Annotated in this window: 54 protein-coding genes (1 of these 54 only partly in view); 26 read left to right on the forward strand and 28 right to left on the reverse strand. The window is 71.8% G+C overall.

Annotated elements, in window-relative coordinates; genetic code table 11:
- Window positions 1–104 precede the first annotated feature (104 nt).
- The 3 genes from ACN6LM_RS12055 to ACN6LM_RS12065 form a co-directional block, all read right to left on the reverse strand.
- Window positions 105–1,172, reverse strand: a complete 1,068-nt coding sequence (locus tag ACN6LM_RS12055; protein ID WP_445065323.1) for an AI-2E family transporter — start codon at window positions 1,170–1,172, stop codon at window positions 105–107.
- Between the two features lie 96 nt (window positions 1,173–1,268).
- Window positions 1,269–2,225 (reverse strand): pirin family protein, encoded by a 957-nt coding sequence (locus tag ACN6LM_RS12060; RefSeq protein ID WP_164402146.1) that lies wholly within the window; start codon window positions 2,223–2,225, stop codon window positions 1,269–1,271.
- Window positions 2,226–2,408: 183 nt separating this feature from the next.
- Window positions 2,409–2,849 carry an SseB family protein gene (locus ACN6LM_RS12065; protein WP_164402147.1) on the reverse strand — a complete coding sequence of 147 codons (441 nt, stop codon included), beginning with the start codon at window positions 2,847–2,849 and terminating at the stop codon, window positions 2,409–2,411.
- Window positions 2,850–2,997: 148 nt separating this feature from the next.
- Between ACN6LM_RS12065 and ACN6LM_RS12070 the strand changes: the two genes are divergently transcribed.
- The 4 genes from ACN6LM_RS12070 to ACN6LM_RS12085 all read left to right on the forward strand — a co-directional run bounded on the left by ACN6LM_RS12070 (window position 2,998) and on the right by ACN6LM_RS12085 (window position 9,619).
- Complete coding sequence (locus ACN6LM_RS12070; RefSeq protein ID WP_445065324.1) at window positions 2,998–4,824, forward strand: acyl-CoA dehydrogenase; 1,827 nt, start codon at window positions 2,998–3,000, stop codon at window positions 4,822–4,824.
- A 129-nt stretch (window positions 4,825–4,953) separates the two neighbouring features.
- The gene (locus tag ACN6LM_RS12075; protein WP_445065325.1) at window positions 4,954–6,252 is read left to right on the forward strand and encodes a M18 family aminopeptidase; all 1,299 of its coding nucleotides are present in this window, start codon (window positions 4,954–4,956) and stop codon (window positions 6,250–6,252) included.
- Between the two features lie 124 nt (window positions 6,253–6,376).
- Window positions 6,377–6,595, forward strand: a complete 219-nt coding sequence (locus tag ACN6LM_RS12080) for a DUF6458 family protein (protein WP_164402150.1) — start codon at window positions 6,377–6,379, stop codon at window positions 6,593–6,595.
- 111 nt (window positions 6,596–6,706) lie between these two features.
- Window positions 6,707–9,619: a BTAD domain-containing putative transcriptional regulator gene (locus tag ACN6LM_RS12085; protein WP_445065326.1), complete on the forward strand. Its 2,913-nt coding sequence runs from the start codon at window positions 6,707–6,709 to the stop codon at window positions 9,617–9,619.
- 4 nt (window positions 9,620–9,623) lie between these two features.
- On the opposite strand, the gene ACN6LM_RS12090 is transcribed toward ACN6LM_RS12085, so the two are convergent.
- The gene (locus tag ACN6LM_RS12090; RefSeq protein WP_445065327.1) at window positions 9,624–11,429 is read right to left on the reverse strand and encodes an NHL domain-containing thioredoxin family protein; all 1,806 of its coding nucleotides are present in this window, start codon (window positions 11,427–11,429) and stop codon (window positions 9,624–9,626) included.
- A gap of 64 nt (window positions 11,430–11,493) precedes the next feature.
- On the opposite strand from ACN6LM_RS12090, the gene ACN6LM_RS12095 reads away from it, so the two are divergent.
- A complete protein-coding gene (locus ACN6LM_RS12095; protein WP_445065328.1) occupies window positions 11,494–11,985 on the forward strand; it encodes an LURP-one-related/scramblase family protein in 492 nt (163 codons plus the stop codon).
- A gap of 63 nt (window positions 11,986–12,048) precedes the next feature.
- Here ACN6LM_RS12095 and ACN6LM_RS12100 read toward each other — a convergent pair whose 3' ends face one another.
- Window positions 12,049–12,843, reverse strand: a complete 795-nt coding sequence (locus tag ACN6LM_RS12100; protein ID WP_445065329.1) for a carbon-nitrogen family hydrolase — start codon at window positions 12,841–12,843, stop codon at window positions 12,049–12,051.
- 179 nt (window positions 12,844–13,022) lie between these two features.
- On the opposite strand from ACN6LM_RS12100, the gene ACN6LM_RS12105 reads away from it, so the two are divergent.
- Window positions 13,023–13,847: a maleylpyruvate isomerase family mycothiol-dependent enzyme gene (locus ACN6LM_RS12105; protein WP_445065330.1), complete on the forward strand. Its 825-nt coding sequence runs from the start codon at window positions 13,023–13,025 to the stop codon at window positions 13,845–13,847.
- 75 nt (window positions 13,848–13,922) lie between these two features.
- Here the strand turns inward: ACN6LM_RS12105 and ACN6LM_RS12110 are convergent, their stop codons facing one another.
- The 4 genes from ACN6LM_RS12110 to ACN6LM_RS12125 all read right to left on the reverse strand — a co-directional run bounded on the left by ACN6LM_RS12110 (window position 13,923) and on the right by ACN6LM_RS12125 (window position 16,836).
- Window positions 13,923–15,233: an MFS transporter gene (locus tag ACN6LM_RS12110; protein WP_445065331.1), complete on the reverse strand. Its 1,311-nt coding sequence runs from the start codon at window positions 15,231–15,233 to the stop codon at window positions 13,923–13,925.
- Window positions 15,230–15,922 (reverse strand): GntR family transcriptional regulator, encoded by a 693-nt coding sequence (locus ACN6LM_RS12115; RefSeq protein WP_445065332.1) that lies wholly within the window; start codon window positions 15,920–15,922, stop codon window positions 15,230–15,232. Before ACN6LM_RS12115 ends, ACN6LM_RS12110 begins: the two co-directional genes overlap by 4 nt.
- Window positions 15,923–15,991: 69 nt before the next feature.
- Entirely contained in the window at window positions 15,992–16,492 is a 501-nt protein-coding gene (locus ACN6LM_RS12120; RefSeq protein WP_445065333.1) for a GNAT family N-acetyltransferase, read from the reverse strand.
- Between the two features lie 23 nt (window positions 16,493–16,515).
- The gene (locus ACN6LM_RS12125) at window positions 16,516–16,836 is read right to left on the reverse strand and encodes a hypothetical protein (RefSeq protein WP_445065334.1); all 321 of its coding nucleotides are present in this window, start codon (window positions 16,834–16,836) and stop codon (window positions 16,516–16,518) included.
- A 209-nt stretch (window positions 16,837–17,045) separates the two neighbouring features.
- Here ACN6LM_RS12125 and ACN6LM_RS12130 point away from each other — a divergent pair, with 209 nt between their 5' ends.
- Window positions 17,046–17,945: a D-alanyl-D-alanine carboxypeptidase family protein gene (locus tag ACN6LM_RS12130; RefSeq protein ID WP_445065335.1), complete on the forward strand. Its 900-nt coding sequence runs from the start codon at window positions 17,046–17,048 to the stop codon at window positions 17,943–17,945.
- 55 nt (window positions 17,946–18,000) lie between these two features.
- Here ACN6LM_RS12130 and ACN6LM_RS12135 read toward each other — a convergent pair whose 3' ends face one another.
- Entirely contained in the window at window positions 18,001–19,260 is a 1,260-nt protein-coding gene (locus tag ACN6LM_RS12135) for an outer membrane protein assembly factor BamB family protein (RefSeq protein ID WP_445065336.1), read from the reverse strand.
- A gap of 293 nt (window positions 19,261–19,553) precedes the next feature.
- Between ACN6LM_RS12135 and ACN6LM_RS12140 the strand changes: the two genes are divergently transcribed.
- A complete protein-coding gene (locus ACN6LM_RS12140) occupies window positions 19,554–20,102 on the forward strand; it encodes a DUF1062 domain-containing protein (protein ID WP_445065337.1) in 549 nt (182 codons plus the stop codon).
- A 72-nt stretch (window positions 20,103–20,174) separates the two neighbouring features.
- On the opposite strand, the gene ACN6LM_RS12145 is transcribed toward ACN6LM_RS12140, so the two are convergent.
- Window positions 20,175–20,597, reverse strand: a complete 423-nt coding sequence (locus ACN6LM_RS12145; RefSeq protein ID WP_445065338.1) for a MarR family winged helix-turn-helix transcriptional regulator — start codon at window positions 20,595–20,597, stop codon at window positions 20,175–20,177.
- Between the two features lie 182 nt (window positions 20,598–20,779).
- Here ACN6LM_RS12145 and eno point away from each other — a divergent pair, with 182 nt between their 5' ends.
- Window positions 20,780–22,060 (forward strand): phosphopyruvate hydratase, encoded by a 1,281-nt coding sequence (eno, locus tag ACN6LM_RS12150; protein WP_445065339.1) that lies wholly within the window; start codon window positions 20,780–20,782, stop codon window positions 22,058–22,060.
- Window positions 22,061–22,075: 15 nt separating this feature from the next.
- On the opposite strand, the gene ACN6LM_RS12155 is transcribed toward eno, so the two are convergent.
- Together ACN6LM_RS12155 and ACN6LM_RS12160 are read right to left on the reverse strand one after the other, a co-directional pair.
- Window positions 22,076–22,528, reverse strand: coding sequence for a DUF2690 domain-containing protein (locus tag ACN6LM_RS12155; protein ID WP_445065340.1), 453 nt, complete (start codon window positions 22,526–22,528; stop codon window positions 22,076–22,078).
- A gap of 27 nt (window positions 22,529–22,555) precedes the next feature.
- Window positions 22,556–23,005: a DUF2690 domain-containing protein gene (locus tag ACN6LM_RS12160; protein WP_445065341.1), complete on the reverse strand. Its 450-nt coding sequence runs from the start codon at window positions 23,003–23,005 to the stop codon at window positions 22,556–22,558.
- Window positions 23,006–23,323: 318 nt separating this feature from the next.
- Here ACN6LM_RS12160 and ACN6LM_RS12165 point away from each other — a divergent pair, with 318 nt between their 5' ends.
- From ACN6LM_RS12165 to ACN6LM_RS12180, 4 genes are all read left to right on the forward strand, one after another.
- Window positions 23,324–23,779, forward strand: a complete 456-nt coding sequence (locus ACN6LM_RS12165; protein ID WP_445065342.1) for a DUF2690 domain-containing protein — start codon at window positions 23,324–23,326, stop codon at window positions 23,777–23,779.
- 277 nt (window positions 23,780–24,056) lie between these two features.
- Entirely contained in the window at window positions 24,057–24,821 is a 765-nt protein-coding gene (locus tag ACN6LM_RS12170) for a DUF4097 family beta strand repeat-containing protein (protein WP_445065343.1), read from the forward strand.
- 105 nt (window positions 24,822–24,926) lie between these two features.
- Entirely contained in the window at window positions 24,927–26,642 is a 1,716-nt protein-coding gene (locus ACN6LM_RS12175; RefSeq protein ID WP_445065344.1) for a GAF domain-containing SpoIIE family protein phosphatase, read from the forward strand.
- Window positions 26,643–26,825: 183 nt separating this feature from the next.
- The gene (locus ACN6LM_RS12180) at window positions 26,826–28,226 is read left to right on the forward strand and encodes a NucA/NucB deoxyribonuclease domain-containing protein (protein WP_445065345.1); all 1,401 of its coding nucleotides are present in this window, start codon (window positions 26,826–26,828) and stop codon (window positions 28,224–28,226) included.
- A gap of 92 nt (window positions 28,227–28,318) precedes the next feature.
- On the opposite strand, the gene ACN6LM_RS12185 is transcribed toward ACN6LM_RS12180, so the two are convergent.
- Together ACN6LM_RS12185 and ACN6LM_RS12190 are read right to left on the reverse strand one after the other, a co-directional pair.
- A complete protein-coding gene (locus ACN6LM_RS12185; protein WP_445065346.1) occupies window positions 28,319–28,927 on the reverse strand; it encodes an SMI1/KNR4 family protein in 609 nt (202 codons plus the stop codon).
- 75 nt (window positions 28,928–29,002) lie between these two features.
- Entirely contained in the window at window positions 29,003–29,539 is a 537-nt protein-coding gene (locus tag ACN6LM_RS12190; protein ID WP_445065347.1) for a hypothetical protein, read from the reverse strand.
- A 91-nt stretch (window positions 29,540–29,630) separates the two neighbouring features.
- On the opposite strand from ACN6LM_RS12190, the gene ACN6LM_RS12195 reads away from it, so the two are divergent.
- Together ACN6LM_RS12195 and ACN6LM_RS12200 are read left to right on the forward strand one after the other, a co-directional pair.
- Entirely contained in the window at window positions 29,631–30,092 is a 462-nt protein-coding gene (locus tag ACN6LM_RS12195; protein ID WP_445065348.1) for a hypothetical protein, read from the forward strand.
- Between the two features lie 181 nt (window positions 30,093–30,273).
- The gene (locus ACN6LM_RS12200) at window positions 30,274–30,585 is read left to right on the forward strand and encodes a hypothetical protein (RefSeq protein ID WP_445065349.1); all 312 of its coding nucleotides are present in this window, start codon (window positions 30,274–30,276) and stop codon (window positions 30,583–30,585) included.
- Between the two features lie 52 nt (window positions 30,586–30,637).
- Here the strand turns inward: ACN6LM_RS12200 and ACN6LM_RS12205 are convergent, their stop codons facing one another.
- Together ACN6LM_RS12205 and ACN6LM_RS12210 are read right to left on the reverse strand one after the other, a co-directional pair.
- Entirely contained in the window at window positions 30,638–30,826 is a 189-nt protein-coding gene (locus tag ACN6LM_RS12205; protein WP_445065350.1) for a DUF397 domain-containing protein, read from the reverse strand.
- A gap of 5 nt (window positions 30,827–30,831) precedes the next feature.
- On the reverse strand, window positions 30,832–31,713 hold the full coding sequence (locus ACN6LM_RS12210; protein WP_445065351.1) for a helix-turn-helix domain-containing protein: 882 nt from the start codon (window positions 31,711–31,713) through the stop codon (window positions 30,832–30,834).
- A gap of 218 nt (window positions 31,714–31,931) precedes the next feature.
- On the opposite strand from ACN6LM_RS12210, the gene ACN6LM_RS12215 reads away from it, so the two are divergent.
- A complete protein-coding gene (locus tag ACN6LM_RS12215; RefSeq protein ID WP_445065352.1) occupies window positions 31,932–32,456 on the forward strand; it encodes an ATP-binding protein in 525 nt (174 codons plus the stop codon).
- Here ACN6LM_RS12215 and ACN6LM_RS12220 read toward each other — a convergent pair.
- Complete coding sequence (locus tag ACN6LM_RS12220) at window positions 32,411–33,316, reverse strand: NADP-dependent oxidoreductase (RefSeq protein ID WP_445065353.1); 906 nt, start codon at window positions 33,314–33,316, stop codon at window positions 32,411–32,413. The two genes, ACN6LM_RS12215 and ACN6LM_RS12220, sit on opposite strands and share 46 nt — an antisense overlap.
- Before the next feature lie 70 nt (window positions 33,317–33,386).
- Between ACN6LM_RS12220 and ACN6LM_RS12225 the strand changes: the two genes are divergently transcribed.
- A complete protein-coding gene (locus tag ACN6LM_RS12225; protein WP_445065354.1) occupies window positions 33,387–33,962 on the forward strand; it encodes a TetR/AcrR family transcriptional regulator in 576 nt (191 codons plus the stop codon).
- A gap of 71 nt (window positions 33,963–34,033) precedes the next feature.
- Here the strand turns inward: ACN6LM_RS12225 and ACN6LM_RS12230 are convergent, their stop codons facing one another.
- From ACN6LM_RS12230 to pdhA, 4 genes are all read right to left on the reverse strand, one after another.
- Complete coding sequence (locus tag ACN6LM_RS12230) at window positions 34,034–34,705, reverse strand: DUF4232 domain-containing protein (RefSeq protein WP_445065355.1); 672 nt, start codon at window positions 34,703–34,705, stop codon at window positions 34,034–34,036.
- A 234-nt stretch (window positions 34,706–34,939) separates the two neighbouring features.
- Window positions 34,940–36,346 carry a dihydrolipoamide acetyltransferase family protein gene (locus tag ACN6LM_RS12235; RefSeq protein ID WP_445065356.1) on the reverse strand — a complete coding sequence of 469 codons (1,407 nt, stop codon included), beginning with the start codon at window positions 36,344–36,346 and terminating at the stop codon, window positions 34,940–34,942.
- 10 nt (window positions 36,347–36,356) lie between these two features.
- Window positions 36,357–37,337, reverse strand: a complete 981-nt coding sequence (locus ACN6LM_RS12240) for an alpha-ketoacid dehydrogenase subunit beta (protein ID WP_445065357.1) — start codon at window positions 37,335–37,337, stop codon at window positions 36,357–36,359.
- A gap of 2 nt (window positions 37,338–37,339) precedes the next feature.
- Window positions 37,340–38,503 (reverse strand): pyruvate dehydrogenase (acetyl-transferring) E1 component subunit alpha, encoded by a 1,164-nt coding sequence (gene pdhA, locus ACN6LM_RS12245; protein WP_445065358.1) that lies wholly within the window; start codon window positions 38,501–38,503, stop codon window positions 37,340–37,342.
- 340 nt (window positions 38,504–38,843) lie between these two features.
- Here pdhA and ACN6LM_RS12250 point away from each other — a divergent pair, with 340 nt between their 5' ends.
- The 3 genes from ACN6LM_RS12250 to ACN6LM_RS12260 all read left to right on the forward strand — a co-directional run bounded on the left by ACN6LM_RS12250 (window position 38,844) and on the right by ACN6LM_RS12260 (window position 41,069).
- The gene (locus ACN6LM_RS12250; RefSeq protein ID WP_445065359.1) at window positions 38,844–39,503 is read left to right on the forward strand and encodes a response regulator; all 660 of its coding nucleotides are present in this window, start codon (window positions 38,844–38,846) and stop codon (window positions 39,501–39,503) included.
- A 75-nt stretch (window positions 39,504–39,578) separates the two neighbouring features.
- Window positions 39,579–40,004, forward strand: coding sequence for a pyridoxamine 5'-phosphate oxidase family protein (locus ACN6LM_RS12255; RefSeq protein WP_391264968.1), 426 nt, complete (start codon window positions 39,579–39,581; stop codon window positions 40,002–40,004).
- 63 nt (window positions 40,005–40,067) lie between these two features.
- A complete protein-coding gene (locus ACN6LM_RS12260) occupies window positions 40,068–41,069 on the forward strand; it encodes a phosphotransferase (RefSeq protein WP_445065390.1) in 1,002 nt (333 codons plus the stop codon).
- Between the two features lie 6 nt (window positions 41,070–41,075).
- Here the strand turns inward: ACN6LM_RS12260 and ACN6LM_RS12265 are convergent, their stop codons facing one another.
- A complete protein-coding gene (locus tag ACN6LM_RS12265; RefSeq protein ID WP_445065360.1) occupies window positions 41,076–42,773 on the reverse strand; it encodes a protein kinase domain-containing protein in 1,698 nt (565 codons plus the stop codon).
- A 351-nt stretch (window positions 42,774–43,124) separates the two neighbouring features.
- Between ACN6LM_RS12265 and ACN6LM_RS12270 the strand changes: the two genes are divergently transcribed.
- The 6 genes from ACN6LM_RS12270 to ACN6LM_RS12295 all read left to right on the forward strand — a co-directional run bounded on the left by ACN6LM_RS12270 (window position 43,125) and on the right by ACN6LM_RS12295 (window position 50,289).
- Window positions 43,125–44,765: a protein kinase domain-containing protein gene (locus ACN6LM_RS12270; RefSeq protein WP_445065361.1), complete on the forward strand. Its 1,641-nt coding sequence runs from the start codon at window positions 43,125–43,127 to the stop codon at window positions 44,763–44,765.
- A gap of 75 nt (window positions 44,766–44,840) precedes the next feature.
- On the forward strand, window positions 44,841–45,296 hold the full coding sequence (locus ACN6LM_RS12275) for a hypothetical protein (RefSeq protein ID WP_445065362.1): 456 nt from the start codon (window positions 44,841–44,843) through the stop codon (window positions 45,294–45,296).
- Window positions 45,297–45,369: 73 nt separating this feature from the next.
- Window positions 45,370–45,993: a PadR family transcriptional regulator gene (locus ACN6LM_RS12280; RefSeq protein WP_445065363.1), complete on the forward strand. Its 624-nt coding sequence runs from the start codon at window positions 45,370–45,372 to the stop codon at window positions 45,991–45,993.
- Between the two features lie 41 nt (window positions 45,994–46,034).
- The gene (locus ACN6LM_RS12285) at window positions 46,035–46,802 is read left to right on the forward strand and encodes an ABC transporter ATP-binding protein (protein ID WP_445065364.1); all 768 of its coding nucleotides are present in this window, start codon (window positions 46,035–46,037) and stop codon (window positions 46,800–46,802) included.
- Window positions 46,799–49,648 (forward strand): FtsX-like permease family protein, encoded by a 2,850-nt coding sequence (locus tag ACN6LM_RS12290; protein WP_445065365.1) that lies wholly within the window; start codon window positions 46,799–46,801, stop codon window positions 49,646–49,648. The genes ACN6LM_RS12285 and ACN6LM_RS12290 overlap by 4 nt, the downstream gene beginning before the upstream one ends.
- A 95-nt stretch (window positions 49,649–49,743) precedes the next feature.
- Complete coding sequence (locus tag ACN6LM_RS12295; protein WP_026243011.1) at window positions 49,744–50,289, forward strand: bacterial proteasome activator family protein; 546 nt, start codon at window positions 49,744–49,746, stop codon at window positions 50,287–50,289.
- A gap of 65 nt (window positions 50,290–50,354) precedes the next feature.
- Here ACN6LM_RS12295 and ACN6LM_RS12300 read toward each other — a convergent pair whose 3' ends face one another.
- The 5 genes from ACN6LM_RS12300 to ACN6LM_RS12320 form a co-directional block, all read right to left on the reverse strand.
- Window positions 50,355–51,344: an NAD(P)H-quinone oxidoreductase gene (locus tag ACN6LM_RS12300; RefSeq protein ID WP_445065366.1), complete on the reverse strand. Its 990-nt coding sequence runs from the start codon at window positions 51,342–51,344 to the stop codon at window positions 50,355–50,357.
- 32 nt (window positions 51,345–51,376) lie between these two features.
- Window positions 51,377–52,450: a potassium channel family protein gene (locus ACN6LM_RS12305; RefSeq protein WP_445065391.1), complete on the reverse strand. Its 1,074-nt coding sequence runs from the start codon at window positions 52,448–52,450 to the stop codon at window positions 51,377–51,379.
- 20 nt (window positions 52,451–52,470) lie between these two features.
- Window positions 52,471–54,285, reverse strand: a complete 1,815-nt coding sequence (locus tag ACN6LM_RS12310; RefSeq protein ID WP_445065367.1) for a molybdopterin-binding protein — start codon at window positions 54,283–54,285, stop codon at window positions 52,471–52,473.
- On the reverse strand, window positions 54,282–55,130 hold the full coding sequence (locus tag ACN6LM_RS12315) for an NTP transferase domain-containing protein (RefSeq protein ID WP_445065368.1): 849 nt from the start codon (window positions 55,128–55,130) through the stop codon (window positions 54,282–54,284). The genes ACN6LM_RS12310 and ACN6LM_RS12315 overlap by 4 nt, the downstream gene beginning before the upstream one ends.
- Window positions 55,131–55,201: 71 nt before the next feature.
- Window positions 55,202–56,157, reverse strand: the 3' portion of a protein-coding gene (locus ACN6LM_RS12320) for a dihydrolipoamide acetyltransferase family protein (protein WP_445065369.1). It continues 376 nt past the right edge of the window; 956 of the gene's 1,332 nt are visible here — the last part of the coding sequence; its start codon lies beyond the right edge, outside the window; it ends in the stop codon at window positions 55,202–55,204.

Below are 56,157 nucleotides of genomic sequence, written 5' to 3' on the forward strand. Positions count from 1 at the left end.
AGACCTCCGTGTGGTGTGTTCCTAGACAGCTCCACCACATCGGAGGTCTTCGCCATGTTCAAGACCTGCCGAGTGTCAACAACGCTCGTGATCAATACACCTAGTCAGCCGTCCTGAGGGCCGTCCGGCGCGACGCGACCACCGGTGCGGAGCTCGCCGATGATCCCGAAGGCCGCCGCGCAGATCGGGACGGCGAGCAGCATCCCGAGGATGCCCGCGACGCTCGCGCCCGCCGTCAGCGCGATGAGGATCATCGCGGGGTGCATCTGGACCGTACGGCTCTGGATCATCGGCTGAAGGATGTGGCCCTCCAGCACCTGGACGGCGAGGACCACGCCGAGCGCCCACAGCGCGATCGCGAACCCCCGGTCCGCGAGGGCCACCAGGACGGCGACCGCGCCGGAGATGAACGCGCCGAGGTACGGGATGTAGGCGCCGACCAGCACCAGTGCGCCGAGCCCCACCGCGCCCGGCACCCGCAGGATCAGCAGCCCGACCGTGATGCAGACGGCGTCGATCAGGGCGATGAGCGTCGTCCCGCGCATGAAGCCCTCGACGGCCTCGAAGGCCCGCCGGCCCATCGCCTCGACCATGTCGCCGGTGCCGCGCGGGGCGATGGTGTGGGCGAGGTTCGCCGCCCGGTCCGCGTCGCGCAGGAAGAAGAAGGTGAGCAGCAGGGCCAGCACGCTGGTCGCGACGAGGGAGCCGATGACGCTGATGCCGGTGAGGAGCCCGCCCGCCGCGCTCGCGCCGAACTTCTCGACCAGCTTGCGGCCACTGGCCTCGAGGTCGTTCACGTCGATGTCGTCCGCGACCTGGAAGTGATCGACCACCCACTGCCCGGCGTCCTTCAGCGACTGCACGATCTGGTCACCGGTCTCCACGAGCGCGGCGACGACGATGTAGCCCGCACCTCCGACCACGGCGAGCAGCACGGCACAGGTGACCGCGGCGGCCAGCGAACGGTTCACCCCGTGGGCGGTCATCCGCCGGTGGACGGGCCCGAGCAGCGCCGTACCGAGCAGGGCGAGCAGCACGGGGGTGACGGCGGTCTTGAGGATGATGCACAGCCAGACGGCGACGGCGGCGACACCGGTGACCAGCAGGACGACACCGCACCAGGCTGCGGTCCGCCGGGCGCCGTCGGGCAGGAGTGGCTTCGGGGTCTGCACCCTTCCAGCCGATCACGGCCCGGCAGCGGTGTCCCGCCCGCGCCGCCGTACGAGTGACGGAGCGTCACACGCCGGCGGCGGGGGCGGGAGCGCGGGTCACATGCCGTGGACGGCGGGCACGGTGCCGAGGCGGCCGGCCTGGAAGTCCTCGAAGGCCTGCTTCAGTTCGGCCTGGCTGTTCATCACGAACGGCCCGTAGTGCGCCATCGGCTCACGGATGGGACGGCCGCCGAGCAGGACGACCTCCAGGTCCGGGGTGTGCCCGTCCTGCTTCTCGTCGGCGCGCACCGTCAGCGAGGAGCCGGCGCCGAAGACGGCGGTCTGGCCCATGTGGACCGGCCGGCGCTCCGCACCGGCGGAGCCGCGCCCGGCGAGCACGTACGCGAGGCCGTTGAAATCCTCGCGCCAGGGCAGCGTCACCTCGGCGCCGGGGCGCACGGTGGCGTGGATCATCGTGATCGGGGTGTGGGTGATGCCGGGACCCTCGTGGCCGTCCAGCTCACCGGCGATCACGCGGAGCAGCGCGCCGCCGTCCGGCGAGGCGAGCAGCTGGACCTGGCCGCCGCGGATGTCCTGGTAGCGGGGGGCCATCATCTTGTCGGCCTTCGGCAGGTTCACCCAGAGCTGGAGGCCGTGGAAGAGGCCGCCGGACATGACCAGGGACTCCGGCGGCGCCTCGATGTGCAAGAGGCCGCTCCCTGCTGTCATCCACTGGGTGTCGCCGTTGCCGATGGTGCCGCCGCCGCCGTGGGAGTCCTGGTGGATGAAGCTGCCGTCGATCAGGTAGGTCACGGTCTCGAAGCCGCGGTGCGGGTGCCAGGGCGTGCCCTTCGGCTCGCCCGCCGCGTACTCCACCTCACCCATCTGGTCCATCATGATGAACGGGTCGAGGTACTTGTAGTTGATCCCCGCGAAGGCGCGGCGGACCGGGAAACCCTCGCCCTCGAAGCCGCTCGGCGCCGTGGTCACGGCGAGGACGGGGCGGGCCGCGGCGTCGCCGGAAGCGGCCACCTTGGGCAGGGTCAGCGGGTTCTCGACGGTCACTGCGGGCATGGGAGCCACCTCCGGGGGACTGTTCTGCCATCAATTTAGTTGAACAGTGAACATCCTGCAAGGCGCCCCTCATTCCCGAGCGCCCCCGGACAGCCGGAAGGGGCCCGTACCGGGAGCGGTACGGCCCCCTTCCGGAAGCCCTCGGCCGGTGGATCGGCCGCCTGCGCAGCAGTGGCGTCCGCCCTAGCCGTACATGCGGCGCATCGCGAAGTCGACCATCTGCTCGACGGCCTTCGCATCGAAGACCATCCGGTGCTCGCCCTCCATGTCCAGGACGAAGCCGTAGCCGGTGGGCAGCAGGTCGATCACCTCGGCGCCGGTGATCACGAAGTACTTGGAGTCCTTGCCCGCGTACAGCCGCAGCTCCTTGAGCGTGGTGAACATCGGGATCACGGGCTGCTGGGTGTTGTGCAGCGCGAGGAAGCCCGGGTTGTCGCCCCGCGGGCAGTAGACCTTCGAGGTCGCGAAGATCTGCTGGAAGTCCTCGGCGGCCAGCGAGCCGGTCGTGAAGGCCCGTACCGCGTCCCCCAGCGACGGCGGCGAGGGTTCGGGGTACAGCGGCTGCTCGCCGTAGCCGCCCCCCATCGGCTGCTGCGCGCCCTGGTTCTGGTCGTAGCCGTACATGGATCAAAGAGTAATCGGCCACATCCGGGGCTCGGGGGGTTGCGTCTTATTACTGACGGGTAGCATCATCGTAGAGGTCACCTGATATGTCCGGGCCACCCCTCCACGGGGCGCTGCGCGCCACTGCTATTGATTACGGAGCCTTCCCATGGGGCACTACAAGTCGAATCTCCGCGACATCGAGTTCAACCTCTTCGAGGTCCTCGGACGCGACAAGCTGTACGGCACCGGACCGTTCACGGAGATGGACGTCGACACGGCAAAGAGCATTCTCGAGGAGGTCGCCCGCCTCGCCGAGAACGAGCTCGCCGACTCCTACGCGGACGCCGACCGCAACCCGCCGGTCTTCGACCCGGAGACCAGCACGGCGCCGGTCCCCGACACGTTCAAGAAGTCGTACCAGGCGTTCATGGACTCCGAGTACTGGCGCCTGGGCCTGCCGGAGGAGATCGGCGGCACCACTTCGCCCCGCTCCCTGATCTGGGGTTACGCGGAGCTGCTGCTCGGCTCCAACCCGGCCGTCTGGATGTACTCCTCGGGCCCGGCGTTCGCCGGCATCCTCTTCGAGGAGGGCAACGAGGCGCAGAAGAAGATCGCCGAGATCGCCGTCGAGAAGCAGTGGGGCTCGACGATGGTGCTGACCGAGCCGGACGCCGGCTCCGACGTCGGCGCCGGCCGCACGAAGGCCGTCGAGCAGGAGGACGGCTCCTGGCACATCGAGGGCGTGAAGCGCTTCATCACCTCGGGCGAGCACGACATGTCGGAGAACATCCTCCACTACGTGCTGGCGCGTCCCGAGGGCGCGGGACCGGGCACGAAGGGCCTCTCCCTCTTCCTGGTCCCGAAGTACCACTTCGACTGGACCACCGGCGAGCTGGGCGAGCGCAACGGCGTGTACGCGACGAACGTCGAGCACAAGATGGGCCTCAAGGCGTCCAACACCTGCGAGATGACGTTCGGCGACCGCCACCCCGCCAAGGGCTGGCTCATCGGCGACAAGCACGACGGCATCCGCCAGATGTTCCGCATCATCGAGTTCGCCCGCATGATGGTCGGCACGAAGGCCATCGCCACCCTCTCCACGGGCTACCTGAACGCGCTGGAGTACGCCAAGGAGCGCGTCCAGGGCACCGACCTGTCGCAGTTCATGGACAAGGCCGCGCCGAAGGTCACCATCACGCACCACCCCGACGTGCGCCGCTCGCTGATGACGCAGAAGGCGTACGCGGAGGGCATGCGCGCCCTCGTCCTCTACACCGCCTCCGTCCAGGACGCGATCCAGGAGAAGGAGGCCGCGGGCGAGGACGCCAAGGCGCTGCACGGCCTCAACGACCTGCTCCTCCCGATCGTCAAGGGCTACGGCTCCGAGAAGTCGTACGAGCAGCTGGCGCAGTCGCTCCAGACGTTCGGCGGCTCCGGGTACCTCCAGGAGTACCCGATCGAGCAGTACATCCGCGACGCCAAGATCGACACCCTGTACGAGGGCACGACGGCCATCCAGGGCCAGGACTTCTTCTTCCGGAAGATCGTCCGCGACCAGGGCGCCTCGCTCAACGCGCTCTCCGAGGAGATCAAGAAGTTCCTCGCGGGCGCCCAGGACAACGAGGAGCTGTCCGGTGCGCTGGACAGCCTCGCGAAGGCCGCGGTGGACCTGGAGGCGATCGTCGGCACGATGATCACCGACCTCACCGCGACCGGCGAGGACGTCAAGAACATCTACAAGGTGGGCCTCAACACCACCCGCCTGCTGCTGGCCTCCGGCGATGTCGTCGTCGGCTACCTGCTGCTCAAGGGCGCGGCCGTGGCCGCCGAGAAGCTGCCGACGGCCTCCGCGAAGGACGTCCCCTTCTACCGGGGCAAGATCGCCGCCGCCAAGTTCTTCGCCGCGAACGTCCTCCCGGGCGTCGGCGCCGAGCGCGCGCTCGCCGAGTCCGTCGACAACTCCCTCATGGAGCTGGACGAGTCGGCCTTCTAGCAGCCGACCCGCACACCCACCGGCCGCCGCCCCCACGATCCGTTTCCGGGGGCGGCGGCCGCACGATGCCCGCGGTGGCCGGAGGGCGACGGGGAATCCTTTCGGCCACGTCTGGCTACAGTGAAGAACATGAGTTCCTCCCCCCGCTTCGACCGCGGGCACACCGACGATCTGATGGCCTTCCTGATGGCTTCCCCCTCCCCGTACCACGCCGTGGCGACCGCCGCCGCGCGACTGGAGAAGGCCGGATTCCGGCAGGTGGAGGAGACCGCGGCCTGGGACGGAACCACCGGCGGCAAGTACGTTCTGCGCGGTGGCGCGATCGTCGCCTGGTACGTGCCGGAGGACGCCGGGGCGCACACCCCGTTCCGGATCGTCGGCGCGCACACCGACTCACCGAACCTCCGGGTCAAGCCGCTTCCGGACACCGGGGCGTACGGCTGGCGCCAGGTCGCCGTGGAGATCTACGGCGGCACCCTGCTCAACACCTGGCTGGATCGCGACCTCGGTCTCGCCGGCCGGATCTCGCTCCGCGACGGCACGCACCGGCTCGTCTCCATCGACCGCCCGCTGCTGCGCGTACCGCAGCTCGCCGTGCACCTGGACCGGTCGGCCAACACCGACGGGCTCAAGCTGGACCGGCAGAAGCACATGCAGCCGATCTGGGGGCTCGGGGACGTCGAGGAGGGCGACCTCATCCGGTTCGTCGCCGAGGAGGCGGGCGTCGACGCCGAGGACATCACCGGCTGGGACCTGATGCCGCACCCCGTCGAGCCGCCGTCCTACCTGGGCCGCGACCGCGAGCTGGTGGCCGGTCCGCGCATGGACAACCTCCTCTCGGTGCACGCGGCCACCGCCGCGCTGGCCGCCGTCGCCGGTCAGCCCGACGCCGAGCTGCCGTACATCCCGGTGATGGCCGCCTTCGACCACGAGGAGAACGGCTCGCAGTCGGACACCGGCGCGGACGGGCCGCTGCTCGGCACGGTCCTGGAGCGCTCGGTCTTCGCCCGCGGCGGCGGTTACGAGGACCGCGCCCGCGCCTTCGCCGGCACGGTCTGCCTCTCCTCCGACACCGGCCACGCGATCCACCCGAACTACGCGGAGCGCCACGACCCCACGCACCACCCGGTCGTCAACGGCGGACCGATCCTCAAGGTCAACGTCAACATGCGGTACGCCACCGACGGCGGCGGCCGGTCCGTGTTCGCCGCGGCCTGCGAGAAGGCAGGCGTGCCGTGGCAGACGTTCGTCTCCAACAACGCGATGCCCTGCGGCACGACGATCGGCCCGATCACCGCCGCCCGGCACGGCATCAAGACCGTCGACATCGGCGTCGCCATCCTGTCCATGCACAGCGCCCGCGAACTGTGCGGCGCGGACGACCCGTACCTCCTCGCGAACGCGCTGGCCGCGTTCCTGGCCGGCTGACCGCCCGGGGCTTCCGGCGCCGGCGGGCGGCTCCCGGGCTTCCGCCGACGCATGCTCGTTTCCGGGCCGGGTACGCGCTCCGTACACGGCCCGGAGGTCCCGGGCCGCCTGGGAGGCGGAACTCATGGGACTCGGCGGATGCATTCTCCTCATCGGTGCGGGGGCGATCCTCGCCTTCGCGACCGACTGGCAGCTGGACACCGTCAATGTCGACCTGGTCGGCTGGATCATGATGATCGTCGGCGTCATCGGCGTCTTCGTCTACGCGAGCGTCATCCGGCGCCGCCGCATGGTCGTACCGCCCACCACGACGGTCGTCTCCGACGACGAACGGCACCTGTGACCGGGGGCGATCCGGCCACACCCCCGGAACACCGCGGCGGGATCCCCGATATTCTGGGCGCTTGTCCGTGACCCGGAACCGGGCGCGTCAGACCCGGAAGGGGAGCCGCTCGTGGAGTTCCGGCTGCTCGGCACCGTCTGCGTCGACACGCTGACCGGGCCGCTGCCCCTCGGCCCCGCCAAGCGCCGCAGCCTGCTCGCGGCCCTGCTGCTGAGCGCCAACACCCCCGTGTCCATGGCCCGGCTGACCGACTGTCTGTGGGACGAGGAGCCTCCGCTCCACGCCCGCACGGTCATCCAGGGCCATGTCTCCCGCCTGCGCGCCCTGCTGGTCGGCGCGGACGCACCCGCGTACGGGGTGGAACTGGCGACACTCGGCGACGCGTATGTGCTCCGGGCACCCGAAACCCTGCTGGACTCCCAGCGGTTCGAGGAACTGCTGATGCTGGCCCGGGAGCAGCGGGGCCCCGCCGACACGGTGCTGATGCTGAAGGAGGCCCTGTCGCTCTGGCAGGGGCCCGCCCTCACCGGCACCTACGCCAGCGCCCCGCTCCAGGCGGCCGCCCACGCGCTGGAGGAGTCCCGCCTCTCGACGGTCGAGCAGCTGGCCCGCGCCTACGGGGAGCTGGGCGAACACCACCGCGCCGCGGCGGCCCTCCGGGCGGAGGCCGTCGCCCACCCCATGCGCGAATCCCTGGCGGCGGCCCTGATGACCGCCCTCCACCGCTCGGGCCGCCAGTCCGAGGCGCTGGACTGCTTCCACCGCACCCGCCGCCTCCTCGCGGACGAACTGGGCATCGACCCGGGCCGCGAGCTGGCGGACGCGTACGCGCGCATCCTGCGCGGGGAGGGCGGCCCCGTCGCTCCTGGGCACACCGTGGGGGCCGAGGGCCCCGGTGCGGCGTCCCCCGGGCCGCGGGTTTCCACCGGGACCGGCGCCTCGCAGGCCGGTCGCCCGCCGCACGGCGGCACCGGCGACCTCGGCGCACCGCAGGCCGGTTCGCTGCTGCTCCACGGCGCGTCCGCCCGCGGCGGGCCCGGCGGGGCGCAGGCCGTCGTGCCGGCGCACGTGCCGCCCTCCCCGTACACCGCCGCGGGCGCACCCGCGCCCGTCGCCGATCTGCTGCCCCGCGCGCCGCGCGGGTTCCACGGGCGGGGGGCCGAGCTGACCGCGCTGTCGCGGGCGGCGGCCGGGGAGGCGCCCGTCTGCCTGGTCACCGGGCCGGCCGGGGTCGGCAAGACCGCGCTGGCGCTGCACTGGGCGCGCCGGTCCCCCGCCGCCTTCCCGGACGGGAGGCTCTTCGCGGATCTGCGCGGCTTCGGGGAGGCCGCCGAGCCGACCCCGCTCGAAGTGCTGAGGGAGTTCCTGCTCGCGCTCGGCGTCGCGCCCCGCCGGGTGCCGGAGTCCGTGGCCGGAGCGGCGGCGCTGTTCCGCTCGCTCACCGACCGGCTCAGCCTCCTCGTCGTGCTGGACGACGCCCGCGACTCCGCGCAGGTCAGGCCGCTGCTGCCGGGCGGGGCGGACTGCGTCACGCTCGTCACCAGCCGGCACCGGCTCGACGGGCTGATCGCCTCGGACGCCGCCGTGCCGGTCCCGGTGGACATACTCGAACCGCCGGACGGCACCGCGCTGCTGGCCGGGGTGCTCGGCGAGGAACGGGTCCTCGCGGAACCGGTGGCGGCCCGGCGGCTCGCCGATCTGTGCGGCGGGCTGCCCCTCGCGCTGCGGGTGACGGCCGCCCGGCTGGCGGGCCGCCCGCAGTGGACGCTGGCCGCCATGGCCGACGAACTCGCGGACGAGCGCAGCCGGCTGTCCTATCTGGACGTGGAGGACACCGGCGTGTCCGCCTCCCTGCGGCTCACCGTGCGACAGCTGCCGCCGGACGCCGTCCACCACCTCGGCCGGCTCGGCCACCACCCGGGCAGCCACTTCGACCCGTACACCGCGGCGGCGCTCGCCGGCAGCGACCCGGTCACCGCCGGGGCGGCGCTGGAACGGCTCGCCGCCGCCCACCTGGTCACGGAGGCGAGCCCCGGGCGCTGGATACTGCACGACCTGGTGCGGCTGTACGCACGGGGACTCGACCCGGCGGCGGCGCCGGACGCGCTCATCGGCGTGCTGGACCACTACATCGCCACCGCGCTCGCTGCCGCCGACACGGCCGAACCGGGCGGCGAGCCCTGCTTCGTGCTGCCCGACGGCTTCCACGCGCCCACCGCGACCCGGGACTTCACGGACCGGGCGGAGGCGATGAGCTGGCTGGCCGCCGAGCGCGAGGACCTGACCCTGGCGGCCGCCGCGGCCCGGGCCGCCGGGCTCGACGACCGCGCCTGGCGGATCATCCTGCTCCAGTGGCCGCACGTGGTGTGGCGGGTACGGGACGGCTGGGCCCCGGTGCTGGAACTGGCCCTGGCGGCGGCCGTCGCCCGCGAGGACCCGTACGCCGAGTCCCGGGTCCGCAATCTGCTCGGCTGGGTGCTGACGGAGGAGGGCAGGACCGGTGAGGCCGTCGCCATGCTCGAACCCTCGCCCGGTCTCGCCCGGCGGGCCGACGACCGGCTCGGCGAGGCGACCGCGCTCATCAACCTGGCCATCGTGCAGGCCGAGCAGGGCGGCCTGGACCTGGCGATGGAGGGCTGCGAACGAGCCCTCCGGCTGGCCCGGGCGGAGCCCGACGCGCACACGGAGATGCTCGCGCTCCAGCACCTGGCCCGGATGCAGCTGTCGGCGGGCCGCCCGCAGGACGCCCTGGACTCCGCCCGGACCGCCTTCGACCTGGGCCCCGAGCACGAGGAGGCGGCCCGCCGGGTGCTGCTGCTGTCCGTCAGCGGCGAGGCCCGCCTCGCCCTGGGCGCGGAGGAGGAGGGCGTCCGGCTCCTGGACGAGGCGGCCACGGAGGCGGAGAGCGCCGGCTACGACGAGGGCGCGCTCCGGGCCCTGGAGGCACTGCTCCGGGTGACGGCGAGCCCGGACCACGTGCGCCGTCACACCGAGGCGGCCCGCCGCCTGACGGCGGACGGCTGAGGCGCTACGCGTCCAGCCCCGCGAGCACCAGCGGCAGCCGGGCCGCTCCGCCCTCCGTGACGCGGAGGGGGACGCCCCAGTCCTGCTGGTGGACGTGGCAGGCCGGGTACTCGTTGGCGGGGTCGTCGTCGCAGGACGCGGCCATCGCGGAGACGTGCAGGACGCCCTCGGTGACGCCGTCCGCGAGGACGAGGTCCCGGAAGAGGTCGGTGCCCGCGCCCTCGCCCTCGGCCAGCAGCCCGGGCGGGGTCGAGGAGACCAGCAGCCGCGTCGAAGGACCGTACCGGGTGTCCAGCTTCTGCCCGGCCGGCGCCTGGAAGACGACGTCGAGCCGGAGCGCACCGGGGGCGACCTCGGTGGCGGCCCGCTGGGTGCGGTGCGCCTGCTCGGCGACGCGTACCGCCTCCTCGGGCAGCCGCAGCCGGGTCAGCCGGTGCCGGGCGGACTCCACGACGACGAGGTCGCCGTCCACCAGCACGGCGTCGCTGGGCTCCCGCAGGTCCGTGGCCAGGGTGGTGACCTCGCCGCTCGCCGGGTCGTACCGGCGCAGGGCGTGGTTGTACGTGTCGCAGACGGCGACGGACCCGTCGGGCAGGGCGGTGACGCCGAGGGGGTGCTGGAGCAGGGCCTGGCCGGCGGCGCCGTCCCGGTGGCCGAAGTCGAAGAGGCCGGTGCCGACGGCGGTGTGCACGGCGCCCTCGCGGTCGACCCAGCGCAGTGCGGACGTCTCCGAGTCGGCGACCCACAGCCGCTCCTCGGTCGCCGCGAGCCCGGACGGCTGGGCGAACCACGCCTCCGCGCCGGGTCCGTCGACCAGGCCCTCGTTGGTGGTCCCGGCGGCGACGCGCACGGTGCCGTCCTCGGGGTCGTACGTCCACAGCTGGTGCACCCCGGCCATGGCGATCCAGAGCCGGCCGCCGAACCAGGCGACGTCCCACGGCGAGGAGAGGTCCACCTCGCGGGCCGGGCCGCTGGTGGGCGCCCCCTGCCACCACTGGCGGCCGGTGCCGGCGAGGGTGGTCGTGGTCCCGGTCGTGAGGTCGAGGGCGCGGATGGCGTGGTTGACGGTGTCGGCGACCGCGATCCGCCCGTCGGGCAGCGGGGCGAGCCCCTGCGGCTCGCTGAACCGGACCTCGTCCGGCCCGCCGTCCGCGAAGCCGCGGTCGCCCGTCCCGAAGTGCCGGCGCACGGTCTCCCCGTCCGGGTCCAGCTCGACCAGCCGGTGCCGGGTGGTGTCGGAGACCAGGAAGCCGCCGTCCGCGAGCAGCAGGGCCTTGCCCGGGAACCGCAGATGCGTGGCCACCGGCTCCGGCGCCACGTACGGCCCGTCCCCGCGCCGCAGGGTGCCCTTCGCCGCGTGCTCCGCCTCCAGCTCCTCGACCAGCTTCTCGATGGCGTGGGCGTGGCCCTCGCCGGCGTGCTGGGCGACGACATAGCCCTCGGGGTCGATGACGACGAGCGTGGGCCAGGCGCGTACGGCGTACTGCTTCCAGGTGGCCAGCTCGGGGTCGTCGAGGACCGGGTGGTGGACCTCGTACCGCTCGACCGCGTCCACGACGGCCTGGTGCTCCGCCTCGTGCACGAACTTCGGCGAGTGCACACCGATGATCACGACGGTGTCGCGGTGCTTCTCCTCCAGCTCGCGCAGCTCATCGAGAACGTGCAGGCAGTTCACACAGCAGAAGGTCCAGAAGTCGAGGATGACGATGCGTCCTCGCAGGTCAGCGAGGGTGTACTGCCGGTTGCCTGTATTGAGCCAGCCGCCCTTGCCGATGAGTTCGGGGGCCCTGACGCGCGCACGTGTTGCCATGAGACCAGTCAACAGCACCGTGGCGTTCCCGCATTCCGCAGGTGGCTCGGGGAACCTGTGAGCCATGAGACTTCTCGTGCGCGAGCGCATTTTCGGCATCGGTGACGACTACTGGATCGAGGACGCGGACGGCCGCAAGGTCTTCCTGGTCGACGGCAAGGCCATGCGGGTGCGCGACACCTTCGAGCTGAAGGACGCGCAGGGCCGCATCCTCGTGGAGATCCGCCAGAAGCTCCTGAGCCTGCGCGACACGATGCTGATCGAGCGGGACGGCGAACAGCTCGCGAAGGTCAAGAAGAAGCACCTGTCGCTGCTGCGGAACCACTACCGCGTGACCCTCGCGGACGGCACGGAACTCGACGTCAGCGGGAAGATCCTGGACCGCGAGTTCGCCATCGACTACGACGGCGAACTGCTGGCCCAGATCTCCCGCCGCTGGCTGTCCCTCCGGGACACGTACGGCATCGACATCGTGCGGGACGACGCCGACGCGTCGCTGCTGATCGCGGTGGCGGTGTGCGTGATCGTGCTCGCGGAGAAGGAGCACGAGGACTGACCGCTCGCCCCACGCGCGAAGGGCCCTGTTTCACGTGAAACCGTGAACAGGGCCCTTCGCGCGTCAGACCGTGGGCGCGCCCAGGCCGAGTCGCCGGTCCTTCAGCGCCGGGAACTGCTCCCGGGTCGCGGCGACCTTGGCCGGGTCGAACTCGACGGCCAGCACCTCCTCGTCCGCGCCCGCTTCCGCGAGCACCTCGCCCCAGGGGTCCACGACGAGGGAGTGGCCGGCCTGCTGGACGCCCGCGTGGGTGCCGGCGGAGCCGACGGCGAGGACGTACGACTGGTTCTCGACGGCGCGGGCCTGCGCGAGCAGGGTCCAGTGGGCGCGGCGGCGCTCCGGCCAGCCGGCCGCAACGACCAGGGTTTCGGCACCCGCGTCGACCAGGCCCCGGAAGAGCTCCGGGAAGCGGAGGTCGTAGCAGGTGGCCAGGCCGAGCGTGGTCTCCGGGAGGGGAACGGTGACCAGGTCCTCGCCGGCGCCCATCATGACCGCCTCGCCCTGGTCGAAGCCGAAGCGGTGGATCTTGCGGTAGGCGGCGGCCCGCTCACCCTCGGGGGAGAAGACGAGCGTGGTGTTGTAGAGGGTGCCGTCCTCGGCCCGTTCCACGAAGGAGCCGGCGTGCAGCCAGACCCCGGCCTCGGCGGCGGCCTTGGCCATCACCTCGTGCGTCGGGCCCGTCAGCGGCTCGGCCTCGTCCTCGAAGGCCGTGTAGGCGAAGGCTCCGACCGGCCACAGTTCGGGGAGGACCACCAGGTCCGCGCCCCGCTGAGACGCCACCAGGGAGGCGGCGCGTTCCCTGCGGGAATCGACGGGTTCGTCCGGGTCTACTGCGATCTGGATGAGGGAGGCGCGCACACTACCACCGTCCTGGCATTCGAGCCGTCAACACCGGCCTACGATCGTCACACGAAAGCACTGCCGGGGTGCCTGCTCGCAGCGTAACTTAGCCACCGAACCTCATCGCCGCCCGCAGCCCGCAGCCCGACCGTCCGCGCCCAGTTGCCCATGCACCGCAGAACCGCACGAGGGGTCCCGTGACCGTCCATCCCAGCCTCCAGACCTACGCCGACGCCTGGACCCACTCCATCGAGTCGATAGCCGAGCTGGTGAGCCCGCTCGCCGAGGGGGAGTGGAACGGCCGCACACCCTGCCCCAACTGGTCCGTGCGCGACATCGTGTCGCACATCATCGGGATGGAGTGCGAACAGCTCGGCGACCCGCGCCCGATCCACACCCTGCCGCGCGACCTGTTCCACGTGCAGAGCGAGTTCGCCCGCTACATGGAGATGCAGGTCGACGTCCGGCGCCACCACACCGCGCCGGAGATGACCTCCGAGCTGGAGTACACGGTCATCCGCCGTTCCCGGCAGCTGCGGAACGAGACGCGGGACCCGGAGACCATGGTGCGGGCGCCGCTGGGCGCCGAGCAGACCCTGGAGACGGCGCTGCGGATGCGCGCGTTCGACGTCTGGGTGCACGAGCAGGACCTGCGGACGGCCCTGGGCAGGCCCGGCAACCTGGACTCCCCCGGCGCGCTCGTCGCCCGCGACATCCTGCTGCTGGGGCTGCCGAAGGTGGTGGCCAAGAGCGCGGGCGCACCGGCCAACTCGGCCGTGGTGCTGGACGTGCACGGGCCGCTGGAGTTCATGCGCACCGTACGGGTCGACGCCGAGGGGCGCGGTTCGCTGGACGTCGCCCCGTCGCTCGGGCCCGCCGCGACGCTGTCCATGGACTGGGAGACGTACGTACGGCTGGCCTGCGGCCGGGTGCGGCCCGCCGCCGTCGCGGACCGGGTCAAGGCCGAGGGCGACCAGGAGCTGGCCGACGCCATCCTCCAGCACTTCGCCGTCACCCCGTAACGCCACAAGAGCCCCGGCACACAGCGGCGCCCGCCCCCGCGAGGGGGGACGGGCGCGCCGCCGTTCGGGGCCGGATCACGCCGGCACGTGGACCGCCTCCACCCGGCTGATCACGTGGTGGTCGCGCTCGCGGCGTGCCGCCCTCGCGCGCAGCCGCAGGATCTGCGCGACGCCCAGCGCCTCCAGGACGAAGACCGACGAGAACGCCACCCGGTAGTTGTCACCGGTCGCGTCCAGCAGCACGCCGACCGCCAGCAGCGTGGTCATCGAGGCGACGAAGCCGCCCATGTTGACGATGCCGGACGCGGTGCCCTGGCGCTCGGGCGGGTTGGCCGGGCGGGAGAAGTCGAAGCCGATCATCGAGGCCGGGCCGCACGCCCCGAGCACCACGCACAGGACGACCAGCAGCCACATCGGCGCGTGGTCGCCGGGGTGGAAGATCGTCACCGCCCACAGCGTGGCCGTCGCGCCGACCGTGCCGAGGGCGAGCGGGACGCGGGCCGCGTGGTGACGGGCGATCACCTGCCCGTAGACGAGACCCAGCGTCATGTTCGAGAGCACCACCAGGGTCAGCAGCTCACCGGCGGTCCCCCGGCCGAGTCCCTGGTCCTCGACCAGGAAGGGCATGCCCCACAGCAGCAGGAACACCATCGCCGGGAACTGCGTGGTGAAGTGCACCCACATGCCGAGCCGGGTCCCGGGTTCCCGCCAGGAGGCGGCGATCTGCTTGCGCACGTACACCCCGCCGGCGTGCTGGGCGGGCGGCGGCTCGTAGCCCTCGGGGTGGTCCTTGAGGAAGAGCAGGAGCAGCACGAGCACCACGACCCCGGCCAGCGAGCTGCCGACGAAGGTGGTCGTCCAGCCGAAGCCGTGCAGGGCGCGGGCGATCACCAGCGTGGAGATCAGGTTGCCCGCCATCCCGAAGAGGGCGGCGACCTGGCCGATCAGCGGTCCGCGCCGGGCCGGGAACCAGCGCGTCCCCAGCCGGAGCACGCTGATGAACGTCATGGCGTCGCCGCACCCCAGCAGCGCCCGGGACGCGAGCGCCGTGCCGTACGTGGGGGAGAGCGCGAAGCCGAGCTGGCCGAGGGTGAACAGGACGGCCCCGAGGGTCAGGACCCGCTTGGTTCCGAGCCGGTCGACCATCAGGCCGACGGGTATCTGCATGCCCGCGTACACGAGCAGCTGGAGGATCGAGAAGGTGGAGAGGGCCGAGGCGTTGACGTCGAACCGGTCGGCGGCGTCGAGTCCGGCGACACCGAGGCTGGTCCGGAAGATGATGGCGACGAAGTAGACGGCGACGCCGATGCCCCAGACCCTGACGGCACGCCGGCCGCCGGGCGGGTCACCGGGCAGGGGCAGGGTGGGCGCGGCGGCGGAACTCACCGGTCCTCACCCCGGACCAGCACCTTGACCCGGCCGACGTGGCGGCGCACGACCTGGGCGGCGAACTCCGCGTCACCGGACCTGATCGCCTCCAGCAGCTCGCTGTGCTCCGCGATGTTGGCGGCGATCCTGTCCGGGTGGGCCTCCATCACGGCGACGCCCATCCGCAGCTGGCGGTCGCGCAGCTGGTCGTAGAGGCGGGACAGGATCTCGTTGCCCGCGTGGCGGACGATCTCGGCGTGGAAGCAGCGGTCCTTGACGGAGACGGTGGCCAGGTCGCCGGCGTCGGAGTAGTGCCGCTGCTCCTCCAGGAGCGCTTCCAGCCGGCTGATCAGCTGCGGGGACGCGGGCACCGCCTTGCGGGCGGCGAACTCCTCGACCAGCAGCCGGGTCTCCACCACGTCCGCGATCTCCTGGGCGGAGACGGCGAGCACCAGGGCGCCCTTCTTCGGGTAGAGCTTGATGAGCCCCTCGACCTCAAGGCGCAGCAGTGCCTCGCGCACCGGCGTGCGCGAGACCCCCACGGCCTCGGCGAGGCCACCCTCGGTCAGCAGGGTGCCGCCCTCGTAGCGGCGGTCCAGGACGGCGTCCTTGACGTGCGTGTAGACGCGCTCGGCGGCCGGGGGCTGCTTCGCGGGCGGGGCGAGGGGAGCGGGGCCGGGGGATGTGGAGGGTGCGGGGGCTGGCATGCGTACAGCATAGATACAACATGCACGCAAGCGTCCTACCGTCCACGATATGGGCGAGGGGCCGGGCCGCTACCGCTCGCACGCCAGCAGCAGCGTCGTGCTCCCGTCCTCCTCGGCGATGCCCCTGACGTGCTGGAACCCCACCTTCCGCAGGGCCGCCAGCGAGGCCGCGTTCGGCTCGGCGACGGTCGCGTACACCTGGTCCAGGTTCAGCACCTCGAAGCCGTACGCGGTGATCGTCCGCGCCAGTTCGGTGCCGAGCCCCTGGCCCCACGCCTCGGGTGCGAGGCCGTAGATCAGCTCGTACCCCTCCACGGCCTTGGCCGGTTTGATCTCCGCGTGGCCGACCGCCCGGCCGTCCCGGCGCACGGCCCAGACGTCGAAGCCCCCGCTGCCGTAGGCATGCGTGAAGATGCGGGAGAACGTGGTCCGGTACCGCTCCTCGGGCCAGGGCCCGTCGCCCATCCACCGGGAGACGCGGGGGTCCAGGAAGAGGGCGACGAACGCCTCCTCGTCGGCGGGCACATACGGTTCGAGGACCAGGCGTTCGCTGCGCAGGGAAGGCGTCATGCCGGGGGACGCTATCCCAGCCGCTACGCGGACGACCCGTCGTTTTCCACCAGCCGCAGCGTCGGGCGCTGGGGCGCGAACTCACCGAGGCCGAGCGCCGCCTCGCGCCAGTGCGCGGCCAGTTCGAGCAGGCGTTCCTCGTCCTGCCGGTAGGCCGGCTCCGGCACGTCCGGCACGGTCCGCCACAGGATCGTCGCGGCGAAGCGGACCGCGTGCAGCGCGGCCGTCGTATGCGCCTCGACCCCGTCCCTGCCCAGCTGCCGCAACGCCTCCAGGCGTTCGGCGAGGGCGAGGAGCTCGCCGTATGCCCTGACGGACTCCTGCGCACGCACGACATCGTCCACGGTTGCCTCCGGCCTCTGGGGCGCTCGGATGTGACGCCGATCGTAGTCCCTGGTCACCGCGCGCCATCGCCGCGCGAACGCCCCGCCGCCCCTGGATGTCGTAAAAAATCACCCGCGCGTGAGCCCAACCAAGCGGCGCGGCCGTTCGTCTTATCTGCGCGGCGGCACCCTCATGTGGCCGCCATCCAGGGGCATTTGGAGCGTACAACTTGAAACTCGGCATTAAGGGCATAAGGCGCGGTTCGGCGACCGCCACGGTGGCCCTCACCACGGGCGCCCTGATCGCGGGCGGCGCGTTCGCCTCCACGGCACAGGCCGCCACGCCCAAGGCGCCCTCGATCGTCGCCAAGGGCGGCTTCGTGATGAACAACGGCACCGGAAAGACGCTGTTCACCAAGGCCGCGGACACCCGCCGCTCCACCGGCTCGACGACGAAGATCATGACCGCACGCGTGGTGCTGGCCCAGAAGGGCCTGAACCTGGACTCCAAGGTCACGGTCCAGAAGGCGTACAGCGACTACATCGTCTCCAAGGGCGCGTCCTCGGCGCGGCTGATCGTGGGCGACAAGGTCACCGTGCGCCAGCTGCTCTACGGCCTCATGCTGCCGTCGGGCTGCGACGCCGCGTACGCGCTGGCGGACAAGTTCGGCTCCGGCAAGACGCGGGCGGCGCGGGTGAAGTCGTTCATCGGCAAGATGAACAGCACCGCCAAGACCCTCGGTCTGAAGAACACGCACTTCGACTCGTTCGACGGCATAGGGAACGGGTCCAACTACTCGACCCCGCGCGACCTGACGAAGCTCGCGAGCAGCGCGATGAAGTACTCCACCTTCCGCACGGTCGTGAAGACGAAGTCGACCAAGCAGAAGGTCACGACGAAGAGCGGCGGCTACCGCTACATGTCGTGGACCAACACGAACAAGCTGCTGGGCACGTACAGCGGTGCGATCGGTGTGAAGACGGGCTCCGGCCCGGCGTCCAAGTACTGCCTGGTCTTCGCCGCGACCCGCAAGGGCAAGACGGTGATCGGTACGGTCCTGACCTCGTCGTCGGAGACGAACCGCATGTCGGACGCGAAGAAGCTGATGGACTACGGCTTCAAGAAGTAGCCCGTCCGGTACGGCCGAGGGGCCCGCACGCCGTCGCGTGGGGGGCCCTCTTCCGTCATCCCGCGGCCGGAACGAACCGCGTCCCCTCCACGCCGCCGTACCGGTCGATCTCGATCGGCGCCGCGTTCGGCTCGGTCTCGCGGTCCTTGCCCGTGAGGCCGTCCAGGACGACCGGCCGCTCGCCCACCTCCCCGTACAGGGCGCCGTGCCAGAACCCGGTGACCCTCGGCACCGACCGTCCGGAGTGGTCGGGCAGCACCCACGTGTGCCGGAACGTGGTGGCGTCGAAAACCACGATCCCGCGGTCCGACGCGCGGTACCCGTTCCTGGAGCACGCGACCAGCGACCGCGCGTCGTCCAGGCACCGCCAGTCCCGGCTGTCGAAGCTGACTCGCGTCGCCCCGGTCACCGCGTCCACGACGACCGTCCGGTCGCCGAGGTTCGCACTCAGCAGCCTCGGCGCGGCGTGGGCGGGCTGCCGGGCGTCGGCCACGGTCCACCGCCGCTTCCCCGTCTCCGCGTCGACGCCCAGCAGCCGGCCCTTGGCGTACCCGGTCTCCTCGCCGCCGGCCACGACGCCCTCGGCGAGGTTCAGTGCCCGGTAGCCGCCCTTCTTCCAGCGGACGGCCCCGGTGGCGGGGTCGAGGGCGTACGTGGTGTCCGCGTCGGTGACGACCGCGGTGCCGGCGTCCACCCCGACGACCTGCGGCGCGAGGTTCCCGTCCGCGCCGATGGCCGTGGCGGCGAGCCCGGTGGAGCTGGGGTCGGACGGGATCTCGGCCGACCAGGTCTTCCTGCCGGTGGCGGTGTCGACGGCCAGCACCTCGATCACGAACCGGTCCGGCGTGGTGCCCTCGCCCGGCACCCGGCGGTCCCACGCGGCGTAGACGGTCCGGCCGTCGTCCGAGACCAGGGGCGCGACCCGCTCCGTCCCGAAGCCGCCCCGCTCCGCCTCGTGCTTCGTCGCCACGTACCACCGGGAGTCGCCGGTCCGGGTGTCGATCGCGTCGATCCCGCCCTCGTCGTCCACGTACGCGACCCCGTCCACCAGCGTCACCGCGGGCCGCAGGGCCTCTCCGCTCGACGTGCTCGGCTGCCCGGCGCCCGTCAGGTCGACCGCGTTCCCCTCGAACCGCACGGGCGGGTCGTACGCGCGCCGCGCCGGCTTCTTCGCGTCCCCGCCGCCCTTGGACCCCTCGGCCGCCTTCGCGCCGGGCGCGCCGCCACCGCCGCCGCAGCCGGTCAGCGCCACCGCCGCCAGCACGGCCCCGGCCGTGACGACGCCCCACCGGCGTGCCGCCCCTCTCCCGCCCATCGCTCCCCCTGGCCACTCTTCGCGCTCTTTGCGATCACAACGACCTTAACGGCTCGGGCATTTGGGCGCCGAGGCCGCCCGGCGAAATCCGGTGGCAGTCCCCCGGCCCGCCCCGCTACCGTCCTGCCGGGCCCCTGCCGTGCGCGGCACGGCCCCGCATCTGCCGTCCCCTGGAAGGGCGTTCCGTTGTACATCGCGTGAGACCTCCCCACTGCTGATCGGTCGCGCGTCGCACCCTGTGCGCCGTGCCGCTTCCCGCTGCGGACTTCTCACACGGAAACCGGTGTACACCTGTGCTCATCCATTGGGCCGTCATGCCCACACGCCTGCCCCTCGTCCTGCGCCGCTGCCACACCTGCGCGTCCGGCGCCTTCCGGGCGCACGGCAGGTTCCGCGTCAACGCGAACCACAAACTGCTCGACGCCTGGCTCCTCGCGCTCTGCACGGGGTGCGGGGACACCACCAAGGTCACGATCCTGGAGCGCGCGCACGTCCGCTCCGTACGCCCTGAGCTGCTGGACCGGATGCACGCCAACGACCCCGCCCTGGCGGGCGAACTGCTCCAGGACGGTGTCGTGCGCCGCCGCAACCGCATAGCCCTCGACTGGACGGGTGCGTGGCGCCTGGACACCGGGGGCGCGGACCACCTGGACCGCGAGGTGGCCGAGGTGTCGGTCCGCTTCGACGCGCCCGTCCCCGTACGCCCGCTGCGCCTGGTGGCGGACGGCTTCGGCTTCTCGCGGGCCGAGACGGAACGCCTGCTGGCCGAGGGGAAGCTCGTCTCGCCGGTCCGCCTGACCGGGCGGACGTCGACCGACTTCGGCTTTCTGCTGAAGCGGTGAAGCGGTGAAGCGGTAAGACAGTGAGGCGGCGGGGGCCGGTGTCCGCGAGGGCGCCGGCCCCTGCCCCCGCCCTCAGTGCGCCGCCAGCCGCCCGACGAGCCCGATCGCGCGGGCCAGCAACTCGCGTTCCTCCGGGCTCAGTTCGGCGTCGATCGCGCGGGCCAGCCAGTCGGCCCGGCGCTCCCGCTCCTCCTCCAGGAGGGCGCGCCCGGCCTCCGACAGCTCGACCAGGCTCTTGCGGCCGTCGGTGGGGTGAGCGCGGCGCGTGATCAGCCCCTGGTCCATCAGCAGTCCGACCGCGCGCGCCATGGACTGCGGCCTCACCCGCTGGTTGGCGGCGAGCTCGCTGGTGGTCAGGGCGCCGTTGCGGTCCAGCTCGCCGAGCACGGCCACCTGGCCGAGCGGCATCTGGTCCTCAAGCTTCACGCGGCGGGTGAGCTTGCCCATCGCTGTGCGCAGCTCGGCGGCGATGGAGGCGGATTCCGGGAGGGGCATACCGCACTTTAACGCGGGGGCGGAAACAGGACCGGGGACTGCACAGCAGAACTGTTCAGCACAGCTAAACAGCACTACTGAACAGCACTACTGAACAGCTTTGCTGTAGAGTTTCTTCTCGCCGGGTCCCGCGCCACCGTCGTCGCAGCCGGACCGCGGCACGCGACAAGGGAAGGACTCCCATGACCGCCATCACTTCCGTCACCGGCCGCCGCGTCCTGGACAGCCGGGGCAACCCCACCGTCGAGGTGGACGTGGAACTGTCGGACGGCTCGCTCGGCCGGGCCGCGGTCCCCTCCGGGGCGTCGACCGGCGCCCGCGAGGCCGTCGAACTGCGCGACGGCGACCCGGCCCGCTGGCACGGCAAGGGCGTCGACCGGGCCGTGCACCACGTCAACACGGAGCTCACCGAGGCCGTCACCGGCCGGGACGCGGAGGACCAGGCGGGGCTGGACGCCGCGCTCGTCGCGGCGGACGGCACCGCCACGAAGTCCCGGCTCGGCGCCAACGCGATCCTGGGCGTCTCGCTGGCCGCCGCCAAGGCCGCGGCGGCGGCGCACCGCCTGCCGCTCTACCGCTACCTGGGCGGGGCAGACGCCCGGCTGCTGCCCGTCCCGATGATGAACATCGTCAACGGGGGTGCCCACGCCGACAATCCGCTGGACTTCCAGGAGTTCATGATCGCCCCGATCGGCGCGGAGACCTTCGCCGAGGCGGTCCGCATGGGGTCGGAGGTCTTCCACACCCTGCGCCGCGACCTGCTCGCCGCCGGCCACTCCACGGGCGTCGGCGACGAGGGCGGCTTCGCGCCCGCCCTCCGTACGGCGGAGGAGGCGCTGGACTTCGTCGTGGCGGCCGTCGAGCGCACGGGGTACCGGCCGGGCACGGACATCGGCCTGGTCATGGACCCGGCGACGTCGGAGTTCTTCCGCGACGGGGTGTACGACTACACGGGCGAAGGCGTACGCCGCACCCCCTCGGAGCACGCGGACTACCTGGTGAAACTGATCGACGCCTACCCCGTCGTGTCGGTCGAGGACGCCATGGCCGAGGACGACCTGGACGGCTGGCGCGAGCTGACCGCCCGCGTCGGCGACCGCTGCCAGCTGACGGGCGACGACGTGTTCTGCACGAACGACGCGCTGCTCCGCGAGGGCATCGCCTCCGGGGTCGCCAACTCGATCCTGGTGAAGGTCAACCAGATCGGCACCCTGACGGAGGCGATGACCACGGTGTCCACCGCGCACCGCGCCGGCTACACGGTCGTCATGTCGCACCGCTCGGGCGAGACGGAGGACACCACGATCGCGGACCTGGCGGTCGCCACGGGCTGCGGCCAGATCAAGACCGGCTCCCTGTCCCGGTCCGACCGCACCGCGAAGTACAACCAGCTGATCCGCATCGAGGAGGAGCTGGGCGCGAGCGCCCGGTACGCGGGCACCGAGGCGCTGCGCCGCCGCTAGGGCCTGTCCGGCGGATCAGTACGCCGAGGTCGTGTGCGTACCCGACTCGTCCTCGCCGATGACGTTGGAGGCGTAACCGGCGGCCCAGGAGGTGTAGCCCGCGTCGTTCAGCATCGCGCTGAAGCAGTACTCCTGGCCGTTGGCGGCGATGCTCGGGCCGCCGCACCACTGGGTGGTGCCGTCCTGGACGCGGTTGACGTAACCGCCGAAGTTCGGGCCGTCCGAGAAGACCCGGACCCAGGTGGTGCGGCAGGCGGTGCTGTAGCGCAGCTCGACGGTGCCGACCTGGGCACCCTTCGCGTACAGCGCCCTGGAGGCGGCGGTGATGGCGCTCGCCGAGCAGCCGGAGGAGATCGGGTCCTGGCCGTCGTAACTCGCGGCGGACGCCGAGCCGGTGAAGCCGGTGGCGAGGGCGGCGGACGCGACGGCAATCACGGCCGTCCGGCCGAAGAGGGTCTGGGTGCGCATGGATACTCCCTGGATGAGTGGGGTGGATCAGTAGGAGCCGGTGATGGTCTGGTCCCAGCCGTAGCGGCCGCGCGCGGTGGCATACCCCTCGGCGTAGGAGAGGTATCCGGCGTCGTTGAGCATGGCGGTGTAGCAGTAGTACTGGCCCCTCTCGGCGGACCACCGGGTCCAGTCGCAGAAGGCGGTGGCGGAGTCGTGCTTACGCTTCACCTGGGCCCACAACTCGTCGTTCTGCGAGTACACACGGGCCCAGACCGTGCGGCACGAGGGGCTGTACCGCAGCTCGATGACGCCGATCCGCTCGTCGTTGTCGAGCAGCGAGGACGAGGACGCCGTGTAGGCGTCACTGGCGCAGCCGGAGTCGACCGGGTCCGACCAGTCGTAACCGCTCGCACTGGCGGTGCCGCCGCCCGTCACCGCGAGGACGGCGGCGAAGACGGCGGTGGCGGCTGTCAGGGCGGTTCGCTTGAGGCGCATGACGCGTTCCTTGGGATTCGGTTCGAGGTGCAGCCGGCGTCGAAGGACATCGGGCGGCTACGCGACCGGCGCATCGGGGGTGTCGGGGGAACGGCCCTCGGCCGACGACTGCCCGAGCAGCCGACGGCCGCTTCGGACAACGACGTTGCCACGCCGCAGCGGGCCCGTTCCAGCAGCTCACGTCCCTGGGACGCGGGACGGTGTCCCTGGGACGCCGTCCCGTCGGGCCCGCCGCGGGACGGGACGGGAAGCGGTGGATCGACCACCGCCGGCCGTGCCACGGTGCCCCACATCCACCCCGTCTCTGGAGGACCCTCCATGCAGCTCGCCCGCACCCTCAAGCACGCGACCGCCGTGGCGGCGGCCGTCACCGGACTCACCCTCGCCCTGTCCGGCTCCGCCGACGCGGCGGCGCAGGACGGCGCCGATCCCATGTCGTCCGGCTGCGCCTCGGGGGCGTACACCGCCCGCTCGCAGGCCCTGTACGTCAACGGCGCCCGGGTCGGCACCGTGGAACTGCGCTACAGCCCGTCGTGCCGGACGGTCTGGGCGCGGGTCTGGTCCGACGGCAATAGCGTCTACGCCAGAGTGGTCCGCGACCAGGACAACGCCGGGGAGTACTGCGGCACCCCGCGCTACGACAGCGCGTCCGACCAGTACTCCTGCTACACCCCGATGCTCAACGACGCCGACTACACCTCGTACGCGGTGGGCGGCGCCTCCGAGAGCTCCGGACGCATCGGCAGCGCGCTGGGGTACACCAGCAGCTACTGAGCCGGCCGCTGCACGCTCCGAGGCGGGTCGGCACCCTGGCGGCCCCGGCCGCAGGTGCGTAACATCCGTTCGTTCCAGGCCCCTTGAGCCTCGTGAGCCTCAGGGACCACGGCAGGAACGGTCACACGACCCCAAGGGGGACCAGGGTGTCAGCGCTTCCCACGATCATCGTCGTCGTCTTTCTCGCCCTGCTGGTGATCTGGATCATCTCGGCGTTCACCGGCGGGCGCGGGGGACGATGAGCCGTAGGCCCCCGCTTCCGGGGCACACGCCTCCCATGACCTCATCGCGGAGCAAAGCGAAGGGCCGGGCGGTCCTGGCCGGGTGCGCACTGCTGGTGCTGTCCGCCTGCGGCCACGACGGCCCGGACGCGCGGGGAGCGGAATTCCGGACGGCCGCCCTCGCCCAGGACACCCGGCTCGTCATCACCACCCAGGGCGGCGTACGGGTCGTCGGGACGGACGGGGACCACGTCACGGTGGACGACTCGGTCCTCGCGCACGGGGACGACGGGGACGGGGACGCGTACACCCTCGACCTGCCGTGCGACGAGAGCGACGACCGGGCCCGGGACAACTGCGGCGGCATGCCGCTCGTCCGCGTACCCGCCGGCGTCACACTCACCGTGCGGGCGCGCAACGCCGGGATCGACGTCAGCGATGTGCGGGGCGGGCTGAACCTCAGCACCGTCAACGGTGACGTCACCGTGCAGGACTCCGGCGCGAAGGACGCCCGCCAGCACCTGGTCACCCGGAACGGATCCGTCCGCGCGACCGGTCTCCGGGGCAGCGGCATCGACGCCGAGACGGTCAACGGCGACGTGGACGTCAGCTGCGCCACCGGCCCCGACACGCTCAGCGGCATCACCCGCAACGGCTCCGCGCGCGTCACCCTCCCGGCCGACGCCCCCGCGTACGCGACCGACGCGCACACCGTCAATGGCCGCTCGACCACGGACATCCCGGCGGCCGAGGCCACGGACCACGCGCGCCGCCTCACTCTCCGCACGGTCAACGGCGACACGGAGGCCCGGCGGGGGTAGGGGCGCCGCTTCAGGCCAGGACAACGCGGGCTTTCGCCCGTATATTCGTAAAATGCGTTTTATGGGCATCGCGCCTTTCCTTCACGTCCGGACGGAGGCCCCGGGGTGAGGGACCCCGGAAGGCTTGAGGCGCTGCGGCTGGCGGGGCTGACCGCGGCGGCCGATCCCGGCATGGACCGGTTCGCGCGGCTGGTGTCCCGCCTGCTGCACGTCCCGGTGTCCCTGGTCTCGCTGCTGGAGCCCGACCGGCAGGTGTTCCCCGGCATGGTCGGGATGTCCGGCCCCTGGGCGGCCCGGCGCGAGACCCCCCTCAGCCACTCCTTCTGCCAGCACGTCGTCGCGGACGGCGGCCCGCTGGTCCTCAATGACACCCGGACGCACCCGCGCACCTGCGCCAGCCTCGCCATCCCCGATCTCCAGGTGGTCGCGTACGCCGGAATGCCGCTCACCGACGCCGACGGACACGTCCTCGGCTCGCTCTGCGCCATTGACCACCGGCCCCGGGAGTGGACGGCGGACGAACTGCACGACCTGGAGGACCTCACCGCCGCCTGCTCGATGGAGCTGCGGCTGAGGATCGCGACGGAGCTGATCCAGCGGGACCGCGACCATGCCGGTCTGCTGCTGCGCGCCTCGATCGAGCTCGCCCACGCCCGCGATCTCACGGACCTGACCCGCCGCCTGCGCCACCTGTTCCAGGGGCCCGCCGAGCCCGCGTTCGTGGGGCTGCTGCTGGCCGACGGGCCGGGGCTGTGGCGGGTCATCGACCCGGACGACGCACGGCCGGTGGAGAACGCGATCGACCGGCTGGAGCGGGACGCGGCCTTTCCGAGCGCCCTGGCCATGCGCGAACAGCGCACGGTCTTCGTACCGGACCGCACGGGTCTCCTGCGCGGATACGGGCCCGAGGCCGTCGCCGGCTACGACTCGCTGGGCCTCGAATCCGTGCTCTGCGTCCCGCTGCCGAACGGGCACGGCGTCCTGACCTGGTGCTGGTCCCGCCCCCACGTCCTGGCCCCGACCGAGGAGGCCGTCCTCACCACGGTGGCTGGGTACGTGAGCCAGGCGGTGGAGCGCACCCGCTTCGTCGCCAACCGGCTCAGCACGGCCGAGCAGCTCCAGGCCGCGATGCTGACCGAGCTGCCGGACGTGCCCGGCCTGGACATGGCGGCCCTGTACCTGCCCGCCGCCGACCAGGACATGGTGGGCGGGGACTGGTACGACGCCTATCCGCTGCCCGCGTCCCTCATGATCTCGATCGGTGACGTGATCGGCCACGACGTCCGGGCCGCCGCCGTGATGGGCCAGATCCGCAGCATGCTCCGCCAGGCCAGCCTGGACGATCCGGCCCACTCACCCGCCGCAGCCCTGCACGCCATCGACCAGGCGATCGACGTCCTGCCCCTGGGCGTGGGGGCGACGGCGGTGCACGCCCGCCTCGACCGCGACGCCGACCGCTGGCGCCTGACCTGGTCCAACGCCGGACACCCCCCGCCGCTCCTCCACACCCCCGGCTCGGGCGTCGCACCCCTGTCCGGCCACGACCTCCTCCTGCTCGGCCTGCCGGACGCCCCGGCCCGCGAGGACCACACCCACGACCTGCCCCCGGGCAGCGTGCTCCTGCTCTACACCGACGGCCTGGTCGAACGCCGCGACCAGGACATCGACGCGTGCACCGCGCACACGGCCTCGGTACTGGCCCACCACGCCGACAAGCCCTTGCCCCTCCTCCTGGAAGCCCTCTCCGCGGGGCTCGCGGAGATCCCGCAGAGGGACGACGTGGCGGTACTCGTCATCCGGGTCACTCAGCCTGGAGATTGACGGGCCGACGAGCCGGATTACGCCACGGCAGGGAAGTTGGTTGGCCACCGCACGGACAGAAGTCAACCATGCGAATCCGGACAGATTCTCACTTCCGAATGGCCAGTACCACTGCAGCCGCCACTCGATCATCGAACTGACATACGCTCCCCTGGTCTCACGGTCGAACCACGAAAGGGAGCCGTGTCGTATTTCACCCGAGCGCTGGTCGTAGCCGCCACAGCCCTAAGCCTTTCTGCGGCTTGGACTCCAGTAGTGCACGCCGCGTCAAAGCCTGTCTTGAGTTCCATAACCCACACGACGAGTGAGCCCCCCAAGCAGTCACCGGAGAGGACATTCCAACTGCTCAAGGAAGGAAGAACAGCCGAATCACTTGGGCTGACACCGCCCCCATCCGCCAGGTCAACAACCAAAAGCCACGTGCGGCGTACCGGGCCGGCAGGTCTCGGCGAAAGGCTGGTGAATGCTTCAACGGCCGACCGAACAGATCCAGCCACCCCTTCCCCGCGAATAACGGATCCAGTAAAGAAGACGATCACACTCGCCGAGTGCAAATCCCGCACCGCGACCGATGCAAGCATGTGGATTCCATCAAGGTCTGCAATGTGTGAATCCCAGTGGTTCACCATGGAGTGGCTCCAGAACGGCAAGGTCGTCGGATTCACCCAGATCACCGCAACCGCAATCGCCACAATATCAGCACGCGAAGTCAGATTCGATTACCACTTCTCCGACTTCTACGCGGGAGGAGTGAACGCACTCGACTCCGTGATACTCGGGCCGTCGGAGAACTACGAGACAGTGCCGAGTGGTGTGGCCTTGAACGGAGGCGGCCTCAACCCTGGGCCGGAGACCGTGGCACAACTCAAGAAGGATCCCCACATCATGATTTCGGCGTTCGCCGAGCCAGGCCAGGGAATGGCCCCGGACGATGCCGTATGGGCCGTGTGGAACATGACGTTCGAACGCGAAATGCCTGCACCGTGGATAGACGTGACCCCGCTTCAGAAGTGGAAATTCTCGTCATTCGGGGTCCGCTGGGACAACTCTGCATACCTTCCGAACTACAAACCGGCCGACGTCCTCCACACCGGTGGCGCCACATTCAGTTACGACGTCGCTCCGTTGCGCTACAGCACTGCCTCGACAGCAGAGGAGAGGGGTGTGGCGCTGCACATCCAGAAGGCATTCACCACGCCCGGTAGCACGCTACCCAAAAACGCGGCAAAAAAGGTCGCGGGACAGAGTGCCGGTGACCCTTTGCATCGCCTTCAGAAGGGGCTGGGGCAAACAAACAAGAACCGGTACAACGCCAACCGCAGAGAAGCTGTAAAGGTGTGCACAAGCGTGGATCCGAACTACGCGACCAAGGGCCTTGAATGCGACGAGTACCCATTCGCGTCCACGTACGAAGGATCGGCCCAGTCGATCTACGAACCGACCAAACCCAAAAACAACTTCTCCGCGCTGGCCATACCCTCCGCCGAGAACGGAAAGGGTGGCACCCAGCTCGCCACGTATTACAACGACAACCGAATCATTGACGGCCCGTACGATGAGTTCTACGTGGTGATCGTCCCCTGAATCTCATCGGGGGCCCACCCGCACGGTGACGTCGGCGCTCGGATGGTGTTCCCACCCGGGCGCCGACGCGCATGCGAGCCATCTGTCGTTGGTCAGAACTCCCACCGCACTGCGCCGGACGATGTGAACACGGCTGCGCATCCGTTGTTCGTCAGGTGCGATTCTTCCCCGTCTCGGTCACCTTCATGAAGCCCTGTCTCCAGCGCCTGAGCGACATCGGACCACATCTCCGCCAGGCTGCCCCAAGCCGGACTACCGAAGTGCCCGTCAACCTTCCCCCATTCCAGAACGCACCCCCGCATACTTCCCGGGCGCAGATCGACAACAAGCAGGTCCCCCGTCGTGTCGTCACCTACAGGCACGAAGAATCTGCTGAACCCCTGAATCGCCGAACCGGCCCCCCCGCATGCGGCTCCCCCGCCCACGTCTGCCGCCGAGGCGGTCTTCGATCGCCACAGGTGGGCCATCCGCTCCAGGGAGACCGGAATGTACATGGGCGGCAACAACATGCCGACGCGTGGATCAGGTTCCGCCCCGTCAACGAGCAGTGCCGAATCCACGAGGTCTTGAGGAAACACCAGACCGAGTTCCTCTTGCGCGGCGTCGACCTGCGCTTGAATCGCAGGCGGCCGAAGACATCGAGCCGAAGCCGGTGCTCGGTCCACCAGCGCATCGCGCACTCTCGACCAGGTGTCAGACATGGAGGTCATCACCTCATCATGCCCAAAGCCGCTCGCATCAGCGCCTGTTCACGGCACCGACGCCGCGGACGACTGTCAGACGCGGCCTCCGCCGGCCGCCTCCAGGGCCTCCGTCACCGCTTGTTCCAGTGACCCGTCGGTGACCCAGCGGTTCTTCCCGCCGGCCAGGGCCGCGACGGCCCGCCCGACCCATTCCGGGTCGCCGAGGAGATGCGGCCTTCCCTCATCGGTGAGCCGCCGCAACAGGGCCTCCAGCCGGAGAACGTCCACCGCCCGGTAGGGACGCGTGTGCTGGTCGAAGCGCAGCTGGTGGTCCTCGTACGGGTCGCGCAGGGTCATGTGGAGCCACCCCCCGTCGCGGTCGGCGACCATGCCCTTGAGCGTGTACTTGCCCCTGCTGGCCGTGTCCTGCGGGCGCTTGCCCCAGGTGAGCCTGATCCCGGTCATGACCCTGGCCCAGGGCACCAACTGCCCTTCGCCATCCGGCTCATGCTGGTGGAACCCGTCCGGACGCAGCTCCACCCCATGGCCGCCGGTCCGTGCGGCGTCCCCGATTCCCCAACGTCCGTCGGCCAGTTCCAGGGGTCCCAGGGATACGTGGTTCACCGTCATGCGGTCATTGCATCACGCGTTCGACGCGCTACGGCTCCGCCTGCGGCAACTCACGCCCGGACCCGGGCATAGCGCATGGCAGCCTGTCCGCATGGATACCTTCGCGGACCGGCTCGACGGCGGGTGGAAGTGGTGGGAGGCCGCCATTGACGAAGCGCAGGAAGGGCGCTGGGTTCGTGACGCCGTGGAGCGGCAGGTCCTCAAGGACATCCGCGCCGCCACGAACCCTCTCCATGGCGGACGGATGGCCCCGTTCACCGAGGACTCGTGGCACGTACGCATCGGGAGGATCGCGAACTGGGCCGGGGTACTGCGGCTCGCGGCCCGGTCAGGCGGCTGGGTGCTCCGGCCGGTTGTCGGACACACCCCGCCTGCTCCCGCCGGCATGGCCGTGCTGCTGTCCGGCATCTACGCGGTCGGCGAGCAAGGAGAAATCTGGATGCGCCAGCTCCGGACGGGCCTGGTGCCACCGGCGGACGAGATCGCGAAGGCCGAGGGCTTCCTCACCGGACCGGGATCGGTCGAGGACCTTGAGCTCTTCTTCTACGACTGAACCACCGCCGCTTCGTCGCCATCGCCGTGCCGCACGAGGGCGGAGGCGAGGCGGAGTGCGGCCTGGTGGGTGCGGGTGAGCGTGTCCGTCCGCACGGCCCGGCCGCGCCACCGCTTGAGCCGGTTGCCGCACAGTGCGACCGCGTCGCGTCGCCGATACGCGGAGCCGTACGATGCCTCCCGTGGACACCTCAGGGGACGACGTGCGATGCGGGCTCTGCGGGCAGGCTGCGCATGCCCAGCACGAGGAGCACCACGAGGAATCGGTCGTCAGAGCCGGGAAGCGCGTGGAGTACGTGGTGACCGGACTGCTCGGCGCCCTTGCCCTCTTTGACTCTGCCGATGAGCCCTCCCGCACCCGCAAGACCGATGCCGCCGTCCTGGCGCGGGCACTGGGGGTCGAGCTTCTTGATCTTCCCGGCCGCCATTACACGTGCTGGGAGGTGCCCGGGGAGTACGGCGGCGTCTTCCGGAGCGACTTCAAGCCGGCCTGACGGCGCGGCTGCTCGCGCATCGCCACCCAGATGAGGAGCGGCGGGGCGGGCTCTACCGCACGAGCAACAAGGAAGCGTGGAACGCTCGCCATGCGGTGGGCTTGACTACGAGGACGGGACCGGCGGCCCGCTTGGAGTCGCGGACGGCAACGGCGCCCGGCACGTTCCGCGCCACTTCGACGCACTCCTGACCGTTGTTCCCGCCGCTGTAGCTGGACTTGACGAACTCGTACGCGGGCACGCGGTCTACAGCTCCTTGAGGATTCCGTCGATGAGCACGAGCGAGTTGCGCTGTGCGAGCGCGACTCGCGTCATGCGATCGAAGAGCCGGTCGTGGCGCTCGGCATCAGTATCGCTCTCCAGCCACAGAGTGGTCGAGGTGGTATCCATGTGGACCACGTCGAGCGCTCCGGGTTCGGCGAAGGACACGATGGTGAACGCGCTCGTCATGCCCGGGTGCGCGCCCGCGAGGTACGGCATGACCTGGAGTCTCACGTTCGGGCGGCGGGCCATGTCCAGCAGGTGGCCGAGCTGCTCCCTCATCACCTTTCGCCCACCGACGAGTTGGCGCAACGCACTCTCCTGTACGAGCGCCCACAGCTCCAGCGGGCGGTCGCCGGTCAGGCGGGCCTGCCGGGCCATGCGCGCCTCGACGAAGGGTTCGATCTCGTCCGGGTCGTCCCACGAACCGTTGCCCACAGCCAGGGCACGAGCGTAATCGGCGGTTTGCAGGAGGCCCGGCACAATGGCCAGTTGCCAGGTCCGCAGGCCCGTGGCGATGTCCTCCAGCGCCACGTACTCGACCATGGCCTCAAGCCCCGGGTACTGGTTCCACCAGCCGCTGGCTTTGCGGCGTTCGCGGTCGGTCTTGGCGAGCGCCAAGAGCCTGCCGACCGTGGCTTCGTCGGTCTCACCGTAGAGGTGACAAAGAGCCCTGACATCCGGATCCCTCATGGGAACAAGCCCGCGCTCGATCTTCGCGACCTTGGCGACCGACGCGGTCAGCGCCTCCGCCGCGTGCGACTGTCGCAGCGAGCGCGCCTCCCGCATACGCAGCAGCTCGCCACCCAAACGGCGGCCGAGCACGGTGGAGACCGTACGGCCCCGATCCGGGTTGCTACCCGCCACAGCCCACTCCCTCCCACGCGGTCCGCTCAGTCTGAAGCTCCTGCGCCTCGAACACCAATTAGGGCAGAAAATTCTATGCGCGAATGACTTGCTGCCCTTGCGAGGGCTCCACTACTTTCGGTTGCACGCAGATCACACAGTGATACGTGGCGGAAGCGCACCCACCTGCCCGCGTGCAGGCGCGGCAATGCCACCGCCCCACCCCAGAGAGGCCCACCGTGACCGCAACCCGTGCGCTCCCCGAGGACAACCCTCCGCTCCACGAGGACCGACTCGACTACACCCCCACCGCCCCCAGCGTCACCCTCGCCCGGCGACGCGCGGCGCGGCTCGTCACCTCCTGGGGGTACGGCGACCACGCCGACGAAGCAGCCCTCCTCGTCTCCGAGTTGGCCACCAACGCACTCATCCACGGCAGCCTGCGCGGTCGCCTCTTCCGGGTCCACCTCACCGTCACCGGCACCGCGCTCCGTATCGAGGTCAGCGACCCGCGAGGAGAACGGCTGCCCAGAATCCGCGAGGCGGACCAGGACGAGTGCTACGGGCGCGGGCTCGTCATCGTGGACGCCGTCGCCGACCGGTGGGGCGTCGAGCCGCGCACCGTGGGGAAGACCGTCTTCGCCGAACTCGCGCTGCGGACGACGGAGGCGCCGAGGAGCCCGCATCGGCTCGGCCCGGAAGCCGGGGCGGGCCCCGGTCAGGCGGCGGGCCGGACGACGATGACTCGCCGCCCACGCGTGTGACCCGCCCGGCTGTCCGCGTGCGCCTGCGCCGCCTCCGTAAGGGCGTACGACTTCTCGACGGGGATGTGGAGCCTCCCCCGCTCGATGAGGTCCACCGCCTCCGCGAGCGCGTCCGGGACGCTGCCGGCCACGCCGGAGAAGCGGACGCCGTACTCCGCCGCACCGAGATCGGCGATGGTGATCACCCTGTCCGGGTTCCCCGTCAGCTCGACGAGCTCGGGGATCACGCCCGCGCCGGCCAGGTCGAGGGCCGCGTCGACCCGGCCGAGCCCACGCACCCGCTCCACCCAGCCCTCCCCGTACGTCGTGGCGAGCGCGCCCAGGCCGCGCAGGTAGTCCTGGTTCGCGGCGCCACCCGTGCCGATCACCGTGATGCCCCGGTCGCGGGCGATCTGCAGCACCGCCGACCCGACTCCCCCGGACGCCCCGCTCACCAACAGCGTCTGGCCCGGCCGTACGCCGACCTGGTCGATGACGCGCAGAGCGGTCTCCACCACGGACGGATACCCGGCCGCCTCCTCGAACGACAGCCCCCCGGGCATCCGGGCCCAGGCCGACAGCACGGCGAACTCGGCGTAGGTGTCGGTCCCTTCGCCGAACACGCGGTCGCCGATCGCCACGCCCTCGACGTCCTCACCGATCTCGTCCACGACCCCGGCGGCGTCCAGCCCGACGCCGGAGGGAAGCACGGTCGGATGGGCACCCAGGACCTGGCCCTCACGAATCCTCCAGTCCACGGGGTTCACCCCCGCCGCCCGCACGGCGATACGTATCCGGCCGGGGCCCGCGTGGGGCTCATCGGCATCCAGCAGGCGCAGCACATCGGGACCGCCGAACTCGGCGAAGCTCACTTTCCTCATACCGGGGACCGTAGCACTAACGGTTAGCTTTTCGGATCGGTTATGGTTACGTACCTGCTAGCGTGAGCGCATGACCGTGCAGTCCGGGCGCCGCGAGCGCAAGAAGGCCGCGACCCGCCAGAAGATCGCCGACACCGCCCTGCGGCTCTTCCTGGAACGCGGATACGAGGCGGTGGGCATCCGGGACATCGCCGCCGAGGCCGACGTGGCCGTCACCACGCTGTTCTCCCACTTCGCCTCGAAAGAGGCCCTGGTCTTCGAACAGGACGCCGACTTCGAGCACCGGCTCGCGCAGGCGGTCACCGGCCGCGCGCCGGGCGAACCGCTCATGCCCGCACTGCGCCGCGAGATGCACGCCATGGTGCGGCACTGCACGGCGGACGGCGCCGCCCCCGTCTGGCGGATGATCGACGGGTCGCCCTCGCTGCGGGAGTACGAGGAGTCGATGAAGCTGCGGCACGCGGAGTCGCTGGCGACGGCCATCGCCGCCGACCCCCGGCTGTCCCGGACCCCGACGGTCTGCCGGACGATCGCCAGGTTCGTGGTCGACGCGCACGCGCTGGCCCGCGAGGCGGCCGATCCGGAGGCCGCGGTGGACGAGGTCTTCGGGATGATCGAGGCGGCCTGGGAGTCCACGGTCCCCTGAAGGCCCCGGCCGGCACACACGAACGAGGGGCCCCGCATCAAGCGGGACCCCCGGGGTGCGAAGCGAACGGCTCAGCCGCCCTGCCCCGCGCTGCCGATCGGGCCGACCGTCACCGGGGAGCCGGAGCCGTCCGTGACGGGCAGCGAGGGCTTGCCCGGCCAGGCCAGGGTGACCGGCTTCGTCTCGTTCGGCGGGGTCACCACCAGCCCGGTGATCCGGACGCCGGAGCCCCCCGTCTCGTTGAGCGGGTAGTTGATGCCGAAGGCGATCGTCCTGCCGCTCTTGAGGACGTACGGGTCTGCGGGCGCACCCTTGCGCTCGGCGGAGATCGTGCCGGCGTCGGTCTTGAGATCGACGCCCGCGAACCCGGTGACCACGCAGTCCTGGCCGCTGGTGTTCTTCATCTCCACCGCGACGGTCCCTTGCGGGTCGCCGTCGATGAAGTTGTCGATCGCCGTGATCTCCAGCCCGCCGGTACGGCAGTTGGCGGTCTTGCCGGACTGGTCGGCCCCGGCCCCGGCGGCGGTGTCCTTCCCGCTGTCCGAACCGCCCGCACTCGAACCGCCCTTGTCCGAGCCGCCCGAAGCCGGACCGCTTGAGCCCGAGCCGCCGCCGGAGGCGGACGCGGTCGCGGCCGACGACGGGTCGGTCTGCGCCGCGTCGTCGCCGTCGTTCTGGCAGGCCGTGAGCGAGAGGCCCGCGACGACGGCCAGGGCGGCGAGGGTGATCTTGTGAGCGCGCATCGTTTCGTCCTCGGTATCCGTTGACAGTGACGGCCGCTCGGCCGGGGTCGCCCGAGCGAACGCTTCTGATCAGCAAGAACCGTGCGGGACGGCGGTACGTTGCGCCCGAGCGGCGGCTAATACGCCCCTGTTACACACCCGGAGGAAGACCGTGCCATGCCGTCCGGCGTGGGCTGCGACGGACATGGCGAGGGGCCCGCGCGGACATCGCGCGGGCCCCTCACCTACGGACGACTACGCCCAGGTGATCAGCCGCTTCGGCTGCTCCAGGATCGCGGCGATGTCCGCCAGGAACTTGGAGCCCAGCTCGCCGTCGATCAGGCGGTGGTCGAACGACAGGGCCAGCGTGGTCACCTGACGGGGCTTCACCTTGCCCTTGTGGACCCAGGGCTGGAGCTTGATCGCGCCGACCGCGAGGATCGCGGACTCGCCCGGGTTGATGATCGGCGTACCGGTGTCGACGCCGAAGACGCCCACGTTGGTGATGGTCACCGTGCCGCCCGCCATCGCGGCCGGGGACGTCTTGCCGTCCCGGGCCGTGGCGACCAGCTCGCCCAGGGACGCGGCCAGTTGCGGCAGCGTCTGGTCGTGGGCGTCCTTGATGTTCGGGACGATCAGGCCGCGCGGGGTGGCGGCGGCGATGCCCAGGTTCACGTAGTGCTTCTGGACGATCTCCTGGTTCGCCTCGTCCCAGACCGCGTTGACCCCGGGGTTCCGCTTGATCGCGACCAGAAGGGCCTTGGCGATGACGAGGAGCGGGTTGACCCGCACCCCCGCCATGTCCTTGTCCTCCTTCAGCTCCGCCACGAGCTTCATCGTGCGCGTGACGTCGACGGTCACGAACTCGGTGACGTGCGGAGCGGTGAACGCGCTGCCGACCATGGCCTGCGCGATCGCCTTGCGCACGCCCTTGACGGGGATACGCGTCTCGCGGGCGCCGGCCGGGACGGGCTCTGCAGCCGGAACCACAGGCTCCACCGACGGTGCCGAAGGAGCCACCGGCTCCGCGGGCGTCGCCGCCGCGTGCACGTCCTCGCGCGTGATGACACCGTCCGCGCCGGTCGGGGTGACCGTCGCCAGGTCGATGCCCAGGTCCTTCGCGAGCTTGCGGACCGGCGGCTTGGCCAGCGGGCGGGCCTCCGGAACCGCCGCCGTGCCCTGGCCGTTCAGCTCGGCCTGGACGGCGGCGGGGGCGGCGGCCGGGGGCGCGGTCTCGGCGCCCTTGCGCGCCCGGCGCTTCGTGGACGACTCGGCCACGCCGTAACCCACCAGGACGGGCTGGCGGCCCTTGGGCGCCTCGGCCTCGGGGGCGGCGGCTTCGGGAGCCGGGGCGGCGGCCTCGGGCTCCGCGGCAGCGGGGTCCGAGCCCGGCGCCACGTCCACCGCGATGATCACCTGGCCCACGTCGACCGTGGTGCCCTCGGGGAAGCGCAGTTCGTGGACGACGCCGTCGAACGGGATCGGCAGCTCGACGGCGGCCTTCGCGGTCTCGACCTCGCAGACGACCTGGCCGTCGGTGACGGTGTCGCCGGGCTGGACGTACCACTTGAGGATCTCGGCCTCGGTCAGTCCCTCGCCCACGTCGGGCATCTTGAACTCACGGAAGCGAGCAGCGTTGGAAGTGTCGGTCATCGTGGTCACGCTCCTCTCCTCAGTACGCCAGCGAGCGGTCGACGGCGTCGAGCACCCGGTCAAGGCCCGGCAGGTACTCCTCCTCCAGGCGCGCCGGCGGGTACGGGGCGTGGTAGCCGCCGACCCGCAGCACGGGCGCCTCCAGGTGGTAGAAGCACCGCTCCGTGATGCGTGCGGCGATCTCGGCCCCGGAGCCGTAGAAGACGGGCGCCTCGTGGACGACGACCAGGCGGCGGGTCTTCTCGACGGACGCCTGGATGGTGTCGAAGTCGATGGGGGACATCGAGCGCAGGTCCACGACCTCGACCGACTTGCCCTCCTCCTGGGCGGCCGCGGCGGCCTCCAGGCAGACCTTCACCATCGGGCCGTACGCGGCGAGCGTGAGGTCCGTGCCGGTGCGGGCGACGGCCGCCGCGTGCAGCGCGCCCGGGATGGACTCGGTGTCGACCTCGCCCTTGTCCCAGTAACGCCGCTTCGGCTCGAAGAAGATGACCGGGTCGTCGCTCTGGACGGCCTGCTGCATCATCCAGTAGGCATCCGCCGCGTTGGAGGGGGAGACCACCTTCAACCCCGCGACGTGCGCGAACAGCGCCTCGGGCGACTCGCTGTGGTGCTCGACGGCGCCGATGCCACCGCCGTACGGGATGCGCACGACGACGGGCATCTTGACCTTGCCGAGCGCGCGGGCGTGCATCTTCGCGAGCTGCGTGACGATCTGGTCGTACGCGGGGAAGACGAAGCCGTCGAACTGGATCTCGACCACGGGCCGGTAGCCGCGCAGGGCGAGGCCGATCGCCGTGCCGACGATGCCGGACTCGGCGAGCGGGGTGTCGATGACACGGTCCTCGCCGAAGTCCTTCTGGAGGCCGTCGGTGATGCGGAAGACGCCGCCGAGCTTGCCGACGTCCTCACCCATGATGAGGACCTTCGGGTCGGTGTCGAGGGCCTTGCGCAGCGACTCGTTGAGCGCCTTCGCGAGGGACATCTTTTCCACGGCCATGGTTACTTGCCCTCCTCGGCGAACGAAGCCTGGTAGGCGGCGAACTCGGCGCGCTCCTCGTCGACGAGCGGGTTCCCGTCGGCGTAGACGTGGTCGAACATCGCCATCCGGTCGGGGTCGGGCATCGCCCGTACGGCCTCGCGGACGCGCTTGCCGAGGGCCTCGCTCTCCTCGTCCAGGGCGGTGAAGAACGCCTCGTCGGCCGCCCCCTGCTTCTCCAGGTACGCGCGCAGGCGCAGGATCGGGTCCTTCGCCTCCCAGGCGGCGCGCTCCTCGTCGGCCCGGTACTTCGTCGGGTCGTCCGAGGTGGTGTGCGCGCCCATGCGGTACGTGAACGCCTCGACCAGGGTCGGGCCCTCGCCGCGCCGGGCCCGCTCCAGGGCGGACCTGGTGACGGCCAGGCAGGCCAGGACGTCGTTGCCGTCGACGCGGACACCGGGGAAGCCGAAGCCCTGGGCGCGCTGGTAGAGCGGCACCCGCATCTGCTTCTCGGTGGGCTCGGAGATCGCCCACTGGTTGTTCTGGCAGAAGAAGACGACCGGGGCGTTGTAGACGGCGGAGAAGGTGAACGCCTCCGCGACGTCGCCCTGGCTGGAGGCGCCGTCGCCGAAGTACGCGACCACGGCCGAGTCCGCGCCGTCCTTGGCGACGCCCATGGCGTAACCCGTGGCGTGCAGGGTCTGCGAGCCGATGACGATCGTGTACAGGTGGAAGTTGTTGCTGTTCGGGTCCCAGCCGCCGTGGTTCACACCGCGGAACATCCCGAGCAGGTTGGTCGGGTCGACGCCCCGGCACCAGGCCACACCGTGCTCACGGTAGGTCGGGAAGACGTAGTCGTCGTCGCGCAGGGCCCGGCCGGAGCCGATCTGGGCGGCTTCCTGGCCCAGCAGGGAGGCCCACAGGCCCAGCTCGCCCTGGCGCTGGAGGGCGGTGGCCTCGGCGTCGAAGCGGCGGGTGAGGACCATGTCCCGGTACAGGCCGCGCAGCTCTTCCGCGCTCAGGTCGATCGAGTAGTCCGGGTGCTCCACGCGCTCGCCCTCGGGCGTCAGCAGCTGTACGAGCTCGGGCGTCGAACCCTCCGGCGTCTTCGCGGGCGTTTTCGCGGCGCTGGTCCGCTTGCTGCTGCGTCGCGGTTTACGCGCGGCAGCAGTGCTCTCCACGGTCACGTGCGTGCTCCTCCGTCGGTCCGGCCCCCGGGGTCTGCCGGGAGACCAGTGCGGCTCGCCTGTGTCCGTACCCGTGCACGGGGTGGGTGCCGCTCGGTCCGGGAAACAGGCGTGACAGGTGCCCCGGCGAGCGCCCTGTCCAAGGCACGTTACCCAGTGCGCCCCATAACTGCGAAACCCTCCCTGACCTGCGATTTTGCTTGGATATCCAAGTAAATCGAGGAATTCGGGAAGTCTCGCTGGTCACAGCACTGATCACAGCCTCGCAGGCCGCCGGAACAACGGCACGTTATCCCGCCCGGCAGCGGCAGGGAAGGGGTGAGTGTGTGAGACTGCGATTGTGCGCGAAAAAGGAAAAATCACCGTATTCCTACTCGACGATCATGAAGTGGTCCGGCGCGGGGTCCATGAGCTGCTCTCGATGGAGGACGACATCGAGGTGGTCGGCGAGGCGGGCACGGCGGCCGACGCACTGGTGCGGATTCCGGCGGTCCGTCCCGATGTGGCCGTGCTCGACGTACGGCTGCCGGACGGCAGCGGCGTCGAGGTCTGCCGCGAGATCCGGTCCCAGGACGACTCCATCAACTGCCTGATGCTGACCTCGTACGCGGACGACGAGGCCCTGTTCGACGCGATCATGGCGGGCGCCGCGGGCTACGTCCTCAAGGCGATCCGCGGCAACGAGCTGCTGGCGGCAGTACGCGACGTGGCGGAGGGGAAGTCGCTGCTGGACCCGGTCGCGACCGCGCGCGTGCTGGAACGGCTCCGCGACGGGAAGCGCGGGCGGGACGACGAGAAACTGGCGAACCTCACCGACCAGGAGCGCAAGATCCTGGACCTGATCGGCGAGGGGCTGACCAACCGCGTGATCGGCGAGCGGCTGCACCTCGCCGAGAAGACGATCAAGAACTACGTGTCCAGCCTGCTGTCCAAGCTGGGCATGGAGCGCCGCTCGCAGGCCGCCGCCTACGTGGCCCGGCTCCAGGCCGAGAAGCGCTGAGGGGACTTTGGTCCCGGTGAAACGGGGGCCCCGGCCTCTTATCCGGCCCACACGGACTGGCCGACAGTGGAAGGCATGTCCACCGAGGAACTCCACGCGATCGACCTGCTCGGCCGGGTCCCCTACGGCCGGCTGGCGACCAGCATGCGGGCCCTCCCCATGCTGACGGTGGCCCGGCACATCGTCATCGACGGGCGCGTCGTGCTGCGCATGCACAGCGGGCTCGGCCACCACGGCGCCTGCGACGGCGCGGTCGTGGCCTACGGCGCGGACAACTTCAACACCGCCCCCGTCGGCACCGAGGACCTGTGGTCCGTGCAGTTCACCGGGCCCGCGCGGGTCGTGGAGCCGACCCCCGCCCAGCGCGAGCGCTTCGGGCCGCCGCCCGTCGAGGTCAACGGCGAGCCGTTCGCGCCCTCGTACCTCTGGCTCGAACCTCACTTCGTCACGGTGCACACTCTGGACTTCCACGCAAGCCGGCAGATCCGCAACGCAGCGTGATCTAACATCTGACGCGTGTCGCGCTCATCTGTCGCCTCCCCGCCGGTTCCGCCGGTCGGCGAGGTGCTTCGCCGTTACCCGGGCGCCGGTGAGCCCCTCACCTGCGCCCCGCTCTCCCAGGGCCTGCTCAACCACGGTTACCGGGTGTCCACCACGCGGGGCTCGTACTTCCTCAAGCACCACTCGGACGACACCACCCGCGACCGCGCCACCATCGTCCGCCAGCACCGCGCGACCCGGCGCCTCCAGTCACTCGGAGTGCCCGTCGCCCCGCCCGTACGGGCCCGCGACGGCGAGACGGTCACCGAGATCGCCGGCCGCTGCTACGCCCTCCACCCCTGGATCGACGGCCTGCACCGGGGCGGCGCCCAGCTCACCCTCGCCCAGTCGACGCGTCTCGGGACGCTCCTCGGAGCCGTACACACGGGTCTTGAGCAGGTCATGGGGTCCGAGCGCGATACGGGGACGGGCAGCGGGCATCCGCCCGGTTACGCGAGCCCGGAGGCGGCCGACACCTACGCGCTGATCGGCGACCTGCTCGCCGCCGCGCGCGGACGCGCCGGCCGGGACGCCTTCGACGAGCTCGCCGAGCACCGGCTGCGCGAGCGCCGCGTGCTGCTGGAACGGTACGCCGACCGCCGGCCGCCCGACCCGGGGGCGCCCGCGACCGGCTGGGTGCACGGCGACTTCCACCCGCTGAACGTGCTCTACCGGGGCGCCGACCCGGTCGCGATCCTGGACTGGGACCGGCTGGCCGTCCAGCCCCGGGCGGAGGAGGCGGTCCGGGCGGCGGCGATCTTCTTCGTCCAGCCGGCCGGCGCGCTGGACCTGGCGAAGGTGCGCGCCTACGCCCGGGCCTACCGGCGGGAGGCCGGGGCAGACGCCGCCGAGCTGGCGGCGGCCGTGCACCGGGTCTGGTGGGAGCGGCTCAACGACTTCTGGATACTGCGCTGGCGCTACTGCCTGAACGACCGGAGGGCCGACCCGCAGTTCCCCGCGGTGTCGGCCCTGGCGGTCTGGTGGACCCGTGAGTACGAGGCGGTGCGCGCGGCCTTCACGGGGTGAGGGGGCTCAGTTGCCCGTGGCCGAGCCCGCACCCGTCGTCGTTCCGGCGGATGCGCCTGCCGCGACGCCCCCGCCCGGGGCGCCCTCCGAACCCTCGGCCGCGCCCTCGCTGGTCCCGGCGTCGGTTCCCTCGCTCGTGCCGGTGCTGGTGCCGTCGCTGGTCCCGGTGCTGGTGCCGTCGCTGGTTCCGGTGTCGCCGGTGTCCCCCTCACCGCCACTGTTGGAGCCGCTGCCGTTCCCGCCGGAGCCGTTGCCCTTGCTGTCACCACCGTCCGCGCCGCCGTTGTCCGAGCCGCCCGTGCCCGGCTGGGGCGAGGAGGCGGTCGGGGACCCGGAGGTCTCGCTCGGCGTGGGCGACGGCGACCAGGTGTCGTCGCCCCAGTCGCCGCCGGTGCCGCCGCCCGGCTGCTGGGTGTCGTCCTCGGTGGCATCGGGGGTCGGGGTGGGCGAGTCCTCCGTCGGCGTCGGCGAGCTGGAGGTCTTCGTGGGCTGCTTCTCGTGCTTCTGCCCGCCGCCGTTCGCCGCGTTGAGCGCGATGGCCACGCCCGCGCCGATGGCGATCAGGGCCAGCACGACGAACAGCCACAGCTTGCCGCGCCCGCCGCCGCCCTGCCGGGTGCTGCCGGTGTAACCCCCGTCGTCCGGGTTCATCGGCGGGAGGATCGGCGCCTGCGAGGTGTCCCCGTGCTGCGGGTAGCCGCCCATGGCGCGGGTGGCGCCGGTCATGCCGCCGGGCGGGGTGCCCGCGCCGTCGTGCAGGACGACCGGGCCGGTGTTCCACGTACCGGTGTGGCCGCCCTGCACCTGGAGCATCTGCAGGCCGTACTGGACCAGGCCGCGCATCTCCTCGGCGCTCTGGAAGCGGTCGTCCGGGTCCTTCGCCAGCGAGCGCATGACGAGGCCGTCCAGCTCCGGCGGCACCGCGTCCAGGACCTGCGACGGCGGGACCGGGGTGTCCTGCACGTGCTGGTACACCACGGACAGCGGCGTCTCACCCGTGAACGGGGGCCGCAGCGCCAGCAGTTCGTACAGCAGGCAGCCGGTGGCGTACAGGTCGGAGCGGTGGTCGACGGCCTTGCCGAGCGCCTGCTCGGGGGAGAGGTACTGCGGCGTGCCCATGACCATGCCGGTCTGCGTCATCGTGGACTGCGCGCCGTGCAGCGCGCGGGCGATGCCGAAGTCCATCACCTTGACCGCGCCGGAGTTGGTGATGATCACGTTGGCGGGCTTGATGTCGCGGTGCACGATGCCGTGCTGGTGCGAGTAGGCCAGCGCCTCCAGGACCCCGGAGACGATGATCAGCGCCTGCTCCGGCGGCGGGGCCTCGGCGTTGATCAGCAGGTCGCGGATGGTCCGGCCCTCGACCAGTTCCATCACGATGTACGGCACGGTCTGGCCGGCGACGGTGTCCTCGCCGGAGTCGTACACCGCGACGACCGCGTGGTGGTTGAGCCCGGCGACCGACTGCGCCTCGCGTGTGAAGCGCGCCTTGGAGACCGGGTCCTCGGCGAGGTCGGAGCGCAGCAGCTTCACCGCGACGGTGCGCCCGAGCCGGACGTCCTCCGCCGCGAACACCTCGGCCATGCCGCCCCGGCCGAGCCGGTGGGTCAGCCGGTACCGTCCGTCGCCGACGACCCCGCCGATGCCCCAGGAATCGGTGCCATCCGGAACTCCGCCGCCGTTTGCTTCGGGTTCGGGTGCCATCAGTCCTCGCCGTCGTATCTGTCCGCGTCCGTCCGCGCGTCCGCGGGGTCTCACGGTGCCTTGCTGCGTCGCCGGCTGCACTGCCGGCCGCATTGCCCCGTCACGCTACAGCCTCGGTAGGACAGGCCGATTCGGCGCCGGACCGGCCATCCAATCGGCTGGCGCGCCGCCGACGCAAATTCCATGCTGGTCCTGTAACGCTTCCGAGACGCTTCCAGCGCGTACGGTCACGGAACGGGCACCCGGCTTGACGTGTCGTACCCCTACGGCAGACTTGGCCAGTAATTACGGATCATCGCGTGAGTCGCGCGCCGAGTTTCCGGGAGTCGCGCGCCGAGGGGGAAGCAAGTCATGAGCCACGACGGCGGACACGGTTCGCAGGGTCGGTACGCGGGCGGTTCCGTCGCCGGCGGCCGCTACCAGCTGCGCGATCTGCTCGGCGAAGGCGGGATGGCGTCCGTATACCTGGCGTACGACTCCGCTCTCGACCGGCAGGTCGCGATCAAGACGCTCCACACCGAGCTGGGCCGCGAGCAGTCGTTCCGTGAGCGCTTCCGCCGCGAGGCCCAGGCCGTGGCCAAGCTTCAGCACACCAACATCGTCTCGGTGTTCGACACGGGCGAGGACGAGCTCGGCGGCGCGCTGATGCCGTACATCGTCATGGAGTACGTCGAGGGGCAGCCGCTCGGCTCCGTGCTCGCGGCGGACATCCGCGCCCAGGGTGCGATGCCGGCCGACAAGGCGCTCAAGGTGACCTCGGACGTGCTGGCCGCGCTCGACACCAGTCACGAGATGGGCCTGGTGCACCGCGACATCAAGCCGGGCAACGTCATGGTGACCAAGCGCGGTGTCGTGAAGGTCATGGACTTCGGCATCGCCCGTGCCATGCAGTCGGGTGTGACGTCGATGACGCAGACCGGCATGGTCGTCGGCACCCCGCAGTACCTCTCCCCCGAGCAGGCCCTCGGCCGCGGCGTCGACGCGCGCTCCGACCTGTACTCGGTCGGCATCATGCTCTTCCAGCTGCTGACCGGGCGTCTCCCCTTCGACGCGGACTCCCCGCTCGCCATCGCGTACGCGCATGTGCAGGAGGAGCCGGTCGCCCCGTCCACGATCAACCGCTCGCTGACGCCGGCGATGGACGCCCTCGTCGCCCGCGCGCTCAAGAAGAACCCGAACGAGCGCTTCCCGAGCGCGGCGGCCATGCAGGACGAGATCGCGCGCGTGCTGAACGCGAGCGGCCACACCGGCGCCCCGGTGATCGTCGGTGACGGCGGCGCCCCGGCCAACAGCGGCTCCGGCGTCGGCTCGGCGGTCTTCCCGCCGGTCGACCAGTCCGCGCCCGCCCCGCACAGCGTCCAGACGCCGTACCAGCCGGGCCCGTACCAGCCCCAGCCCGGCCCGTACGGCCCGGCGACGCCCGCCCCCGCCACGAACCCGTCGTACGGCTACCCGCAGACGGCCGCCCCGGCGTACCAGAGCCCGGCGCCGATGCAGCACCACACGCCCGGGCCGTACACGGGCTCCCCGCAGACGACGTCGTCCCCGGCCTCGGGCGGCGGCTCCAAGCGGAACATGCCGGTGATCATCGGCTCGATCGTCGTCGCGCTCGTCGCGATCGGCGGCCTCATCACGGTCATCGCGCTCAACGGCGACGACAAGGGCGGCGCGGAGGCCAAGGCCGGCGAGTCCCCGTCCGGCGAGCACCGCGATCCGGAGCGGAACCGGACGATGAAGACCGAGAAGTGCACGGACGCGACGGAGGACATCGACGACCCGAACAAGGTCGACGCCCCGAACTTCATGTACAAGGACATCCTCTCGGTGCGCGCCTGCGCGGACGCGGCGGGCTGGACGCTCAAGGTGAAGAAGGTCGCGGGCAACGCGTACGCGGAGGACCAGGTCATCAATCAGTTCCCGTCATCCGGAGCCGCGGTTTCGGAGACCGGCGCGCACTTCGAGCTGGAGATCGCGACGGGCGACCCCGCGTAGTCCGCGGGCGGGCCGCCGCCATCCGTACGCCTCACCCGGGATGCCGGTCGTGCCGTCGCGTGTGACGGTGACCGCATGGCTTCGGGACGGCTCCGCGCGCGCTGCTCCCGGGGCGTGGTCTGTCTGGTGCTGACGGCGGCCGCGGCCCTGGGCGCCGCCGCCCCGGGCACCTCCGGGCGCCCCTCTCCCTCTCCCTCGTCCAGCGGTTCACCGCCCGCCGGGGAGATGCAGTCGCCGCTCGCCGGGTGGCCCGCCGGGGCCGGGCGGGAGCGGCCCGGGCGGTCGGCCGCCGAGGTGGCGCGCCAGGACGCGCTGGAGGACCGGGAGCCGCGGCCCTCGCCGTCCGAGTCCGCCGCCGTGCCGGTCTTCACCCCCGACCCGGCCGACTTCCGCGATCCCCCGCCCGGCGGCCGGCAGGCCCTGAGCGGGGGGGCCGTGCGACGGCTCCAGCAGCTGTCGCTCGGCGCGGGAATCGCCCTGGTCGGGCTGGGTCTCGGCTTCCTCGCGCTGCGGATGCGCCGGGCCCGCTGACCGTACGGCCCTCCTTCCGAACCGCCGCGGCGGAGACTTGCGATGATCAACATACTCGGTATACATACTCAGTATGTCGATCCGTCACGGGCTTCTCGCCCTCCTGGAGCGCGGGCCTCGTTACGGCTCCCAGCTCCGCACCGAATTCGAGTCGCGCACCGGCTCCACCTGGCCGCTCAACGTCGGGCAGGTGTACACGACGCTGAGCAGGCTGGAGCGCGACGGCCTGGTCGTCCAGGACGGTGAGGACGACCAGGGCCACGCCCTCTACTCGATCAGCGACGCAGGGCGCACCGAACTGCGCTCCTGGTTCGAGACGCCGGTCGACCGCAGCAACCCGCCCCGTGACGAGCTGGCCATCAAGCTGGCCATGGCGGTCGGGGCGCCCGGCGTCGACATCAAGGCCGTCATCCAGGCCCAGCGCCACCACACCGTGAAGGCCATGCAGGACTACACCCGTCTCAAGGCGCGGTCCCTCGCCCAGGCCCCCGCCAACCGCGACGAGGTGGCGTGGCTGCTCGTCGTGGAGCAGCTGATCTTCCAGGCCGAGGCCGAGGCGCGCTGGCTGGACCACTGCGAGGCCAGGCTGATCCGCCTCGCCGAGGCCGCCGCGAAGGAGCCGGAGGCGAGCCCGTCCCCGGGCCAGGCCGCCCGCACCACCACCCGGCCCTCCGGCCGGTCCCGCACGCGCCGCTGAGTCCGGCGCCCCTTCCATCCCATCCGTTCCGAGAGGGAACCATGTCCCTGCACGTCCCGTCCCCATCCGCCCCGCCCCTGCCGGTGGACGCTCCGGTGCTCGAACTCCGCTCGCTCACCCGCACCCACGGCACCGGCATCGCCGAGGTGCAGGCGCTGCGCGGCATCAGCCTGTCGGTGCACGCCGGTGAACTCGTCGCCGTCATGGGCCCGTCCGGATCGGGCAAGTCCACCCTGCTCACCCTCGCCGGCGGTCTCGACACCGCGAGCGGCGGCCAGGTGATCATCGAGGGCCAGGACATCTCCACGCTCGGCCGCAAGGGCCTCGCCGCCCTGCGCCGCCGCAGCGTCGGCTACGTCTTCCAGGACTACAACCTGATCCCCGCCCTGACCGCCGCCGAGAACATCGCCCTGCCCCGCGAGCTCGACGGCGTCTCGGTCCGCAAGGCCCGCAAGGAGGCGCGCGCCGCGCTGGAGGAGATGAACCTCCTGGAGATCGCGGACCGCTTCCCGGACGAGATGTCCGGCGGTCAGCAGCAGCGCGTCGCGATCGCCCGCGCGCTGGTGGGCGACCGGCGCCTCGTCCTCGCCGACGAGCCGACCGGGGCGCTCGACTCCGAGACCGGCGAGGCCGTCCTCGCGCTCCTGCGCAACCGCTGCGACCAGGGCGCGGCGGGGGTGATGGTCACGCACGAACCGCGATACGCGGCCTGGGCGGACCGGGTCGTCTTCCTCCGGGACGGTTCGATCGTGGACCAGACGCTGACGGCCGGGGCCGACTCGCTGCTGGCCGCCGGGGGAGCCGAGTGAGCGTCTTCACGGGATGGCGCGCCGCCCTCCGGATAGCCCGCCGCGACGCCTTGCGGGCCAAGGGCCGCAGCGCCCTGGTGGTCGCGATGATCGCGCTGCCGGTCCTCGGGGTGACGGCCGCCGACATCACGTACCGCAGCGCGGACCTGAGCCCGGCCGAGCAGCTGACGTCCCGGCTCGGCGCGGCCGACGCGCTGTACAGCGATGCGGACATGGGGCCGATCCAGCAGCTGCCCGACGGCGACATGTACGACAGCGCGAGCGGCGAGGCACCCAGCGAGGAACCGGCGCCGATCGACATGCGCGGCACCTTCCCCGAGGGCGCGCGGGCGCTCAGTCAGCAGTCCGTGCCCGCCACGGTCACGACCACGTACGGGATCGCGAGCGTCGAGGTCATCGAGTTCAAGACCTCGGACCGGATGGCCCGCGGACGGATCGACCTCCTGGAGGGCGCGCTCCCGCGCGGCTCGGGCGAGATGGTGGCCACCGAGCCGTTCCTGGACTCGGCGGGCCTCCACGTGGGCTCCGAGGTCACGGTGACGCCGTCAGGCAAGAAGTACACGATCACCGGGGCGGTCGAACTGCCCGCCGACCTGGAGGCGAAGCAGCTGTACGCCGATCCGGGCGCGGTGATCGCTCCCTGGAAGGCGATGGCCGACCACGACAAGAAGGTCCCCGCGCCCAACGCGGGCTCGGTGCAGTGGCTGGTCGAGGGGCCGGAGCGGGCCGGGATCGGCTGGGAGGACGTGCTGGCGGCCAACAAGGCCGGTGCCGTCGTCACCTCGCGGCAGGTCTCCGAGAATCCGCCGCCCGACTCCGAGATCCCGCTGCTCCGGTCGCATCCGGACTACAACTCGACGGACACCGGAAGCGAGGAGACCAGCGCCGCCCTCGTCACCGTCGTCGCGATGACGATCCTGGAGATCGTGCTGCTGGCCGGGCCGGCGTTCGCCGTCGGCGCCCGGCGCTCCCGGCGCCAGCTGGGCCTGCTCGGTACGTGCGGCGGCGACCGGAGCCAGGTCCGCGCGGTGGTCCTCGGCGGCGGGCTGGTGCTCGGCGGTGCCGGCGCGGTCGCCGGTGTCCTGGTGGGGCTGCTGCTCACGGTGGTCTGCCGGCCGCTGATCGAGGACTGGGCCGGGCACCGCTTCGGTTCCCTGGTGATACGTCCCACCGATCTCCTGGTCATCGCCGTGCTCGGCCTGATCACGGGCGTCCTGGCGGCGCTCGCCCCGGCGATCGTGGCGGGCCGGCAGTCCGTGCTGGAATCGCTCACCGGCCGGCGCGGGGTGCGCCGCAGCTCCCGGGTGCTGCCCGTCACGGGCGCCTGCGTGCTCGCCCTGGGCGTCCTCGTCGCCGTCTTCGGCGGCACCAGCGGCGATTCCACCCTGGTCGCCGGCGGCTCGGTCGTCGCCGAGGTGGGCCTGCTCGCCTGCATTCCGGTGATCGTCGGGCTGCTGGGCAGGCTCGGCCGCAGGTTCCCGCTCTCGCCCCGGATGGCGCTGCGCGACGCGGCCCGCAACCGGGGCCGCACCGCTCCGGCGGTGGCCGCCGTCATGGCGGCCGTGGCGGGGTCGGTGGCCATCGCCACCTACATGGCCAGCACCCTCGCCGAGTCCGACTACGACTACACGCCCATGCTCACCAAGGGGACGATCTCCCTGTCGGCGGGCGACGCGGAGGCCGTCGAGCGGCTTCCGGCGGCCCGGGCCGCCGTGGAGCACAACATGGCGGTGACCGGCGGCCGGGCGGACATCTCCCGGGTGTGGGCGGGCAGCGACTGCAACGTCTACTACGAGGACGAGAGCAGCTGCGGCTCCATGACGCTGGTCAAGCCCACCGGCAGGGGCCACACCTGCCCGCTCGCGGACAAGGGCGCCAGGGCGCTGGCCACCCGGCTCTCCGCCGACGAGCACCGCGCCATGATGCAGACCCCCGCCTGCGTCGACGCGCGCTTCTCCGTCGGCACCTTCAGCTCGGACTCCAACAACATCGTCGTCGCCGACGCGGCCCTCCTCGACACATATGTGAAGCTCCACGACCCGGCGGCGGCCGCGGCCCTGAAGGCCGGCACCCCCGTCCTGCTCAACGAGGCGTACGCGGAGAACGGCGAGGTCACCCTCAAGGCCGTCCACCGGTACAACCCCAAGGACAAGGAGAACCGCAAGCTGCACCCCGGCAAGGCCCGGAAGACCACCGACCGGCTGAAGGTGTACGTCGCGAAGCCCGAGTACGCCACCACGCCCGGCATCCGCATGATCCTTCCGCAGCGGACCGCCGAACGCCTCGGCCTGCACACGCAGCCCTACGGCAGTGTGTACGCCGTCAGCCACCAGCCCACGGACGCGGAGAGCCAGCGGACGTCGGCCACCATCGACCAGGCCGGCGGCGGACTCTGGGTGCAGTCCAACTCCGGCCCCAACGACCGGCGCAGCACCGCCCTGCTGATCCTCACCCTGTTCGCCGGGGTGGTGACCATGGGCGCCGCGGCGATCACGACCGGCCTGGCCAAGGCGGACGCGGAGGCCGACCTCACCACGCTCAGCGCGATCGGCGCGCCCCCGCGCGTGCGGCGGTCGCTCTCCGGCTTCCAGTGCCTGGTGGTGGCGCTGACCGGCGTACTGCTCGGAACGGCCGCGGGGCTGGTGCCCGCGGTGGCGCTGCGCCTGGTCGACCTGCGCCAGGCGATGGAGCAGATGCGCGAGCAGCCCATGGAGTCCCCGTACACGCCGATCGTGCTGCCCTGGGCGACGATCGGGCTGCTGACCGCGGCCGTCCCGCTGCTGGCGGGCGGGCTCGCGGCGGCGTTCACCCGCTCGCGGGTGGCCCTGGCGCGACGGGCCGGCTGAGAGCCGCTGAGCTGTTCGGTGCCCCCGGGACGGTGGATCAACCGTTTCCGGGGGCACCACAGTGTTGAACACCGTGTGTGCGAGACAATGGCCGCATGGAGATGCCGAGGAATGAACGGTCGCAGGAGCACCCCCAGGTCCTCGTAGTGGGGCAGGACGGAATGGCGATCGGCGGCGGTGGCACTGACGACGAGTCGCGGGAGGTCCCGGTGACGGAGATGGTCGAGCAGCCCGCGAAGGTCATGCGCATCGGCAGCATGATCAAGCAGCTCCTGGAGGAGGTCAGGGCCGCTCCTCTCGACGAGGCGAGCCGGGTGCGCCTCAAGGAGATCCACGCCGGTTCCGTCAAGGAGCTGGAGGACGGTCTCGCGCCGGAGCTGGTGGAGGAGCTGGAGCGGCTGTCCCTGCCGTTCACCGAGGACTCGGTCCCCTCCGAGGCGGAGCTGCGGATCGCCCAGGCCCAGCTGGTGGGCTGGCTGGAGGGCCTGTTCCACGGCATCCAGACCGCGCTGTTCGCCCAGCAGATGGCCGCCCGGGCCCAGCTGGAGCAGATGCGCCGCGCCCTGCCGCCCGGCACCGGCCCGGAGGAAGACGGCGGAATCGACCCGCACGGCCCGGTCCGCTCGGGACCGTACCTGTAACCGACCATGGATGAGGGCCCGGCACACAGCGGTGTGCCGGGCCCCTCTCGTACGCTCGCGTGGGTTCAGGCGGCTGCCGGCGGCTGGAGCAGCACCTTGCCGATGTGGGTGCTGGACTCCATGACACGGTGGCCCTCCGCCGCGTCCGGCATCGGCACCGTACGGTCGACCACCGGCTTCACGACGCCCTCTTCGATGAGCGGCCAGACGTGCTCGCGGACCGCCGCGACGATGGCCGCCTTCTCGGCGAGGGGGCGCCCGCGCAGCGAGGTCGCCGTGACGGCCGCCCGCTTGTTGAGCAGCATGCCGAGGTTCAGCTCGCCCTTGGCGCCGCCCTGGAGCCCGATGATCGCGAGCCGGCCGTTGACGGCGAGCGCCTGCACGTTCCGGTCGAGGTACTTCGCCCCCATGAGGTCGAGGATGACGTCAGCGCCCGCCCCGGCCGTGGTCTCGCGGATCTCCTCCACGAAGTCCTGCTCGCGGTAGTCGATCAGGATGTCCGCGCCCAGTTCCGCGCAGCGCGCGAGCTTGTCGGGGCTGCCGGCCGTCACGGCGACCCGTGCGCCGACGGCCTTGGCGAGCTGGATCGCCATCGTGCCGATGCCGCTGGAGCCGCCGTGCACCAGCAGGGTCTCGGCGGGCCGGAGGTGGGCCACCATGAACACGTTGGACCAGACCGTGGCCGTCACCTCGGGCAGCGCCGCAGCCCGCACGAGGTCGAGGCCCTTGGGCACGGGGAGGAGCTGGCCCGTCGGGACGGCGACCTTCTCCGCGTAACCGCCGCCCGCGAGGAGCGCGCACACCTCGTCGCCGACGGCCCAGCCGGTGACCCCGGGCCCGAGGGCCGAGACACGGCCGGAGCACTCCAGGCCGGGGTAGGCGGACGCTCCCGGCGGCGGGTTGTAGAAGCCCTGCCGCTGGAGCACATCGGCCCGGTTGACCGCACTGGCCACGACATCGACGAGGACCTCGCCCTCGCCGGGGACGGGATCGGGCACCTCGGCCCAGACGAGCGCCTCGGGGCCACCGGGTTCGGGGATCGTGATCGCATGCATGGTCGCGAGGCTACTCCGTGGGCGGGGCGGCCTCAGGTACGCGGCATGCCCTGGTGCGGCGGGGTGATGGGCGGCTCGTTCGAGGCGCGGACGATGGTGATCAGTCGGTCCGTCAGCTGCAAGGGGCTCGCCGCCGGGTCGTCGTAGCCGAGGAGCCGGTGGCCCCGCAGCACGTTGACGACGAGGTCGTCGGTCTCCCGCACGCCCTTGCCGACCTCGCTCTTTATCACCGGCCGTTCGACCAGATCGAGTCCGCTGCCCTGCTGGATGAGGTCCTCCATGACCGTGCCCGCGCTGGGGCTGAGCACGGAGAGGCCGAGCAGCCGGCCCGCCGCACTGGCACTGGTGATGACGGCGTCCGCGCCGGACTGCCGCAGCAGCGGGGCGTTCTCCTCCTCACGGACCGCGGCCACGATCTTCGCGCTCCGGTTGAGCTGGCGGGCGGTCAGCGCGACCAGCACCGCGGTGTCGTCGCGCTGGGTGGCGATGATGACCTGACGGGCCTTCTGGAGCTCGGCCCGCAGCAGCACATCGCTGCGCGTGGCGTCTCCGACGACACCGGTGAAGCCCTCGGCGTTGGCGATCTCGATCACCTTGGACGCCGGATCCACGATGACGATCTGTTCCTTGCTCAGCCCGGTGGCGCACAGGGTCTGGATGGCCGAGCGGCCCTTCGTGCCGAACCCGACGACGACAGTGTGGTCACGCAAGTTGGTTCTCCAACGCTTCAGCCGGAAGTCCTCACGGGTCCGCTCCGTGAGGACCTCAAGGGTGGTGCCGACCAGGATGATGAGGAAGAGCACGCGCAGCGGTGTCACGAGGACCACATTGATGAGACGGGCCCCGTCGCTGTACGGGGTGATGTCGCCGTACCCGGTGGTGGAGAGGGTGACCGTCGCGTAGTACACCGCGTCCAGCAGGTCGACCTTGCCGTCGGCCGCGTCGTGGTAGCCGTCCCGGTCGATCCAGACGATGAACACCGTGATGGCCAGCACCATCAGAGCCATCATCAGCCGCTTGGCCACCTGGCGCGCCGGCCCGTCCACGACCCGGCGCGGGAGCATCACACGGGTGGGGACGACCTGTTCGTCCGCCCGCCTGGCCATCGCGTCTTGGCCGGGAAGTTTCACGTGAAACACCCTTCAGTCCACGGCGTCGCCGAGGTCCACGGTAGGTCGAGGATCTCCACCTCGGTGCCGGACCGTACCCCGCCCGGCTCCACGACGGCCAACCCGTCTGCGGCGGCGATCCCGCGCAGCATGGCGGGACCGTTGTAGTGCAGTGGTACGACGTGCTCTGCCCCGCCCGCGGTTCCGGGTTCTCCGGCTGCCCGGTGGACCACGGGCACCAGCCGGGTGTCATGCGGATGCCCGTGCACATCGTCGCGTATGGCCACCCGGTAGGCGTCGTCGGGGGTGCGGCCGGCCAGTCCGCAGAGGAGCGGCCCGGCCAGGGTGAGCAGTCCGGAGACGGCGGCCAGGGGGTTGCCGGGCAGTCCGACGAGCCAGGGCCCGTCCGAGGGGAGCCGGGCCAGCAGCATCGGATGGCCGGGCCGCACCGCGACCCCGTCGACCAGCAGCCCGGCCCCGATCCGGTCGAGGACGCGGTGGACGTGGTCGACGGGGCCGGCGGCGGTCCCGCCGGTCGTGATGATCAGGTCGGCCTCGGAGCCGGTGAGCGCCTTCCACAGGGCCTCCGCGTCGTCGCCGAGGCGCTGCGGTGGCGTGACCTCGGCACCCAGTGCGTGCACCCAGGGGCCGATCATGGGGCCCAGCGCATCGCGGATCAGCCCGTCGTGCGGCAGCCCGGCGGTCAGCAGTTCGTCGCCCAGCACCAGGACGTCGACGCGCGGACGGGCGCGGACGGGCAGCTCGTCGTACCCGGCGGCCGCGGCCAGTCCGAGCACGGCGGGCGTGACGACCGTGCCGGCGGGAAGCAGGGTCTCGCCCGACCGGCACTCCTGGCCGCGCGGCCGGATGTCCTGCCCCTGGCTCACGGACCGCCGCGCGTACAGGACCCCCCTGGCCTCGTCGGCGTGCGCGTGCTCGCTGCGGATGACGGCGGTGGCCTGAGCGGGGATACGGGCACCCGTGGCGATGCGCACGGCCACCCCGTCGGGCAACTGGGCGGACGCGCCGTGCCCGGCGAGGATGCCGCCGTCGTCCCGGATGCTCCAGGGGCCCGGCCCGGCAACGGCCCACCCGTCCATGGCCGAGGTGTCGAAGGACGGCAAGTCGGTGAGCGCGACCAGCGCCTCCCCCAGGACCCGCCCCAGCGCCGCGCCGAGCCCGAGCCACTCGGTACGCACGGCACCGTGCTGCCCGGCCCGCGAGGCGACGGCCCGGGCCGCGCGCCAGGAGACGTGGCCGCGCCGGGCCGCGCCGGCACGGGAGCCCGGCCGGTCCCCGCCTGGGGAGCCGTCGGACACGTCGGCGCCACGGCCTCCCGTCCGGCCCGTGGGGCCGGCGTCGCCCAACGGATCGCCGCCGGGCCGAGGGTCCGATGACGCGGCGACGGGGGTGCCCGGCGCGTCCGACCAGTCGCTGTGGAGGCTGGCGAACCAGTCACCCGGCACGGGGGAGGGACGGTCGCCCGCCGGCCCGGCGGACCTGTCGGACGGCGCCGGCCCGGCGGACCTGTCGGACGGCGGGTCGGCCGGGCGGGCCGCCTGTCGGCTCACGAGCGCCAGGGCCTGCGCGACGGCCCGCTCCTCGTCGGCCCGCGCCTTCGCCTCGGCAGCGGCGCGCCCTTCCGTGGCGGCGCGGGGGTCGGCCCCGGCGCGGGCGTCGGCCCCGGCGCGAGGGTCGTCCGCGTGAGCGGCGTCCGCGCCGGAGCCGCCGGAATCGGCGGGTTCCCCGGGCCTCCCGGCCCTCTCGGAGCACCCGACGCCACAGGGGTCTTCCGGAGCACCGGCGCCTCCGGCGCCCACGCGCCGGGTCACGGTGTCTCGTTCTCGTCCGCCCACCGGAGCGCGAGCGCGGCCGCCTTGCGGGCGGCCTCCGCCACTGCCTCGGGCCCTCCGCCGTCGCCGCCAGCCTTCCCCGCCGCGTAGCCGACCAGGAAGGTCGTCAGCGGCGCGGCGGGCCGGGCAACGCCATGGGCGGCGTCACGGGCGAGGTCGAGCAGGAGGCCGGTGTCGACGTCGAGGTCGATGCCGAGTTCTTCCTTGACTGCGGTGATCCATTCGTCCAGCACCGTCCCATGTTCTCTGATGCGGGCCCGGGCCGAAGCGATGTCCTCCCAGGTGTCGCAGTCGAACGAGGCGAGGGGGCCCGCCGCCACCCGGCACAGCGTCAGCTCCCGCGTGAGCAGCCTGAGCGGCAGCCCGCACAGCCCCCCGTGCTCGGCGGCGAGGAGGGCCAGTTCGCGGCGGAGCGGCTCGCCCCGGTACACGGCGACGAGCGGCTGGTCGCGCCCGTCCTTGTCGGAGCACAGGGCGCCCTCGACGCCCCTGCGTTCCGAGGCGGCCACCAGTGCCGCGACCGTACCGGCGTCCAGGAACGGCAGATCGGCGGAGAGCACGAGCACCCGATCCGCCGAGGTGTGCCGGATCCCGGCTCCCAGCGCGGCCAACGGGCCCCCGCCGGGCGGGACTTCGCGCGCCCAGGTCACCGCACGCGCGGTGGACCGCCGGTCCCCCACCACCACGGTGGTCCCGGCGCCGGCGCAGGCCGCGAGGACCCGGTCGAGGAGCGGACGACCGCCCACCCGCACGGCGGGCTTGTCGGCACCGCCCAGCCGCTCGGCGGACCCTCCGGCGAGAACGATGGCGTCGTAGGCGGTCATGCCCCGAGTATGCGGGCCCGGTCGCCCCTCCGGACGGCCGGGCCCGCATCGCCAGGAGGCCCCTGCGGCCCCTACACGCTCCGCAGCAGCAGCGCCGGCCGCTCCACGCAGTCCGCCACGTACCGCAGGAAGCCTCCGGCGGTGCCGCCGTCGCAGACCCGGTGATCGAAGGTCAGGGACAGCTGGACGACCTGGCGCACGGCGAGTTCGCCCCCGTGCACCCACGGCTTGGGGACGATCCGGCCGACGCCCAGCATCGCGGCCTCGGGGTGGTTGATGATCGGCGTCGAGCCGTCGACCCCGAAGACCCCGTAGTTGTTGAGCGTGAACGTGCCGCCGGTCAGCTCGGCCGGTGTCAGCGAGCCCGCTCTGGCCGCCTCGGTCAGCCGGGCGATCTCGGCGCCGATCGACTCCGTGGTGCGGGCGTGGGCGTCCCGTACGACGGGAACGACCAGGCCCCGGTCGGTCTGCGCCGCGAAGCCGAGGTGGACCTGCGGCAGCCGGACGATCTCGCGCGCCTCCTGGTCCACCGTGGAGTTCAGCTCCGGGTGGCGGGCCAGGGCCGCCGTGCAGATGCGGGCGAGGAGCGCGAGCACCGACACCTTGGGCGCACCGGCCCCGGCTGCACCGTTCATCGCGGCACGCGCGGCCATCAGCTCGGTCGCATCGGCGTCGACCCAGCAGGTGGCGTCGGGGATCTCCCGCCGGCTGCGGGCCAGCTTGTCGGCGACCGCTCCCCGTACACCGCGCAGCGCGACCCGCTCACCGGCGGGCGCGGAGGACGCGGCGGCCTCCGGAGCGGGCGCCTCGGCGGCCGACCGGATCGCGGACTCGACATCGGCGCGCAGGATCAGCCCGTCGGGACCCGACCCGGCGAGCCCGCGCAGATCCAGGTCGTGCTGGCGCGCGAGCCTGCGGACCAGCGGCGACACGACCGCGACCGGCCCCGGCGCGGGGCCGGCGACGGGTGCCGGGGCAGGGGCCGGGGCCTCGACGGGCGCCACGGACACGGCGACCGCGGCCTTCA

Source organism: Streptomyces sp. SAS_281 (assembly GCF_052542855.1).

Coding starts and splice junctions, on each gene's coding strand:
- ACN6LM_RS12065 (WP_164402147.1), bottom strand. CDS start 2,849: ATGTACGGCTACGACCAGAACCAGGGCGCGCAGCAGCCGATGGGGGGC.
- ACN6LM_RS12155 (WP_445065340.1), bottom strand. CDS start 22,528: ATGCGCACCCAGACCCTCTTCGGCCGGACGGCCGTGATTGCCGTCGCG.
- ACN6LM_RS12240 (WP_445065357.1), bottom strand. CDS start 37,337: ATGGCCGTGGAAAAGATGTCCCTCGCGAAGGCGCTCAACGAGTCGCTG.
- ACN6LM_RS12275 (WP_445065362.1), top strand. CDS start 44,841: ATGGCTTCGGGACGGCTCCGCGCGCGCTGCTCCCGGGGCGTGGTCTGT.
- ACN6LM_RS12295 (WP_026243011.1), top strand. CDS start 49,744: ATGGAGATGCCGAGGAATGAACGGTCGCAGGAGCACCCCCAGGTCCTC.
- ACN6LM_RS12080 (WP_164402150.1), top strand. CDS start 6,377: ATGGGACTCGGCGGATGCATTCTCCTCATCGGTGCGGGGGCGATCCTC.
- ACN6LM_RS12225 (WP_445065354.1), top strand. CDS start 33,387: ATGACCGTGCAGTCCGGGCGCCGCGAGCGCAAGAAGGCCGCGACCCGC.
- ACN6LM_RS12090 (WP_445065327.1), bottom strand. CDS start 11,429: ATGGCAACACGTGCGCGCGTCAGGGCCCCCGAACTCATCGGCAAGGGC.
- ACN6LM_RS12120 (WP_445065333.1), bottom strand. CDS start 16,492: ATGACGCCTTCCCTGCGCAGCGAACGCCTGGTCCTCGAACCGTATGTG.
- ACN6LM_RS12195 (WP_445065348.1), top strand. CDS start 29,631: ATGGATACCTTCGCGGACCGGCTCGACGGCGGGTGGAAGTGGTGGGAG.
- ACN6LM_RS12115 (WP_445065332.1), bottom strand. CDS start 15,922: ATGCCAGCCCCCGCACCCTCCACATCCCCCGGCCCCGCTCCCCTCGCC.
- ACN6LM_RS12170 (WP_445065343.1), top strand. CDS start 24,057: ATGACCTCATCGCGGAGCAAAGCGAAGGGCCGGGCGGTCCTGGCCGGG.
- ACN6LM_RS12145 (WP_445065338.1), bottom strand. CDS start 20,597: ATGCCCCTCCCGGAATCCGCCTCCATCGCCGCCGAGCTGCGCACAGCG.
- ACN6LM_RS12230 (WP_445065355.1), bottom strand. CDS start 34,705: ATGCGCGCTCACAAGATCACCCTCGCCGCCCTGGCCGTCGTCGCGGGC.
- ACN6LM_RS12095 (WP_445065328.1), top strand. CDS start 11,494: ATGAGACTTCTCGTGCGCGAGCGCATTTTCGGCATCGGTGACGACTAC.
- ACN6LM_RS12220 (WP_445065353.1), bottom strand. CDS start 33,316: ATGAGGAAAGTGAGCTTCGCCGAGTTCGGCGGTCCCGATGTGCTGCGC.
- ACN6LM_RS12190 (WP_445065347.1), bottom strand. CDS start 29,539: ATGACGGTGAACCACGTATCCCTGGGACCCCTGGAACTGGCCGACGGA.
- ACN6LM_RS12070 (WP_445065324.1), top strand. CDS start 2,998: ATGGGGCACTACAAGTCGAATCTCCGCGACATCGAGTTCAACCTCTTC.
- ACN6LM_RS12300 (WP_445065366.1), bottom strand. CDS start 51,344: ATGCATGCGATCACGATCCCCGAACCCGGTGGCCCCGAGGCGCTCGTC.
- ACN6LM_RS12285 (WP_445065364.1), top strand. CDS start 46,035: ATGTCCCTGCACGTCCCGTCCCCATCCGCCCCGCCCCTGCCGGTGGAC.
- ACN6LM_RS12265 (WP_445065360.1), bottom strand. CDS start 42,773: ATGGCACCCGAACCCGAAGCAAACGGCGGCGGAGTTCCGGATGGCACC.
- ACN6LM_RS12305 (WP_445065391.1), bottom strand. CDS start 52,450: ATGGCCAGGCGGGCGGACGAACAGGTCGTCCCCACCCGTGTGATGCTC.
- ACN6LM_RS12280 (WP_445065363.1), top strand. CDS start 45,370: ATGTCGATCCGTCACGGGCTTCTCGCCCTCCTGGAGCGCGGGCCTCGT.
- ACN6LM_RS12135 (WP_445065336.1), bottom strand. CDS start 19,260: ATGGGCGGGAGAGGGGCGGCACGCCGGTGGGGCGTCGTCACGGCCGGG.
- ACN6LM_RS12160 (WP_445065341.1), bottom strand. CDS start 23,005: ATGCGCCTCAAGCGAACCGCCCTGACAGCCGCCACCGCCGTCTTCGCC.
- ACN6LM_RS12185 (WP_445065346.1), bottom strand. CDS start 28,927: ATGTCTGACACCTGGTCGAGAGTGCGCGATGCGCTGGTGGACCGAGCA.
- ACN6LM_RS12270 (WP_445065361.1), top strand. CDS start 43,125: ATGAGCCACGACGGCGGACACGGTTCGCAGGGTCGGTACGCGGGCGGT.
- ACN6LM_RS12075 (WP_445065325.1), top strand. CDS start 4,954: ATGAGTTCCTCCCCCCGCTTCGACCGCGGGCACACCGACGATCTGATG.
- ACN6LM_RS12255 (WP_391264968.1), top strand. CDS start 39,579: ATGTCCACCGAGGAACTCCACGCGATCGACCTGCTCGGCCGGGTCCCC.
- eno (WP_445065339.1), top strand. CDS start 20,780: ATGACCGCCATCACTTCCGTCACCGGCCGCCGCGTCCTGGACAGCCGG.
- ACN6LM_RS12060 (WP_164402146.1), bottom strand. CDS start 2,225: ATGCCCGCAGTGACCGTCGAGAACCCGCTGACCCTGCCCAAGGTGGCC.
- ACN6LM_RS12315 (WP_445065368.1), bottom strand. CDS start 55,130: ATGACCGCCTACGACGCCATCGTTCTCGCCGGAGGGTCCGCCGAGCGG.
- ACN6LM_RS12165 (WP_445065342.1), top strand. CDS start 23,324: ATGCAGCTCGCCCGCACCCTCAAGCACGCGACCGCCGTGGCGGCGGCC.